The sequence below is a fragment of the Bifidobacterium sp. LH_424 genome, from assembly GCF_056356895.1.
Genome location: NZ_JBKEVC010000001.1, coordinates 230,686 through 288,356, shown reverse-complemented (window position 1 = coordinate 288,356; position 57,671 = coordinate 230,686). Strand labels below are relative to the sequence as shown.

Genomic DNA, 57,671 nt, shown 5'->3' with positions numbered 1-57,671 from the left:
ATCACGCAGATCACGATCACGACGACGGCGAAGAAGGCCGGGGTTGCGGCGGAATCGATGCCGAGGGTGATGATGGTCTTGCGGATCATGGCGATGATGACGGCGCCGACGGCGCTGCCAGCGAGGGAGAACTTACCACCGAGCAGCGAGGTGCCGCCGATGACGACCGCGAGGATGGCGTACATCTCGAGATCCTGACCGGTCTTGACCACGTCGACGCGCATCACGGATGCGGTGGCGAACAGGCCGGCGATGGCGGCGAGGAAGCCGGAGATCGCGTAGACGAGGAAGAGGATCTGCTTGGGCTTGATGCCAGTCATGCGGGAGGCTTCGGGGTTGATGCCGACGGCCTCGATGAACATGCCCATGGCGGTCTTGCGGCACAGCAGGCCGACGAGGATCACGATGACGACGGCGATCACGAAGTTGGCCGGGATGCCCAGGATGAAGCCGTTGGCCATCCACTTGAGCGGTTCGCTGCCGGCGACCGCGGAGGCGTCGGTGTTCTCGCCGGAGGTGATGACCTTCGCGAGGCCACGGCCGGCGAGCATCATGATCAGCGTGGTGATGAACGGCTGGAGACCGAGGAACGCGACGAGCGCGCCGTTGATGCAGCCGACGGCCAGACCGATGACGAGGGCCAGCAGGATGGAGAGCCACACGTTGGTGCCTCCGGACAGCGCCTGCATCGCGGCCGCGCCGGCGACCGCCATGACGGAACCGACGGAAAGGTCGATGCCTGCGGTGGAGATGACGAGCGTCATGCCGGTGGCGATCATCAGGTATCGGGCGGATTCCTGAAGCATCGTGATGATCGGGCCGGCGAGACCGCCCGTGTTGTCGTTCCACTGCAGGGAGAGGAACGCGTGATCAAACGCGGTGCACAGCAAAACCAGCAGGATGAGTGCGACCACCTCGACGGTGATGTTAGAGGAGAGCAGCTTCTTGACGATGTTGTTCTTCTCGTCCGCTTGCTTCTTATCAGCCATCATCCCTCCTTTCAGTTCTTCACGTTCGTGTTGGCGATGGTCTCGACGATGGTCGACTGCGAGACGGTGTCGCCGTTTTCGATTTCAGCGATCTTGTGGCGATCCTTGAGGACCTCGATGTCGTCGGACAGGCGCACGACCTCTTCAAGCTCGGAGGAGATGAAGACGACGCCCATGCCCTTCGAGGCGAGGTCGAGGACGACCTGCTGAATCTCGGCCTTCGCGCCGATGTCAATGCCTCGGGTCGGCTCGTCGAGGATGAGGAGCTCCGGGTGGGTTGCCAGCCAGCGGCCGATGAGGACCTTCTGCTGGTTGCCGCCGGAGAGGTTCTTGATCGGGCGATCCGGATCAGCCGGTCGCACGTTCATCTCCTTCATGTACTTGTCGACGATTGCGTCCGCTTCCTTCTTCGGAATCGGCTTGAACATGCCGCGCGTCGCCTGGAGGGCGATGAGGATGTTCTGGCGGACGGTCAGGTCGCCGACGATGCCCTCGTCACGACGGTTCTCGGTGGAGTACGCGATCTTGTTCTTCAGGGCGGTGGCCGGGTCGCCGATGGACACCTGCTTGCCGTTGAGCGTGTACGTGCCCGAATCCGGCTTGTCGGCGCCGTAGAGGAGACGGCCGAGTTCGGTGCGGCCGGAGCCGAGCAGGCCGGCGAAGCCGACGACCTCACCCGCGTAGATGTCGAGATCCACCGGGTTGATCGTGCCCTTCTTGCCGAGGCCCTTGACATCGACGATCGGCTTCTCGCCGGGCTCGATGGCGCGGCGCGCCTTCTTGGCGCCGATCTGGGACAGCTCCTCGGCGGACTTGCCGATCATCATGCCGATGAGCTCGTCACGCGGGGTGTCCTTGGTCATGACCTCCTTGATGAACTTGCCGTTGCGCAGGATGGTCAGGCGGTCGGTGATCTCGTAAATCTGGTCGAGGAAGTGGGAGACGAACAGGATGGCCACGCCGGAGTCGCGCACCTTGCGCATGATCGCGAACAGGTCCTCGACCTCGTTGGCGTCGAGGGAGGAGGTCGGCTCGTCGAGGATCAGCACCTTGGCGTTGATGACCATGGCTCGCGCGATGGCGACCAGCTGCTGCATGGCGATGGAGATCGAGCTCAGCGGGGTGTGCGGATCGATGTGCTCCAGACCCATCTGCTTGAGGTAGGTCTTGGCGGCCTCGTGGGTCTTCTTCCAGTCGATGCCGAACGGGCCGCGCTTCTCGTGGCCGAGCATGACGTTCTCGCCGACGGAGAGGTTGGTGCACAGGTTGACTTCCTGGTACACGGTGGCGATGCCGGCGTTCTGCGCGTCCAGCGTGCCGTTGAACTGCTGCGGCTTGCCTTCGACGGTGATGGAGCCCGCGTCGATCTTGTAGACGCCGGTGAGGGCCTTGATCATCGTGGACTTGCCGGCGCCGTTCTCACCCATGAGAGCGTGGACCTCGCCCGGGTACAGCGTCAGATTGACACCGTCCAGGGCCTTGACGCCCGGGAACTCGATCGTGATGCCCTTCATCACGACGATAGGGGTTTTGTCTGTCATATCGTTGCCTTTGAACAGGGAAGATTGTTACCGTTTTGTGATATTTCGACCCCACATGAATGATGGTGCACAAGGGACTACCTCATGCACCATCGGTTATATGTTCATGTGCGGTTCTCGATCATCACTGATGGAGGCGCTTGGCCCGAATCAGTAGGCGCGGGAGTTGGAATCCAGGGCTTCCTTGGCGCTGGCGGCGTCGAAGGTCTTGGACTCGATCTGGATGTCGGACTTGACCTTCTTGCCACCCAGGTAGTCCTTGACGGCCTGCGCGGTCTCCTTGCCGAAAATCGGGTTGTACTCGATCACGTAGGAGAGGTCGCCATCGACGAGGGCCTGCAGGGCGTTCTTCGTACCGTCGATGGTGATGATCTTGACCTTGCCCTTGAGGCCGGCGGCGTCAACGGCCTGCGCGGCGCCGAGGCCCATCTCGTCGTTCTGGGCGAAGATGAACTGCGGGTTGTCGGACTTGTACTTGTCCAGCAGGCCGGCGGTCACGGTCTTGGCCTCATCGGTGGACCAGTTGGCGGACTGGGACTCGAGGACCTTCACGTTCTTGGCGATCTTGGCATCCCAACCGGCGCCACGATCCTTGACGACGGACAGGCCGGCGGGGCCTTCGAGGATGAAGCCGTTGGCGCCGTCCGGGAAGTTCTTGTTCACGAACTCGGCGGCCTGCTCACCGGCCCACTCGTTGGACGGTCCGATGTGGGAGACGATGGCCTTCTTGGCGTCGGAGTCCTTGACCTGGACGTTGCGGTCGACGGTGAAGACCGGAATCTCGGCCTCGGCGGCCTTCTTCAGGGACTCGTCCCAACCGGAATCCTCAGTGGAGGACAGGATGATGGCGTCCACCTCGTCGTTGACGAACTTGTTGAAGGCCTGAATCTGCTTCTGCTGATCGTTGTTCTGGGTCGGCGAGTAAATCAGGTCGAATCCGGCGGACTTGAACGCGGACTTGATGTCGTTCTCGTTCGCGGTACGGAAACCACCCTCGGGGCCGACGGCGACGAAGCCGACGGTCTTCTTGCCGTTGTCCGAACCACCGTTGGAGCCGGAACCGCATGCTGCCACGCTCACCAAAGCGGCGGCGGAAGCAACAAGGGCGATGGCCTTCTTCCAATTCTTCATGTTTATACTCCTCCTCGAGTTATCGAGCACCAAGGTTCTTTCCTTGGCTGACGACTGTTTGTCATCGACATGCTCAAGTATGAACCAAACAATGTGAGCGTTCAACCTCACGGGATAACATTTCGATAACGTCTTGATAACGATTTGATAACATAGCGCCCGCACGTCGGCTTATCGGCGCGGTACCGCCGTTTTCGGGTATTATGGAGAGCGCCGTAACGAGGCGCCGCCGCCTCGCATGCACCTATACATGCACCTATATGAGGCGGTCCGGCACCGTACAACGAACACGAAAGGAGACCCATGGATACCGTGTTCCTCATCATCAAGCAGGTGGAAGGCATCAAGCACCTCGCCGGCGTGGCCGCCACCATCGGCGACGCCGCCAAGCTGCTCGCCAAGTGGGAGCCGGAATGCCCGGACAACTTCAACTTCCTCGGCACCGAGGAGGTCTACGGCGTCAAGCGTCACCTGTTCAACATCCCGTTCAACATGCAGTACCTCATCTACGAGGTCCCGATCAACTCCGAGGTCCCGCAGGAGCTCTTCAAGAGCGAATACGGCGGCATCTGATCGAACGACCCGCGCATCTCGTCGAGAGAGGGCTCCTTCCCGTCAGGAAGGAGCCCTCTTTTGTCGTTTCCGCGCATGCGCGACGCATGTGCACCGCATCGTCCGTCATCGTCCGTCACTGCGCGCCGAGCGCCGTCACCTGCGAATCGGCGATGGACCACGATCCGTCGAGCGAACCGGACACCGACCGGACCACACCGAGGTCGTCGAGCACGGCCAGCCTGCGGTACAGCGCGATCTGCCCGGAGGCGAGTCCCGTCACCGTGGTGTCCGGCAGACGCTGCTCGCGCACGGGGCCGGGCGCGATCTGCCGGTATCCCCGCTGCTTCTGCACCACCGACGATCCGGACGAACCGGACGAACCGGACGAACCGGACGAACCGGACGAACCCGACGACGAACCGGAGGCCGAACCGGACGAATCCGACGCGCCATCCCCGCCGGAACCCTGGCCGTCCGCGTCGTCCGTCGAGGGGACCGACACGTAGATGAGGTTCAGATCGTTGTAGAAGGTCATCATCGTCACGTTGCGCTGCCGCGAGATCTCGGTGGGCTGGGAGGACAGTCCCGACGGCACGAGGCTGCCGTCGCGGCTCACGCCGACCATCACCACGCCGTCGTCGAGCGCCAACGCGAGACGCGCGCCCTCCGGCGAGACGGCGACGGCGCGGATCGACTCCGAACCGAGCCAACCGACCGACAGATGCCGTTCCACGCCGTCGCGCGAGACATAGAGGCTGTGGCCGCCGTCCGAGACCGCCCAGATCTCGCCGTCGAGACCGCCCGAGATGAACGAGACGCGGGCGCCGGAGAACATGACGCCGCACGAGGAGGCGTCGGCCTTGAGACATTCGACCACGCCGTCGGCTCGCAGCACCGCTCCCCCGTCGGCGGAGAACGCGAATCCGCGCGCCCCCGGGGAGCCGTCGGTCTCGCCGACGCGCAGGGGGCTCGACGAGCCGAGGGAGACGACGCGTCCGTCGGTGAGCGTGTAGAGGCCGACGCTCGGCTGCCCGTTGTCGAGGTCGAAGCCGGAGTCGATCCCCGAATAGTCCGCGCTGTCCACGGTCACCTGCAGCTGAGCGCTGGGCACGCCGTCGCCGAGCGTAAGCCGGATGAGATGGACGAGCGCGACACGCGACTCCTCGTCGAGCTTGAGGAATTCGGTGCTCAGCCGCACCTGCGGCTTGCCGTCCGTCAAGGGCACGGTGTCCACGGCGAGCGTCGTCCTCGCCGTGTTCACGTCGCGCACCGCGTCTCCCAGCCAGGCCGCGCCGCCGGCGAGCACCTCGCGCACGGCCTGGGTGCGCCAATTGCGCCAGCTGAGCCAACGCACGTCGGGTACGAGATGCTTGCCGGCGGCGTCCAACTGGTAGACGGACACCTGGCGGAAGACCTGTTCGAAGTCGGCCGAGGAGACGACCACGCCATCCGCCAGATGGGAGATGCGCCACTGGCCGTCGGACTGCGCCATCGAGAACGTCATCACGGTGGTGCTTTCGTCCGCGGGGGCGGGCGTGTACAGTCCGTGGGCGTCGAGGCTGCCCACCACGTTGAGCTCCGCCTCGACCACGATGCCGCCGGAGGCCTCGGGCGATCCGGTCTGCCCGCTCGCCTTGCGCGTGAACCTGGGCGTGCCGTCGTAGATGACGGCGCCGGCGTCGCCCTTCCACTGCTCCGCGGCCTGCGTGGTGAGGAAGCGGCGCGCCACCCGGTAGCCGTCGGACTGCACGCCGGCGGGCATCGCGTTGAAGAACCCCTCGACGATGTCCTCCGGCTGGTCGTTGTCCGACGGTCCTTCCGGACTCGTGTAGACGCGCTGCGTCTGCTGTTCGACCGGGGAGAACGCCTGCACGCCGCCGCCCGACGGCAGTCCGATCGGGCTGGAGCAGGCGCCCGCCGCGCATACGGCGGCGACGACGGCGCATGCGGCGGCGACGCGGACGCAGCGACGCGCGAGCCGACGCGCCGACGCGCCCGCCGTGGGCGCGGACGCAGGCGCAGGTACGGGCGCGGGCATGCCGCCATCGGCCGATCCGTTCCGTCCGTCCATCATTCGTCTCCCGTCCCGTCGTGGCCGTCGCTTCCCGCATCGCCGGCGTTCCCGTCGCCGGTCCCGCCGTCCGCGGCGTCCATGGTGTTCACGCCGCCCGCGTCGCCGCCGTCGCGCGAGCCGTGCTTGACGTAGTCGGCGCTGCGGTTGTCGGCGATGCCGAAGCCGCCGGTGATGACGGGACGGCTGGTGCCGCGTTCGAAGTCGACCGGCAGCTCGTTGTCCGGCACGACGCCGAGCGCGGGATCGCGCGGCAGCGTGACGAGGAACCAGGTGCCTTCGCCGAGTTCGGAGCGCACGCGGATCGAGCCCTGGTGGAGCTTCGCGTCGGTCATCGCGATGGACAGGCCGAGACCGGTGCCGCCGGTGGTGCGCGCACGCGAGGGGTCGCCGCGCCAGAAGCGGTCGAACACGTGCGGCACCTGGTCGCGCGGCATGCCCACGCCGTAATCCCGCACGGAGATGACGACGGCGCGACGGTTGGCGGCGAGCCTCACCTCGATCGGCTTGTCCTCCGCGAAGTCGACGGCGTTGGAGAGCAGGTTGCGCACGATGCGCACGATGCGGCGCGCGTCGAAGTAGGCGAGCACCTCGATGTTCGGCAGGAACGTGTGGATCGGCACGTGCTTCGCCTGGGCGAGGCCGGACACCTGGTCGACGGCCTCGCGGATCGGTTCGCGCATGTCGGCCTCGACCAGGTCGAGCGCCGCATAGCCCGCGTCGTAGCGGGAGATCTCCAGCAGATCGGCGAGCATGTCCTGGAAGCGGTTGATCTGGCCGGAGAGCAGTTCGACGGTGCGTCGCGTGATCGGATCGTACCCGTCCTTGCGGCTTTCGAGCAGATCGGAGGCCATGCGCATCGTGGTGACGGGGGTGCGCAGCTCGTGGCTCACGTCGGAGACGAAGCGGCGCTGCATCGCGCCCGCCTCCTCCAGCTCGTCGATCTTCTGGTCCAACGCGGCGGCCATCGTGTTGAACGAGTCCTGCAGGGAGCCGATCTCGTCCTTGCGCGTCACGGGGACGCGCGCGCCGAGATCGCCGGCGGCGAAGGTCTCCGCCGCGGCGGCCACGACGCCGACCGGGACGATGATGCCGTGCAGCGCCATCCACACGACGATGCCGACGAGCACGCTCAGCGCGAGGCATACGGAGATGAGATTCATCTGGATCTGGGTGAGCGAGTTCTCCTGCGACTCGTAGGAGAACAGCGCGAAGAACTCGAGTCCGCCGGCCGCGCCGAATTCGAGCGTGGTGCCGAGCACCGCGCCGGGCACGTCCGTACGGTTCTCGACGTCGATCGCGATGGGCTGATAGAAGACGCGGCTGTGCGTGTCGGAGGCGACGGCGCTGCGCATGTCGTCGGTGACGGCGTCCTCGTATGTGGGGTCGGTGGACACGGGCACGATGAGGCGGCTCTCGTCGTCCTTGCCGCGCAGATAGACGCTCACGAGGTTCGACGCGCCCTCGTTCTGCAGCGAGGAGGCCAGATTATTGACGAGCTGCTGGTACTGCACCGAATCGGAGACATCGGCCGAGTCGAGCCCGGTCTGCGCCTGCTGCACCATGTTCGAGAAGTCGTTGCGCGCCTGCGTGGAGACCTGGTCGAGGAGCGTGGAGCGCACGGAGATCATCGACACGACGGAGAAGACGACGGCCACGATGAGCGTGACCGCGACCACCATGGCGACGGTGCGCGCCTGCAGCGACCGTCGGACCTCGGCGCGTCCGCTTTTCAGCAGACGACGCCAGCTGAACCGGTCGCCGATGCGCGCGCGCAGATCGGCGCCGGTCATGCCGCCGCCCGCGCGGGATCATGCTCCGGCGGGACGAACTTGTAGCCGATGCCGCGCACGGTGACGATGATCCGCGGCTTCTCCGGATCGTCCTCGACCTTGGCGCGCAGACGTTGGATGTGCACGTTCACGAGACGCGTGTCGCCGTCGTAGCCCCGCACCTTCTTGAGGAGCGTGGAGCGGCTGATGGCCTCGCCGCTGCCGGCGGCCAGCACGGCGAGCAGTTCGAACTCCATCGGCGTCAGCCCGAGGTCGACGCCGTCCTTGGTGGCGGTGTGGCCGGTGCGGTCGATGACGATCGCTCCGCGTTCGATGTGCTGCGGGTCGGAATCGCCCGTCTCGCCGCCGTTGCCGGCCGCCGCGGCGAGCTTGGCGCGGATGCGGAAGCGCGCGCGGATGCGGGCGAGGAGCTCGGCCACCTTGAACGGCTTGGGCACGTAGTCGTCGGCCCCCGCCTCGAGGCCGGCGACCACGTCCACGGTGTCGGACTTCGCGGTGAGCATGATGATCGGCACGTTCGACGAGGTCTCGCGGATGCGCCGCGCCACCTCGGTGCCGTCGATGCCGGGCAGCATGACGTCAAGCAGGATGAGGTCCGGATTGACGGTGGGGAACATCTCCACGGCGCGCAGGCCGTCGAGACAGGTGGTGGTCCGGAACCCCTCGTTCTCCAGCACGATGGAGAGCATCTCGCCCAGTGCCTGGTCGTCGTCGACGATGAGGATCATCTTACCGGCGCTTTCGTCCTGCGTCATCGCGTGCTCCTTTCCCGCCATGGTCATGATGGCGTGGCGCGTCCGTCGTTTCGTATCGGGCTCATTGTACCCCGTAACCGCTTACCTGTCCGCCTGTTTCGTCCGTTCTTCCCGATCGGTTCCCGTCCCGGCGTCCCGTCCGTCCCGTCCGTCCCGCGGGCCGTCGCCGGAGTGCAGGATCGGCTCGATGCGGGCGAGCCGCTCCCCCACCTCGCGTTCGTAGCCGCGGTTGTTCGGCCGATAGTAGCGCCGTCCACGCAGGTCCTCGGGCAGGTACTCCTGCGGCGCGACGGCCCCCGGCCAGTCGTGCGCGTACCGGTAGCCCTCGTGGTTGCCCCACTCCTTCATCAGTTTGGTGGGCGCGTTCCTCAGATACAGCGGCACGGCGCCGATGTGCCCGGCGTCCACGTCCGCCAGCGCCTCGTTGATGGCGTTGTAGCTCGCGTTCGACTTGGGCGCGGTGGCCACGGCGATCGCCGCCTCGGAGAGGATGATCCGGGCCTCCGGCATGCCGACGAGCGCGACCGCCTGCGCGGCGGCGACCGTCACCTGGAGGATCTGCGGAGCGGCCATGCCGACCTCCTCGGCGGCGGCGATCATGATGCGTCTGGCGATGAACCGCGGGTCCTCGCCGGCGCGGATCATGCGTGCGAGGTAGTGCACGGCCGCATCCGGGTCGGATCCGCGCATCGATTTGATGAATGCGGAGATCACGTCGTAATGGTCGTCGCCGTCCTTGTCGTAGCGCACGGTGGCCACGTCCATCACGGTGGAGACGACGTCGGGCGTGATGGTCGGGCGGCGTCTGCCCTTCTCGCGCGCCTTGTCGCCGGTGACCGCGCCGGCGGCCGCCTCGAGGATGGTGAGCGACTTGCGCGCGTCGCCGCCCGCCATCCGCACGATCTCGGCGATGGCCTCGTCGGTGGCCTTCACCTCGCCTTTGAGCCCGTGTTCGGAGGCGAGGGCGCGGCGGACGAGGTCGTCGAGCTGTTCCGGTTCCAGCGATTCGAGTTTGACGACGACGGAACGGGAGAGCAACGGTTTGATGACCGAGAAGCTCGGGTTCTCGGTGGTCGCGCCGATGAACGTGACGTCGCGGTTCTCGACGGCGGGCAGGAGCGCGTCCTGCTGGGATTTGGAGAAGCGGTGCACCTCGTCGATGAACAGGACGGTCTCCTCGCCGCGTGAGACGAGCCGCTCGTGCGCGCGGTCGAGCACGGCGCGCACGTCCTTGACGCCGCTGGTCACGGCGGACAGCTCCTCGAACACGCGGCCGGACTGGCGGGCCACGATCGTGGCGAGCGTCGTCTTGCCGACGCCGGGAGGCCCGAACATGATGATCGAGCTGGGCGCGGTGAGCGAGCCCTTCGACGCCGGATTGGCGAGACGCCGCAGCGGCGAACCCTCCCCCAGCACGTGGGACTGCCCGATCACCTCGTCGAGCGTGCGCGGGCGCATGCGCACGGCGAGCGGACGCGTCACCTCGTCGGGCGCGTCCGACGCCGCGAACAGGTCGTTGTCGGTCATTCGTTGCCGACCTTGTAGTCGAAGAAGACGACCTCGCCGCTCTCCTGCGTGGCGTCGAGGTCGACGACGCCTTCGATGGCCCAGTCGTGGTCGCCGTCGGAGTCATCGATGATCTGACGCACCTTCCACGAGTGCTCGTCCTTCTCGTGCTTCGTGTCGAGCATGAAGAGCTCCGCGGAACGGGCCTTCGCGTCGGTGTTCACGTATTCGTGCTCGTCATAGAAGTCGTCGAGCGCGTCCTCCCATTCGTGCACGCCGTAGCCCCAGTCCTTGTCGAGCGCGCCGAGCGTGTCCGGATCGTCGAGATCCATGAGCGTGACGCGGCGGAACAGGGCGTTGCGCACGAGCACCGTGAGGCCGCGGCGGTCCTCGACGACGGCGTCGCGCGCGCCGGGGGCGGCGAGCGACGCGGCCGCCTCGGAGGCGTCCGTGGAGCCGTCCGCGCCCGCGTTCTCCCACTCGTCGACGAGCGAGGAGTCGATGGAGCGCACGAGCACGCGCAGCCAGGCGATGATGTCGTCCAGCTGCTCGTCGCGCTTCTCCGGCGGCACGGTGCGGGCGAGCGCGCGGTACGCGTCGGACAGGTAGCGCAGGAGCGTGCCTTCGGAGCGGGCGATGTTGTAGCGGGCGATGTAGCCGGTGAAGTCGGAGGCGGTCTCGACCATGTCGCGCACCACCGACTTGGGGCTCAGCCAGTAGTCGTTGGCCCACGGCACGTCGTGGCGGTACTGGTCGAACGCCGCGTCGAGCATGTCCTCCAACGGCTTCGGGTAGGTGATCTCCTGAAGGCGGTCCATACGCTCGTCGTAGTCGAGGCCGTCGGCCTTCATGTCGGCCATGGCCTTGTCGCGGGCGGCGCGCTCCTGGGCGCGCAGCACCTGCTTGGGGTCGTCGAGCGTCGCCTCGACCATGGAGATCACGTCGAGCGCGTACGTGTCCGACTCGGGGTCGAGCAGTTCGAGCGCGGCGAGCAGGAACGGCGAGAGCGGCTGGTCGAGCGCGAAGTCGTCGGGCACGTCGAGCGTCATCACGTAGTCCTTGCCGCCGTCGCGGCCTTCGAGCACCTCGATCACGTCGGTGTCGAACAGGGTCTGGAAGATCTCGTCGGCGCGCTGGTGGAGCTTCTCCTTCTGATCGGGGGTCTGCGCGGAATCGTCGATGAGGTCATCGATGCGCGCGCGGGCGTCGCCGCCCTGCTCGACCTCGTTGAGCACCATCGAATGCGTGATCTTGAGGTGCGGCACGAGCGTTTCGGGGGCGGCGTCGATGAGCTTGTCGAACGTGTTCTGGTTCCACGTGACGAAGCCTTCGGGCGCCTTCTTGCGCTTGACCTTCTTGAGCTTCTTCGGGTCGCCGCCCGCCTTGGCGATGGCCTTCTGGTTCTCGATCTCGTATTCGGGCGCCTCGGCGACGACGAGGCCTTCCGTGTCGAAGCCCATGCGGCCGGCGCGGCCGGCGATCTGGTGGAATTCGCGGGCCTTGAGGCGGCGCATCTTGGTGCCGTCAAATTTCGTCAAGGCGGTGAGCACGACCGAATGAATCGGCACGTTGATGCCGACGCCGAGCGTGTCGGTGCCGCAGATGACGGGCAGCAGGCCCTGCTGGGCGAGCTGTTCGACGAGGCGGCGGTAGCGCGGCAGCATACCCGCATGGTGGATGCCGACGCCGGTACGCAGCAGCCGTTGCAGGATCTTGCCGAACGCGGTGGTGAACTTGACGCCCTTGATGGCCTCGGCGATGGCGGCGCGCTGCTCCTTGCTGGAGACGCCGGTGGAGGCGAGCGCCTGCGCGGTCTCTAGGGCGGCGTCCTGCGAGAAGTGGACGACGTAGATGGGGGTCTCGCCGTTCCTGAACGCGAGTTCGACGGTCTTCTCCAACGGGTCGAGCGTGTACTCATAGCTCAGGGGCACGGGCCGCGGCGCGTCGGCGATCACGTCCACGTCGGGCACGTCGTTCAAATCGGAAAGCTTGTCGGCGATCGCGTCGACGTTACCGAGCGTGGCGCTCATGAGCAGGAAGCGCGTCTGCGGAAGGGTGAGCAGCGGCACCTGCCACGCCCATCCGCGCTCCGGGTCGCCGTAGTAGTGGAACTCGTCCATCGCGACCATGCCGATGTCCGCATGCTCGCCCTCGCGCAGCGCCTGGTTGGCGAGGATCTCGGCGGTGCAGCAGATGATCGGCGCGTCCGCGTTGATGTGGCTGTCGCCGGTGATCATGCCCACGTTGTCGCGGCCGAACACCTCGACGAGGTCGAAGAACTTCTCGGAGACGAGCGCCTTGATGGGTGCCGTGTAGTAGGAGCGGCGGCCGGTGCACAGGGCGGCGAAGTGCATGCCGAGCGCGACGAGCGACTTGCCGGAGCCGGTGGGCGTGTTGAGGATCACGTGGTCGCCGGCGAGCAGGTCCATGATGGCCTCCTCCTGGTGGGGCCATGGCTCGATGCCCTTGACGTCCTCCACCCAGCCGAAGAACCGTTCGTAGATGTCGTCGTCCGTGAGGTTGCGCTCGCGTTCGCTTCCGTCCCATTCCGGGGCGAGCCGCCCCAGCGACCCGTAGCGCTTGTCGTCCTCGTATTCCTTCTCGTCGGTCATGGTTCCCTAGCTTAGCCGACGTCGCGCCTCGTCGGCGTCCACTTCCGCTTCGAGCGGCGGCCAGGACATGTTCATGTTCCGCAACGTGGTGCGCAGCAGTTCGGAGACGACGGCCCGGGAGTACCAGCGGTTGTCGGCGGGCACGAGATACCAGGGGGCGGCGGGCGTGCTCGTCCGTTCGAACACCTCCTGCCAGGCGTCCATGTAGTCGTCCCACCGGTCGCGCGCGTCCAGGTCGGAGACGTCGAACTTCCAGTATTTGGTGGGGTCGTCGAGGCGCGCGAGGAAGTGCCGGCGCTGCTCCTCACGGCTGGAGACGAGGAAGATCTTGATGACGGCGCATCCGGAGGCGACGAGATTGCGCTCGAACCCGTTGACGATGTCGTAGCGGGCCCGCCACACGTCCTCGGGGAACGTGCCGTACACGTGCGGCATGACGATGTCCTCGTAGTGGGAGCGGTCGAAGATCGCGATCCACCCCGGATCGGGCAGTTCGCGTTCCACGCGCCACAGGAACCCGTGGCCCGCCTCTTCCTCGGTGGGTTTGCCGAACCCGTGGTAGTGGATGCCCATCGGGTCGCCCTGCCGGAACACGTGGCGCACGATGCCGCCCTTGCCGGAGGCGTCCATGCCCTGCAGCACGATGAGCAGCCTTCTGGGCGACCCCTTCACGCCGTTCGCGTACATGAGCCGCTGGTAGCGGGCGATGCCCGACGAGCTCAGGTCGATGAACCGTTCGCCGTCGTACTTGTCGCCGTCGAAGCCGGGGGTGCTCCCCGCGCCCGTCGCGGCCAGCTCCCCCACGTCGACGCCGTGGTGGAACATGAGCCGCTGCGCGGGCGGCAGCGACCAGACGGCGCTCAGCAGCTCGCTGGATTTCGCGGCGCGCGCGAGACGCTCCGCCACGTTGTCGCTGTCCTCGACCGAGCCGATCAGCTCCTCGGCGCGGTCGAGCGCCTTGTCGACGTACTTGCGCGTCCTGCCGCCGCCTTTGGCGTTCTTCCTGTCATCCTTGGCCATAGGGCCGATTGTACGCCGCCGCGGACGTGTGGCGACGATTTCGCCGGCACCGGACGGTCACGCGGCACGGCGCGCGCGGCGGCGGTCGCGCACGCGCAACGCCGTGCCGACCGCGGCGACGGCGACGGTGCCGAGGGCGACCGCGGTGAGCGCCCGACGATCGAGGCGCTTCGCCGCGGGCCCGGGTCCGGCGGCCTCGTCGCCGTTCTCGCCGGCCGCCGCATCGGAGTCGGGATGGTTTCCGCGGTCAGCGTATTGCGCGTTGACGACGGTCGGACCGTCGAACGCGCCCTCGGCGTCGTCGGCGGTCTCGACCTTGGCGACGTCGCCGTTCGCATCCAACGTGACGCGGGCGCACAGGGCCTTCGCCCAGTCGATGCGCTGCCAGCCGTCGGACGACTTCCATAACGGGTATCCGGAGTCGAGCGCGGTCTTCGCGAGGATCGCGTTCCGCTGGTCGGCGTGCAGCTGCGGGTAGGCGAGACGCAGCACGTCGGCGGCGCCGCGCGGCGCGGTGAACGGTTCGCCCTTCTCGGTCTTGTTCTGCGCGAATCCGTAGGTCATGCGCTTGACGTAGACGCGGACGGCGGACGCCCGGTCCCTGACCGGCTCGTCGGCGATCGGGTCGAGGAACCCGTTCGTATAGCCGCCTTCGCCGGTGGCCTTGAGGTCCGCGATGCACGCCTTGAGCGTCGCGCCGTGGCCGTCCGCCCTGCAGCGTTCGGTGAGGTAGGCGCGCAGCTGCCGCGCGGCGGGGGCGACCGACGTGCCGAACTCGTTGTGCCAGTATTGCCCGTTCTGCGCGGAGCCGCCGATGCGCCCGCCGATGACGTCAAGCGGATAGTGGACGCCGAGCACGATGCGGTTGTTGCCCGCCTCCGAGGTGCGCGCCATGATCTGCGGCGCGAGTTCGGGGATCATGCCGGCGAGCGCCACGCCCCACGAATAGGCCGTGGTCGTGTGTCCGGACGGGTAGGAGCTGTTCTTCTGCAGGTTCGAATAGCCGGGGACGTGGTCGCCCCATGCGGGCACCTGCCTGATGTCGAGCGTGGCGGGCAGTCCCGCGAGGTCGTTCGTGCCGTTGTAGGCGCTCACCGAGCGGTCGAGGTAGGGCCGCGGGTGCATGGCCGCCCGCTTCGACTCGTAGGTGGAGGCGACGTCGAAGCGGAACAGGTCGACGACGCGGCCGAGCCGGTGTCCGTCGATGCCTTCGCGCATGTAGCGGCCGAGCACGGGGCCGAGCGCGTCGGGCATGGTCTCGCGCGCCCTGAGGTCGGAGTCGACGAGCGCGCGTCTGCGCTGCGGGGTGAGCCCGTCGGCGTCGGCGCCTTCGGCCCCCTTGTGGTTGATGGCGACGGCGAGGTCCCCGTCGCGCTTCATCACGGTTTTGTCGAGCACCTTGCCGCCGTCCCGCGCGCTGGTGGGCGCCTTCCAGTAGTCCTTCTCGTAGTCGGCGAGGAGGGCCGCCCAGTCAGGGTTGGGCAGCTGGTCGGCGCGCGCGGCGGGGACGGCGCCGGGAATCGGCGCGACGGCGGCCAGGGCGACGGCCGCGACGGCCGCGGTCGCGGCGACGAACACGGCGGCCACGGCGCGGAGGGACCGGATGCGCGCGGATACGATGACGGCGGACAGGTTCGGGAACGGTGTCATGCTCCCTAACCTATCCGCCGTTTCGCTACGCGACGAGGGGCGCGGCCGAACGATGGGTGAACTCTTCGTGTCGCTCAGATCTTCAGACGGTGCCCCATGTCGTCGTGGTTGTGGTCCTTCTTGCCGATGTCGCCGTGCGGCTTGAAGACGGCGCGGTCGTGCTTCTCGCCGTGGCCGTACTGGTCGTGGCGTTCGGGCGGCTCGCCGCCGTTCTCCTTGGCGGCCTTGGCGGCGAGGCGCGCCGCCTTCGCGGCCTTCGCCTTGCGTTCCGCCTCCTCGTCGCGGATCAGACGGCCGGTCTCCGGATCGATCTGCGATTCGGGCTGCGTGGCGTCGTAGCCCTGCTCGTAGCGGGTGCGGCGCCAGTTGCGGATCGACGCGTTCGTGCCGCGGTGGTGCACGTGGTACTGGCGGGGCGCGCCGCCGAGCGGCAGCTCCTCCACCTCCTTGGCGACGGCGATCTGGTTGATGTTCGACGGGTCGCCGGCGGCGATCGGCGCGACCGGCTCGGGCTCGGCGGGCGCGGCCGTGCGCTGCTGCATGCGTTCCGGCAGCCATTCGGCGAGTCGGGACAGCAGCCAGCAGGCGATGAAGTAGATGACCGCGGCCATGACGAGCGTCTGCAGGATGTTGAAGTACATCGAGCCGAGTCGGCGCGACTCCTGCAGCAGATCCGTGTACATGATGATCGAGCCGAGCGCCGTGTCCTTCAGAACGACGACGAGCTGGGTGACGGCGGCGGGCAGCATCGCGTAGACGGCCTGCGGCACCTCGATCTGGATGAGCGACTGCGTTTCGGTGAGTCCCAGGGCGAGGGACGCCTCACGCTGGCCGTTCGGCAGATTGCCGACGCCGGAGCGCACGAGCTCGGCGACGACCGAGCCGTTGTAGAGCACGAGCGCGATGACGACCGCCCAGTACGAGGGGCTCGGGAATCCGGCGAACGCGAACCAGCGCCAGAAGAAGATCATGAGCAGCAGCACCGGCACGGCGCGGCAGAACTCGACGATCACGGCGGACACGCCGCGCACGAGCGGGTTCGGCAGGAGTCGTCCCACGCCGAACACGAGGCCGAACAGGACGGCGCCGACCACGGCGAGCACGGTCGCCTTGACGGTCATCCACAGGCCAGGCAGGTAGAAGTCGGTCCACGCCTCCTTCTCGAGGGCGGGCTTCCACAGCTCCCAGCTCAGCTGGTTCTCGCCGTCCGGCGGGTTGTGCAGACGCATGAGCATAAGTACGACGAGTACGGCGAAGACCAGGCCGGCGACCCAGTTGATGATGCGGATGGTGCGGCGGCCCTTCGGACCGGGCGCATCGAACAGGACGGAATTGGAAGTATCGGCCATGACTCGGTCACCTCCTCACGGCGAGCTTGTTGGACAGGTACGTGGTGAGCATGCCGATCGGGATGATCAGAATCACGTAGCCGAACGCGAAGATCAGGAAGATCTGGATGATGACGTCCGGGCGGAACTCGATCATCTGGCTCATCAGCGACGACGTCTCGGTGGAGACGGACGCGGCGGCGGCGACGGTCGAGTTCTTGAGCAGCGCGATCAGCGTGTTGCCGAGCGGGGCGACCGAACCGCGGAACGCCTGCGGCAGGATGATCTCGGTGGCGGACTGCATGAAGCCGAGGCCCAGCGCGCGGGCCGCCTCGGCCTGGCCGAGCGGCACCGTGTTGATGCCGGAGCGCAGCGACTCGCACACGAACGCGGCCGTGTACAGGCTCAGGCCCATGACCGCCAGCCAGAAGAAGTTCGTGGCGAACGTGTCGGAGAAGGTGAGCTTCAGCTGCGCGTACGCGCCGAGCACCATGAACACCATGATGATGGTGAGCGGCAGGTTCTTGAACAGCTCCACGTAGGCGCCGGCCACGGCCCTGAGGGACGAGATCGGCGAGATGCGCATGACCACGAGGATCACGCCGAGGATCATCGAGAACAGGGCGCTCCACAGGGTCAGTTCGATGTTGACGAGGAACGCGCCGGGCACGTCGTACTGGCTGAACAGTTCGAGGAATCCGTTCATCACTTGTCCCCCTCGCCCTCGTCGGGCGTCGGCGGGTTGTACTCCGCGTTCGGCGTGTACGCCGTGCCCTTCGTGTTGTCACTGATCGCGCGCTTCCAGGAGCCGTCCTGGATCATGTCGACGATCGCGTTGTTGATCTGCGCGGCGAACTTGGTGTCGCCCTTCTTGATGCCCACGCCGTAGTACTCCTGCGTGAACGGCTTGCCGACGACGCGCAGCTTGCCGCGGGAGGCGGAGGCGAGGCCGGCGAGGATGATGTCGTCGGTGGTGACCGCGTCGACGATGCCGGAGAACAGGGCGGTCGCGCATTCCGCGTAGCCCGGCTGCTCCATGAGCTGCACCTCGGAGGCGAACTTCTCCTTGACGGTGGCAGCGGAGGTCGAACCGGTCACGGAGCACAGGCGCTTGCCGTTGAGGTCCTCGGGGCCGTTGATGGACGTGTCGTCCTTGCGCACGAGCAGGTCCTGACCGGCCACGAAGTAGGGTCCGGCGAAGGAGACGGCCTTCTTGCGCTCGTCGGTGATCGAGTAGGTGGCGAGGATCATGTCCACGTCGCCGTTCTGGAGCATGGCCTCGCGCTGCTTGGACGGGGCCTCCTTCCAGATGATCTCGTCCTCGGAGTAGCCGAGCTTCTTGGCGATGTACTTGGCCACGTCCACGTCGAAGCCGACGTAGGTGCCGGACTTCTTGAAACCGAGGCCCGGCTGGTCGAACTTGATGCCGATGCGGATCTTGCCCGCCTCGTCGGAGCCGCAGGCGGCCAGCGACATCGTGCAGGCGAGCGCGGCCACGACGGCGACCGCGCGGCGCGCCATCCGCTTCACTGATGGTTTGAACGTCATATGCTTGCCTTCTTGTCTTTCCCTCGGTCCGTCAGTGGGTGAGGATCTTCGACAGGAAGTCCTTGGCGCGCTCGGTCTTCGGATGCTCGAAGAACTCGTCGGGCGTGTTCTGTTCGAGGATCTGGCCGTCGGCCATGAACACGATGCGGTCCGCGGCCTTGCGCGCGAAGCCCATCTCGTGGGTGACGCACAGCATGGTCATGCCCTCGTGGGCGAGCTCGACCATGACGTCGAGCACCTCGTTGACCATCTCCGGGTCGAGCGCGGAGGTCGGCTCGTCGAACAGCATGACCTTCGGGCGCATGGCGAGCGCGCGGGCGATGGCGACGCGCTGCTGCTGGCCGCCGGAGAGCTGGGAGGGCATCTTGCCCGCCTGCGAGTCGACGCCGACGCGGGCGAGCAGGTCCATGGCGAGGCGTTCGGCCTCCTTCTTGTCCATATGGCGGACCTTGATCGGCGCGAGCGTCACGTTCTCCAGGATGGTCTTGTTGGCGAACAGGTTGAACGACTGGAACACCATGCCGACCTCGGCGCGCAGGTTGGCGAGCTCCCTGCCCTCCTGCGGCAGGGCTTTGCCGTCGATGCGGATGTCGCCGGAGTCGATGGTCTCCAGACGGTTGATGGTGCGGCACATCGTGGACTTGCCGGAGCCGGACGGGCCGACGATGACGAGCACCTCGCCCTTGTTGACGGTGAGGTTGATGTCTTTCAGGACGTGCAGATCGCCGAAGTGCTTCTCGACGTGGGTCAGCTCGACGAGCGGGTGGCCGGAGGTCTCATTGCCCGGCACGAGGGGCGCGACGGGGCGCGTTTCTTCTAGTTTCTCTGACATGGGAGGTCAGTATAACGGCACTGTGTTACCGGCAGACTACCAGCCGGACATCAATAGTTCACCATGTGAGACGCCTATCCATCATCCCGCCCCATTCCCCAGCGCCCTCTTCCCCATGGTGCGGCAACACACTTCCTCCACAACCCCGGAATCAAGCCGTTTCGCGCCACCGCACCATGGGTGATTCATCGCACCATGGGGGTTTCACCGCACCATGGGCACGCGCGTCACTGCACCGGACGCGGCTTGCCGAGGCCCGCGACGAACCGCACGCCCGGGATGTCGGCGAAGATCGAACCGTCCACCACGAGCTTGGAGGGGCGCACGCCGGAACCCAGATACAGCTTCGGGATCGACAGGATGTGCTGGTCGACGAGCAGCGGCCAGGACTCCGGCAGGCCGATCGGCGACATGCCGCCCGACTCCATGCCGGTCGCCTCGACGGCCGCCGCGATCGGCGCGAAGCTCACCTTGGACACCTCCAGCGTGTGCTTGACGACGCCGTTGAGGTCGGCGCGCGTGTCCGCCGTGACGAACGCGGCGGCGAACTGCGGCGGCGCCTTGCGCGTCTTGTGCGTGTGCACGACGACCACGTTGCCGGTGATCGAGAACGGCACCCCGTACTTCGGGCACCACAGGTCGGTATCCGACTCCTCGTCCGTGTTGATGGTCACGCCCAGGATCTTCGATTCCGGCACCCCGGCCGCGACCATCGCGTTCAGCTTGTCGAACACCGGCTTCGCCAGCAGGTCCCCGTCATGCCAGTCCAGTATCTCCAACGTCATAAGTCCCCCTTCGTCATGCGTTCGTCCGCCCAGCATAGCGGCGCCCACCACGCCGCCGCCCGGCGCGCCTATACCCGTTCCCTATAACCGGTTCCATCCGCACCCCATCCCCATGGTGCGGCGATGTCCCCATGGTGCGACAACACACTTCCTCCATAACCCCGGAATCAAGCCGTTTCACGCCACCGCACCATGGGGGTTTTACCGCACCATGGGAATGCAGGTTCCAAGGAAGCGCTCGTCGTGGGAGACGACGACCAGCGCGCCCGGGTAATCAGCCAGCAAGCGGGCCAGCGACGCCTTCGACGACAGGTCGAGATGATTCGTCGGCTCGTCCATGACGATCAATTGCGGACCGTCCGGCAACGCCAGACACACCAGAAGCTTGCGCAGTTCGCCCGGCGACGGGGATTCCCCGGCCAACAGCCGGTCCGGGTCGGCGTTGAGCCGCGCGTACGCGCCCAGCACACGGGCCCGGTCGCCGGCGGACAGCCCCTGCAAACGGCCCATCGCCGTATCGCGGTCATCGTCGGTGAGTTCCTGGGCGACAATCAGTTTCGGTACGTCGGCGGCGTGCGCGAGCATCGTGCGCAACAACGTCGACTTGCCGGTGCCGTTCGGCCCCGTCACCGCGACATGGTCGCGCGGACCGACCGAGATCGTCGGGATCGCAAGTCCTATGGCCGAAGTCTCGTCGACGGCCGGCGACAGTCGGATGCGTCCGCCGGAGACGACGGCCCGCGACAACCCGGACGAGTCGGACGAGTCGAGTCCTAGGCCGTCCTTGCTCACGCTTTCCGGCCCGGTATCGGCGGCGTCCCGTCCGTCGAACCGGACCACGCCCGAATCCAGTCGTATCAATTCGCGTCGCCGGCTCGGCGCAATGTCCATCCAGATGTCACCGTCGTAGCGTTTCGCCGCGACCGTGAGATCCGCCTCCCGCCGCCGCGCCGCAATCGCCCGGGCGTCGAGCCGCGCGTAGGCGCGGGTGACTCCGCGGTCGAGACCGGTCATCTTCGCCAATTGGCGTCTGTCCCTCGCGTCATGGTCGTGTCGGTCGATATGGCGGCCGCCGCGTTTCGCCGCCTCGACCTGCCGCACCTTGCCGAACTCCCGCGCGCGGGACGCCGCCAATCGGGCGGTCTCGCGCCGCGCCTCGGACAACGCGGCGGCGTCGGCGTCGTCGCGCGCCGCGATCGTCGCCGAGACCTGCGTCCATCCGCCCGGAACCGCGTCGACGACGGTCACGTTGCGGGAGCCGACGTGACGTCGCGAGAAGACGACGCACCGGCCGCAGGTCGCGTCGATGAGCGCCGCGTCGTGCGAGACGACGACGCCGATGCCGCGGTAGGCGCGCATCGCGTCGACGATGCGCGCCCGCGCGACGGCGTCGACATGGTTCGTCGGCTCGTCGAGTATCAGCACGTCGGGGCGTGCGGCGAGCGCGCAGGCGAGCTGCACGCGCTTCCTCTCGCCGCCGGACAGCGTGTCGTAACGGTACGGCCAGTCGTCGCCCACGCCGAGCATGTCGCGTACGGCGATCGTCTCGGGCGACCAGTCGGCGGCGAACATGTCGAGACGTTCCGGCGAGACGTCGACGCCTTGCGGGCAATGGCCGATGACGAGACGTTTCGGATTGGGCGTGACGGTTCCCCCATCGGGGATGACGGTGCCGCGCACGATGGCCATGAGTGTGGATTTGCCGATGCCGTTGTCGCCGACGACGGCGGTCCAGCCGCGCGGGAACGATACGTCGACGTCGGCGAACAACGGCTCCGGAGCGTCCGGATAGGTGAAGGTGATATTGGTGAGAGTGAGGATGGAGGGTTGCATGGGTCGCGCCTTTCACGTCGGGCGTGCCGCTTGGGATGCGATGTCGATGACGGCGTGGGACCGGATACGGCCAACGGGCCCGGCGCATATCGTCGCCTGCGATCGGCCACGCCCGGACGGGCGGAAGCCTGAGCCCATTGACGGATGACGCGCGGCGGCACGCTTCGACGCGTGGTCCCGCTGGAGTACCGTCATCCTTCACAGGCGCAACTTGGCTGGTTTCCTTTCGTTCGGTTCCTCTGGCATATCGAAGAACCCGTATTCACGATGCCGTTCGTACATTAGGACGAAACGACGACTTCGCCGATTGTGGACAATCCGACGGGACACGCCGCAGCGGCATCCGGAATCGACCGGTTTATCCACATCGCCCGGAATCATGTCCCTCCCGATCCGGCTTCGGTTATCATGCCCGGATGAACACATACGGCTATGACGAAGCGCCCATGGACGGCGAGGTCCACGATTACGTGAGACGCCGTCTGAACGAACAGGCGGCGGCAAAGGCGCAGGCGTGCCTGGGGCTGCTGCCGCGGGTGAGGACGGAGCGCACGACCTGCTTCGCCTTGGACACGGCGTTGACGCTGTACGCCGTCGAAACGCCACGATGCGGCGGACTGCCACGATGTGATTTCCGCGTCGTCGTGCGCGACCGTGTGGCACGATCGTCCCTCGACGGCGTCGATTTCCGCACCTGGAACCAGCCGTTCGCCACGTATACGTTCCCCAACGGATTGGTATGCGTGCATCCCATCGATACGTGGATCCAATACGCCCGATATCTGGATCTCACCGAGATGGTGGTGCTCGGCGAAGCGATCGTCCGACGATTCGGGTACGCGTTCGATGATCTCGCCAATCGGCTTACGGCGTTTCGCCGCATCGCCGGCCGGGCGCGATGCGACGCGGCCCGACCGCTCATGCGACCGTCCGACTCCGTGCAGGAGACCCGTTCGCGGCTCGCGCTGCTGCGGTATGGCCTGCCGATGCCGGTCATGCATCATGCCGTCGCGGCTCCCGGTGGAACGACCCGGTACGTCGTTGACATGGCGTACCCGGAGCGCCGTGTCGCCATCGAATACGACGGCGACCATCATCGCCGGTTCCGCAGCCAATACGTCCGGGACCAGCGCAAACGCCGGGAGCTGCGCGCGATGGGGTGGACGGTCATCGAGACGTTCGCCGACGACATACGTGACGCCGACGGACGATGTGACTTCGCGCGACGTGTGGCGGACGCGGCCGGCATGCCGTTCACGGCGATGCCGAGCCGCGCGCATCGCGCGCTCGCAGACCCGTCCCTCCGTCCCAACGCGCGCCGCGGCGAATACCATCGACGCGCCTTGGCGCGCGAGGCGTCCATGCACCGCCCCATGGTGCGGTGACCTTCCCATGGTGCGGCAACACACTTTCTCCACAACCGCGAAATCAAGCCGTTTTGCGACACCGCACCATGGGGGTTTTACCGCACCATGGGAACGGGTGGGTTTGAAAAAGGGTGAGCCCCCTGATGGGGGCTCACCCTTGGATGGGGACGATCAGTCCTCGTCCTCTTCCGGGTCGTAGTCGACGCCGGTCTCGGCACGCTGCTCGGCCGAGATCGGGGCCGGGGCACCGGTCAGCGGGTCGCGGCCGCCGCCCGCCTTCGGGAAGGCGATGACGTCGCGGATGGTGTCGGCGCCGGCGAGGATCGACACGGTGCGGTCCCAGCCGAGGGCGATGCCCGCGTGCGGCGGGGCGCCGTACTTGAACGCCTCGAGCAGGAAGCCGAACTTCTCGGCCGCCTCCTCGGAGGAGATGCCGAGGACGTTGAGCACGCGGTCCTGGATGTCGTCGCGGTGGATACGCACCGAACCGCCGCCCATCTCCTCGCCGTTGCAGACGATGTCGTAGGAGTCGGACATGGCGTGCTCCGGATCCTGGTCGAACTTGTCGATCCAGTCCTTGGACGGCATCGTGAACGGGTGGTGCATGGAGGTCCACTTGGAGTGGCCGACCGCCACGTCGTCGTCGTCCGGATCGTCAGTCGGCTTGAACAGCGGGAAGTCGACGACCCACGTGAACGCGAACTTCTTCGGGTCCAGGAGTCCCGCGCGGGAGGCGAGCTCGACGCGCACGGCGCCCAGCAGCAGCTGGGAGGACTCGCGGGAGCCGGCGGCGAAGAACACGGCGTCGCCCGGCTCGGCGCCCACGGCCTGCATCAGGCCATTGCGCTCCGCTTCGGACAGGTTCTTGGCGACGGGTCCCTTGAGCTCGCCGTCCTCGGTGAAGGACACGTAGGCGAGGCCCTTGGCGCCGCGCTGCTTGGCCCACTCCTGCCACGCGTCGAACTGGCGACGCGGCGTGGAGGCGCCGCCCTTGAACAGGACCGCGCCCACATAGGGGGCCTGGAACACGCGGAACGGCGTGTCCTTGAAGTATTCGGTGAGCTCGATGAGCGGATTGCCGAAACGCAGATCCGGCTTGTCGGAGCCATACTTGTCCATGGCGTCCTGCCAGGTGATGCGCGGCAGCGGCAACTGCACCTCGTAGCCGGCGGTCTTCCAAATGGCGGCGATGACCTTCTCGGCCATGGCCATGACGTCCTCCTGGTCGACGTACGCCATCTCCATGTCGAGCTGGGTGAACTCGGGCTGGCGGTCGGCGCGGAAGTCCTCGTCGCGGTAGCAGCGGGCCAGCTGGTAGTAGCGCTCGACGCCGGAGACCATGAGCAGCTGCTTGAGCAGCTGCGGGGACTGCGGCAGCGCGTACCAGGAGCCGGGCACGAGGCGGGCCGGCACGACGAAGTCGCGGGCGCCCTCCGGGGTGGACTTGATGAACGTCGGGGTCTCGACCTCGGTGAAGTCCATGTCCTCCAGGGCGTGGCGGGCGGCCTTGGCCATGTCGGAGCGCAGCTTGAGGTTGTGCTGCATGGACGGGCGGCGCAGGTCGAGGTAGCGGTACTTCAGGCGCACGTCCTCGCCGGGCAGCTTGTTCTCGGACTCGTTCTCGAGCGCGGTGGACACCTGGAACGGCAGGGCGTCGGACTTGGCGAGCACCTCGATGGTCTCGGCGACGACCTCGATCTTGCCGGTGGCGAGATGTTCGTTCTCGTTGCCCTCCGGGCGCAGGCGGACCTCGCCGACGACCTGGATGACGAATTCGCTGCGCAGCGGGCGGGCCATGTCCTCGTCGTAGATGACGACCTGCACGAGGCCGGTCGCATCGCGCAAATCGATGAAGGCGACGCCGCCGTGGTCGCGGCGACGGTCGACCCAACCGGCGAGGGTGACCTTCTGACCGACCAGCGCCTCGGTGACTTCGGTGGCATGGTGTGTTCTGTAAGCCGTCTGGCTCATGCTTCCTCTTTCAGTTCTTGACGTGTCCCGACACGCCGTCCGACACGACGCGGGGACGGCGGTTCTCAGTCGATGACTACGGTTTGCCGGGCACTAACAGTATCCGGCTCCCATGACGTGGCGTCGGCCGGGTTCTGGTCGCCGGAGACGATGTTCTTCACCTCGTCGCCCGCGCCCTCCTGGCCGGGGAACCACACGTACGGGATGCCGAGCTTGTCGGCGTACTTGATCTGCTTGCCGAGCTTGGCCGCGGTGGGCGCCACGTCGGCGGCGATGCCGCGCGAGCGCAGCGTGTTCGCGATCGCGTTCGACGCGGCGCGGTCCTCCTCGTTCCATACGGCGACAAGCACGCTGGCCGGCGAGACGCGGCTCGCGTGCGCGCCGGCGGTGTGCAGCATGTAGCTGACGAGACGGCTCAGGCCGATGGACAGGCCCACGCCCGGGTACTTGCGGCTGCCCTGCGAGGCGAGGTTGTCGTAGCGGCCGCCCGAGCAGATCGAGCCGAGCGACGCAGCGCCGTCGAGGAACGTCTCGTAGACGGAGCCGGTGTAGTAGTCGAGTCCGCGCGCGATCTTGAGGTCGGCGATCACGGAGCCGGGGCGGATGGCCGCGGCCTGGTCGACGATCATCGCGAGCGTATCGAGGCCCTGCTTGGCGAGCGCGTACGCCTCGGAATCGGCCGCGATGCCATGGGCCGCGCACAGCGCGTCGAACTTCGACGCGAGCTCGGCGCCGTCGGCGGCGGTCAGCTCGGCGAGTTCGAGGCAGGCGCGCGCCTGCGCCTCGGACGCGCCGCACTCCTCGACGAGGAGCTTCGCGACCTCGTCGGCGCCGATCTTGTCGAGCTTGTCGATCTCGCGCAGCACGCCTTCGATGTCGGTCAGGCCGAGCCCGCGGTAGAAGCCCTCGGACAGCTTGCGGTTGTTCGCGTGCACGGTCGCCTTCGGCAGGCCGAACGCGCGCAGGCGTTCGAGCGCCGAGACCATGACGAGCGGCAGCTCCACCTCGTAGTGGTCGGGCAGGTCGCCCTGTCCGATCACGTCGATGTCGGCCTGGACGAATTCGCGGTAGCGGCCCTCCTGGGGACGTTCGCCGCGCCAGACCTTCTGGATCTGCCACCGCTTGAACGGGAAGGCGAGCTGGCCGGAATGCTCGACCACGTACCGGCTCAGCGGCACGGTGAGATCGAAGTGCAGGCCGAGCCTCTCCTCGATCGGGGTGTCGGACTCGCGACCGACCTCCTGCAGACGGGACAGCAGGTAGATCTCCTTGCTGGTCTCGCCTTTCTTCAGCAGGGACGCTCCGGTCTCCACGGCACGGGTCTCGATGCCGAGGAAGCCGTTGAGCTCGAAAACCTCACGGAGCGTGTCGATGACACGCTGCTCCACAACGCGTTCAGAGGGGAGCCACTCTGGAAATCCTGAAATTGATGCGCCTTTAGCCACGGAATCAATATAATAGGTGAGGGTTGCGTCAAACAACGCCATATTCCCATGGGGGTCCGAGCGGATTCCCCGGGTATCGCGATGCGGGACGCACGCCGCACATACTTCCAAGCTGTAAGGAGCTGGCCATGGCCGACGAGAACGTCACCGAAACCGAGAACACCACCGAGCCCACCGAGCAGGCGACGCAGCCCGCGGTGGAACAGACCGCGCCCGCGGCAGCTCCGAAACCCTCGGCGATGCCGAAGCCGCACGCGCCGTCCCCGGCCGCGTTCGCCCACAAGCCCGCCGCCGCGCGCCCCGCCGCGCCGGCCGCCAAGAGCGGCCACGCCGAGGCCGCGATCCACGAGGCCGAGGCGTTCGGCCGCGTCGCCGACGACGGCACCGTGTACGTCAGGGAGGGCGAGACCGAGCGCGAGGTCGGCCAGTTCCCGGACGTGTCCAAGGAGGAGGCGCTGGCCCTGTACGCCCGTCGCTTCCTGGACCTCAAGGCGAAGCTCGACGCGCTGGCGGGCCGCCTCAAGTCCCGCAACGTCAAGCCGCGCGAAATCGACGAGTCCCTGAAGATGCTCGCCGAGGAGACCGCCTCGCCGGCCGTCGTCGGCGACATCGCCGCCCTGAAGGCCCAGTACGAGGAGCTGAAGGCCGCCGGCGAGGCGAAGAAGGCGCAGATCGCCGAGGCGCGCAAGGCCGCGATGGCGAAGGCCATCGAAGGCCGTACCGCCATCGTCGTGAAGGCCGAGGAGCTGGCCGCGTCGCTCGGCGACAACACGAACTGGCGTTCCACGGCGGACAAGTTCCGCGCCCTGTTCGACGAGTGGCAGGAGCACCAGCGCAACAACGTGCGCATCGACAAGAAGGACGCCGACGAGCTGTGGAAGCGCTTCTCCGCCGCCCGCACCACGTTCAACCAGGCGCGCCGCAAGTGGGCGCAGGCTCGCGACGTGGAGCGCAAGGAGGCCCGCGACGCCAAGGAGGCGATCATCGCCGAGGCGAACGAGCTGAAGGACTCCACCGCGTGGGGCGAGACCTCCCGCAAGTTCAACGAGCTGATGGACCGCTGGAAGAAGGCGGGCCGCGCCGGCCGCAACGAGGACGATGCCCTGTGGGCGCAGTTCCGCGAGGCCGCCGACACCTTCTTCAACGCGCGTCAGGCCGACCGCGACCAGATCTCCTCCTCGGAGAAGGAGAACCTGGCCGCCAAGGAGGCGCTGCTCGTCAAGGCGGAGGCGCTCGTGCCGGTCGCCGACGAGAAGGCCGCCAAGCACGCCCGCCAGGAGCTCGCGAAGATTCAGGAGGAGTGGGACCAGATCGGCTACGTGCCGCGTGACGACATGCGCCGCATCGAGGGCCGCCTGGACGCGGTCGACAAGCAGATCAAGGCCGTCGAGGACGCCGCCTGGAAGCAGTCCGACCCGGAGGCCGACGCCCGCAAGTCCAGCTTCGAGGAGCAGCTCAACGCCCAGCTCGCCGAGCTCGACGAGAAGATCGCCGCCGAGTCCGACCCGAAGAAGAAGGCGAAGCTCGAGGCCGAGAAGGCCACGAAGGAGCAGTGGCTCAACGCGGTGAAGTGATGCCGCGCGCCGTGTAGCGCGGTCCACGCCACGTGTAAAGAAAAAGGCCCGTCGTGAAGGAATTCACGACGGGCCTTTTCGTATGGTTCTCTCCCCCAGTCGGCTTCGCCGTCCTTATACGAGCACGGTGCCGGTGACGGGCAGGGGGATGCGCACGTCCGGGTGACGGCCGAGATAGTCGGCGAGCGCCTCGCCGTACCCCATGTCGAGCTCGTGGTAGTTGCTGCCGGCGCGGAACGCGGTGTACCGGTCGCCGCCCTGGAGGAGGAACGAGTTGGATGCGGCGATGACGAGGTCGTCGTCGCCGATCTCGCGCCCGTCGACCGTGAGTCCCACGATCGACGCGCCGCCCGCGTCGTCCGCGCTCTCCCCCGGCACGTCGGGCGCCTGCCCGCCGGTCACGTACCGGTATCGCACGTTGCCGGACACGCCGAGCCGCGAGATGACGGTGCGGCCGCCGTGTTCGCGCCATTGCTGGGCGAGCACGGCCTTGAGCTCACGTCCGGTGAGCGTGGTCTTCGCGACCTTGAACTGGAGCGCCATCATGCTGTCGACCTCGCGCAGGGTGATCTTCCCGTCGCCGTTCTGGTCGAGGTTCGCGGTCCTCAGACTTCCCTCGTTGGAGAATCCGACGACGGGTATCCGGTCGCCGGCGTACAAATCGCGGCGCACGGCCTCGCGTTCGGCGTCGGCGACGAGCACGCCGAGCGCGCTTTCCGTGCCGGGCGACGGCACCTTGCCGAAGTAGGCGTCGCGCGCGATGGTGCCGACGACACGCCCGCCGACACGCCGCGCGCCCACCGCGGCCTTCCGCCAGATGGCGGCGGCGCGGCGCACGCGCGCGTCGGTCTCGCCGGCCGACCGCCACGCGGCCTGTTTCGCGTGGGCGACGCCGTCGGTGCCGTCCGCGCCGTCGAGCGCGTAGACGCCGGCGACGTCGGTCGGCGTCATGCCGTTGCCGGGGTCGACGTCACGCACGGCGACGTGCGACGTGCGTCCGGAGCCGGTGATGACGAGATCCTGCACGGCCATGTCGCGCCCGAAGCTGCCCGCTTCGATGATGGGGGCGCCGGCGGCGGTCGTCATGCGTTTGACGGCGTGGCTGTGGCCGGCGTAGACGAGGTCGACGTTATGGTCGAGCGCCGCCGCGCCGGTTCCGGCGGCGGCGGACGCGTCGGCGTGGATGAGCGCGACGACGGCGTCGGCTTCGCCGTTCGCCTCGTCGCCGTCGCTGAGCTGGTCGGCGACGCGGTTGACGGCGTGGACGGCGGTCTCGTCAAGGTCGGCGTCGCGGGTGATCTGCGGCGTGGCGACGGCGCCGAGCGCGTCGGTGAGCGCGCCGACGAACGCGACGCGTTTGCCGTTGACCGTGCGGATCGTGTAGTCCTTGACGTGGCTCAGCATGCCGTCGGACGTCTTGTTCGCGGCGGACACGTTGGCGCTCAGCCAGTCGATGCCGTTGGCGGGCGCGGCGACGCGGTCGTTGAAGTCGGCGACGCCGCGGTCGAACTCGTGGTTGCCGACGGCGGAGACGGTCAGTCCCCACGCCTTGGCCATCTCGAGCGTGGGTTCGTCCTTCTCGTACGCGGATTCGTAGGGGCTGCCGCCGACGAGGTCGCCGGCGGAGACGGGCACCGTGTTCCCCGGGTTGTGCGCGTCGGCGAGCGCGAATCCGGCGGCGTTCGCCTCGCCGCGTTCGATGTGCCCGTGGAAGTCGGTGATGTCGGCGATGGTGACGGTGCGTTCGCCCGTGGCCGCGTCCGCGCCGGAGAAGGGGACGGTTCCCGGGTTCGACGCGGACGCGTGCGGGGCCGCGAGCGCCGCGACGAGAAGGAACGTGATACCTGCGATGGCGACCCACGGTCGCCTGCCGGCCTTCGTGCGCCGGCCTGACTGCATCCTGCTCACGATTGCAAGGTATGCCGCGTGGTTGAACGGCGTTCCCGCGCATGCCGTCGCGCAGGTGAATTCTCAGTGGCTTCTGAGTGGGGGCCGGAGGTCCCGTCCGACACGCGTCCACTATGCGGCGGGAGGCCCAAACGCACATCGGTGCTGTTACACTATCCCTACCGTGAACGCTACAGACGCAACGGCATCCACGGCGACCGAGCCGCAGGAGCAATCGAAGAAGACCCACATCCGCACCGTCGCCGACCTGTTCGTCGAATGTCTCGTCAACGAGGGCGTGGAGACCATGTACGGCATCCCCGGCGAGGAGAACATCCCGCTCATGGAGGCCATCGAGCGTGACGGGCGCATCCGCTTCGTCCTGACCCGTCACGAGCAGGGCGCCGGTTTCATGGCCGCCACACAGGGCCACCTGACCGGCAAGCCGGGCGTGTGCCTGGCGACGCTCGGCCCGGGCGCGCTGAACCTCACGCTGCCGGTCGCGCAGGCGAACGCGAGCACGACGCCGCTGGTCGCGATCTGCGCGCAGGGCAACGTGACCCGTCTGTATAAGGAGTCGCATCAGATCGTCGACCTGGTGAGCGTGTTCCGTCCGCTCACCCAGTGGACGTCGATGGTGATGGAGCCCGCCTCGGTGCCGGAGATGGTGCGCAAGGCGTTCTCGATCGCCCAGCGCAACCGTCCGGGCGCCACCTGCCTGATCCTGCCGGAGGACGTGGCCGAGATGCCGGCGCCCGAAGGCGCACATCCGCTGCCGCTGCCGAATCCGATGAGCTTCGCGCCCACGCCGGACACGATCGAGCGCGCGGTGAGCATCATCCGCGGCGCGAAGCATCCGATCATCCTAGCCGGCAACGGCGTGGCGCGCGGCCACGCGGAGAACCGTCTGCTCGCCCTGGCCGAGCAGCTCAACGTGCCGGTGGCGACCACGTTCGAGGGCAAGGGCGTGATCTCCGACCGCATCCCGCTGGCGCTCGGTGTGGTCGGCTTCATGCGCCACGACTACGAGAACTTCGCGTTCGACGAGGCGGACCTCATCATCGCGGTCGGCTTCTCGATCCAGCAGTTCGATCCGAAGAAGATCAACCCGAACGACGACAAGACGATCATCCACATCAACACGTTCATCGAGGACACGGACGCGCATTACTCGACGGCCCTGAACATCATGGGCAACATCGACGCGACCCTGTCCGCGCTGGTCGACGCGCTGGCACGCCAGCATGTGACGTTCGGCGTGTCCCATCCGAAGATCCACGAGCTGCTGACGGACGAGTACGAGTCGTACGCGCAGGACGACTCGTTCCCGCTCAAGCCGCAGCGCATCGTCGCCGACACGCGCCGCGCGATGGAGACCGACACGGACATCGCGCTCGTCGACACGGGCGCGTTGAAGATGTGGATGGCGCGCCTCTACCCCACGTACTATTCGAACACGTGCGTGATCGACAATTCGCTGTCGACGATGGCGTGGACGCTGCCCGGCGCGGTCGCCGCCTCGCTGGAGAACCCGGGCCGTCCGGTGCTCGCGGTGATGGGCGACGGCTCGTTCATGATGAACGTGCAGGAGATCGAGACGGCGGTGCGCGTGGGCGCGCGCATCGTGATCCTCGTATGGGTGGACGAGGCGTACGGCCTCATCAAATGGAAGATGGACCTGCATGACGGCAGCCACGAGTACGTGGACTTCAACAATCCGGACGTGGTGGCGCTCGGCATGAGCTTCGGCGCGAAGGGCCACCTCATCGAATCGGCGGACGAGCTGTACCCGACGCTGCGCGCCGCCCTGCGCTCCGGCTCGGGCATCGACATCATCGCCTGCCCGGTCGACTATTCGGAGAACATGAAACTCATCGACAAGCTCGGCGAGGTCGACTTCAGCGCCTGACCGTCTTCCCCGCCGTCGGAACGGCCTACGCATCCGCCCCCGCCGGCGGGGGCTCCCGCGAAGCGGGTGGGGGTGGGTTGCCGCATAATACAACGAAGGGCTTCGGTTCCCGATGGAACCGAAGCCCTTTCACGTTGCTACGGACGGAGCGTCACTCCGCGTCGCCGGAGGCGTCGCCCGCGGACGGGGCCGCGTCGGCGCCGACCAGCTCGGGCTCACCGCCTTCGCCGGACCCGCCTTCCGCGTCCGTCTTCGGCTCCTCGAAGTCCTCGCCCTTGAACGTGAACTCGCCGAGGATGCCTTCGCCCTCCGCGTCGACGACCACGCGCTGGCCGTCCTTGAGCTCGCCCATGAGGATCTTCTCGGAGATCGCATCCTCAATGTCGCGCTGGATCACGCGGCGCAGCGGACGGGCGCCGAGCAGCGGGTCGAAGCCCTTCTGCGCGAGCAGGTCCTTCGCGGCGTCGGTGAGTTCGAGCGACATGTGGCGGTCGAACAGGCGGTCGTTGAGCTGCTTGACGTCGAGGTCGACGATCTGGCGCACCTGCGGCTCGGTGAGCTGCTTGAACACGATGATGTCGTCCAGACGGTTGAGGAACTCGGGGCGGAACTGCTGCTTGAGTTCGGCGCTCACCTGCTCCTTCATGCGCTGGTAGCTGGACTCGGTGTTCGAACCCAGGTTGAAGCCCGTGTTGGCGGCCTTCGCGATGTCGCGCGTGCCCAGGTTGGTGGTCAGGATGATGATCGTGTTCTTGAAGTCCACCTTGCGGCCCTGGCCGTCGGTCAGATGGCCGTCGTCGAGCACCTGCAACAGCGTGTTGAAGATGTCCGGGTGGGCCTTCTCGATCTCGTCGAACAGCACGACGGAGAACGGCTTGCGGCGCACCTTCTCGGTGAGCTCGCCGCCCTCCTCGTAGCCGACGTACCCCGGGGGCGCGCCGAACAGGCGCGAGGCGGCGTACTTCTCGGAGAACTCGGACATGTCGACGCGGATGAGCGCGTCCTCGTCGTCGAACAGGAACTCGGCGAGCGTCTTGGCCAGCTCGGTCTTGCCGACGCCGGTGGGGCCGGCGAAGATGAACGAGCCGGACGGGCGCTTCGGGTCCTTGAGGCCGACGCGCGTGCGGCGGATGGAACGGGACAGCGCGGAGACCGCCTCGTCCTGGCCGATGATGCGCTTGTGCAGCTCCTTCTCCATGTTGAGGAGCTTCTTGGACTCGGCCTGCGTGAGCTTGAACACGGGGATGCCGGTGGTGGAGGAGATGACCTCGGCGATCACGTCCTCGTCCACGACCATCTTCACGTCGGACTCGCCCTCGTGCCAGGCCTTCTGCTTCTCCTTGAGCTCGGCCTGCATCTTCTCGAGGTCGTCCCTCAGGGAGGCGGCCTTCTCGAAGTCCTGGTCCTTGACGGCCTGCTCCTTCTCGGCGGAGAGCTTCGCGACCTTCTGGTCGAGCTCCTTCAGCTCCGGCGGCGTGGTCAGGCGCTTGATGCGCAGGCGCGCGCCGGCCTCGTCGATCAGGTCGATGGCCTTGTCGGGCAGGTTGCGGTCCTGGATGTAGCGGGCCGACAGCTCGGCGGCGGACTGGAGCGCGCCGTCGGTGATGGTCACCTTGTGGTGGTTCTCGTAGCGCGAGCGCAGGCCCTTCAGGATCTCGATGGTCTCGGCGATCGTCGGCTCGTGCACCTGGATCGGCTGGAAGCGGCGTTCGAGGGCCGCGTCCTTCTCGATGTACTTGCGGTACTCGTCGGTCGTGGTCGCGCCGATGGTCTGCAGTTCGCCGCGCGCGAGCATCGGCTTGAGCATGTCGGACGCGCCGAGCGCGCCGTCGGCCGAACCGGCGCCGACGATCGTGTGGATCTCGTCGATGAACAGCACGATGTCGCCGCGGGTCTTGATCTCCTTGAGCACCTTCTTGAGACGCTCCTCGAAGTCGCCGCGGTAGCGCGAGCCGGCCACCATCGAGCCGAGGTCCAGCGAGTAGACCTGCTTGCCCTTGAGGGTCTCCGGCACGTCGCCTTCCTGGATCTTCTGCGCCAGGCCCTCGACGACGGCGGTCTTGCCGACGCCGGGCTCGCCGATCAGCACCGGGTTGTTCTTGGTGCGGCGGGAGAGCACGACCATGACGCGCTCGATTTCCTTGGAGCGGCCGATGACCGGGTCGAGCTTGCCCTCGGCGGCCTCGGCCGTGAGGTTGCGGCCGAACTGGTCGAGGATCGCCGAACCGGACTTGTTGGCCTTGTCGGCCACGCCGCCGGCGTTCGCCAGATCGCCCTTGCCCTTGCCGTCGCCGGAGTTGCCGCGGATCATGTCGATGGTGGTGGAGCGCAGCTCCCCCAGGTCGACGTCCATCTTGATGAGCACCTGCGTGCCCACGCCTTCGCCCTCACGGATGAGACCCAGCAGGATGTGCTCGGTGCCGATGTAGCTGTGGCCGAGCTGCAGCGCCTCGCGCAGGCTCAGTTCGAGCACCTGCTTGGCGTGCGTGGTGAAGGGTATGTGGCCGTTGGACGTCGCGTTGCCCTTGCCGATCATCTCCTCGACCTGCTTGCGGGTGGCGTCGAGCTCCACGCCCTTCGCGGCGAGCGCCTTAGCGGCCACGCCCTCACCTTCGCGGATCAGTCCGAGCAGGAGGTGTTCGGTGCCGATGTAGTTGTGCTGGAGGGAGCGTGCCTCCTCCTGCGCCAACACGATCACGCGCCGCGCACGGTCTGTGAACCGTTCGAACATTATTGTCCTTCCTCAATTGACACTGCCCCTCACTTTAGCGATTCGCGGTGACGTTTGCCCCGTTCCGTCCCGTATTTCCGCTCAGGACGTATGGAAGGCGTATGCTGGGACTTGGTGGATGTCCTTTACGTGATGACCAAGGGAGGTTCATGATGACCACATTCGATTTCCCGTATGATTCGACGGCCGACATCGTCGTCGGCGTGGATGGTTCCGACGAGTCGTTCGCGGCGCTCAAATGGGCGCTGCGCGAGGCGTCCCTGACCGGCCAGCGCGTGAACGCGGTGTTCGGCTGGACGCATTCGTGGGACATGGGCGCCGAGCCGGACAGCGAGGAGGCGTGGAAGGTGCGCCGCGACATCGCCGCCCAGCTGCGCGAGTGGGTGGACGAGGCGTGCGCCGGCATCGACTTCGATCCCGAGCGTCTCAAGCTCACGTCGGTGAAGGCGTCCGGCACGACGGCGCTGCTCCAGATCGGCCGCGACGCGCAGCAGATCGTCGTGGGGCGCCGTTCGCTGGGCCGTGTGGCCCGCTGGTTCATGGGGTCGCTGTCCGCGTCGCTCGCGGAGGCGGCCGAGGTGCCGGTCACGGTGGTGCGCGTCGCCGGCGGCGAGGACGAGTCGGTGACCGACGACATCGCGAACGCCCTCTCCCCCGTCAAGGAGACCGTGCACTACGTGCCGAGCGAGGGCGTGGTCGAGGAGTCCCGCCGCCCGGTGGTCGTCGGCGTGGACGGTTCGGACACGTCGCGCCGCGCGCTCGCGTTCGCGATTCGCGAGGCGCAGGTGCATGACGCGCCGCTGCACGTGCTGTTCTGCTGGCAGTTGAAGGATTTGGGCGTGGTGCCCGGCTACGAGCGCGCGGTCGCGCCGATCGAGGTGGGCCAGCGTCGCGCCGAGGAGCTGCTCGCCGGCCTGCTGGCCGACACCCCCGTCCCCGAGGGGGTGGAGGTCGAGTCGCACGCCTTCCACATCACCGCGTCGAAGGGTCTGGTGGCCGCGTCCCGGTACGCGAGCCATCTGGTGGTCGGTTCGCGCGGCCTGAGCGACCTGGACGCGCACTTCCTCGGCTCGGTGTCGCGTCAGATCGTGAACTTCGCCGAGTGCACGGTCACCGTGGTCCACTGACGACCGGTCGTGGGCGTATCCCGCGGTGCGGCCGTGCCGCGGGATACGACGAGGGGCGGGAAGCGATGCGTTCGCTTCCCGCCCCTCGTGCGTGATGCGCGTGTGGCGCGTGGCGCGTCACCGCGCGTCGTCGGCGTCGCCGTGTTCGGCTTCGTCCTCCGCGGTGTCCGCGTCCTGCCCGGACGCGTCGTCCGGTTCGGCGGATTCCTCCGTCGCGGATTCCGTGGTCCCGTCCGTGGCGTCGGCTTCGGTCTCGTCCAAGCCATCACCGTCGTCTCCGGCCTCGTCGGCGTCGTTCTCGTCGATGCCGTCACCGTCGGTGCCGAGTTCGACGACCGCCTCGAGCTCCGGCACGTCGGCCTCGACCGTGTTCTCCTCGATCTCGGGGGCGTCCGCGTCGATCTCGGTGTTCTCCTCGATGTCCTGTTCGGTGGCCTCGGCGGTCTCGTCGTCCGCCGCGATCGAGTCGACGGCGGTCCCGTCCGCGGCGGCATCCGGCTCCGCGGCCCCGGCCGAATCCGGATGACCGGCGTCCGCGTCGCCCTCCTCCTGTTCGAGGATTTCGACCTGGGCGCGCTCCTCGCGCGGCTTCTGCGCGATGATGTCGATGTGCAGGTCGTCGAAGGCGGGCTTCGACTGCACCCACAGACGGCTCGGCTCCGGCGGGTCGATCTCCGAATGTTCGCCGCAGCCGTGGTCGAGGGAGACGACGCGGCCGTCGTCCGGGCTCCACTTGTTCGCGCATACGCCGAACAGCAGGTTCAGTTCGCCCTTCAGCGGGACGAAGAAGCCGCATGTCGAGCACAGGTGGCCGGACGCGGTCTTCGTGGACATGGCCTTCGGGCCGCGCGGACCCTCGTACCAGCGTTTCGCGGTCTGCGCCCGGCCGAGCGGGGAGAGCACGTGGCGACGCGACAGGTCGAACTCCTCGACCGCCTCGTCCACGTCCTCGCGCGAGTCGTCCGCGCCGGTCTCACCGGTCCCGGAGCCGTCGGCGGCATCGGTCCGCGCGGATCCGGACGCGGCATCCGCATCATCGCCGGCCGTATCGTCGCCGGCCGCGCCGGTCTCGGCGGCATCCGCCGCGGTCGCTTCGGCGTCGTCCTTCACGGGTTCGGTCCTGCGGAAGCCGTCCTCGAGACGAGGATCGTCCGGATCGGTGCCGATCGAATCGGTGGGGGCCAGATCGGTCGGTTCCAGACGGTCCTTCCACGGGATCCACGGCGGCGGCATCAGCGCGTCGTCGGTGGGGATCAGCGAGGATTCGTTGACCGTCCACCGGTCCAGCTCCTCGTCGTGGTACAGCGTGACCGACCACTGCCATCCCTCATAGCCTTTGACGTGCGCGGCGACGCGGAAATCAGTCACGCCGTCGCCCAGATCGTGCGTCTCGACGACGTCGCCGACCTGCTCGGGCTCCTCGGCGACGGCGATCGCGACGGACCGCGCCAGCTCGCGCGGGTCGATGCGCGGCGCGGCGGGCGTGTCCTGCGGCGTCGCGTCCTGTTCGGGGGTCTGCGTGGTATCGGTCATGGAACGGTCTCAGTCCTCCACATCGAAATTATCGGCCACGGCGCGCAGCAGCGTGGCGAGTTTGCGGCTTTCCGCCGCGGAGGGATAACGGTGCCGGCGCAGCGTGTTGCCGGCGGCGTCGAGCATCTTGATGAGGTCCTCGCAGATGGCGGCCATGTCGTCCGGCTTCGGACGGGTGGCCTTCACGAGCGACGGCGTCGAGGCGATCGGGGTCACGCCCATCGCCTGGGGACCCTTGCGTCCTTCGACGACGGAATACTCGACCTTCGCGCCCTTGCGCAGCGTGGTGGCTCCGGTGGGCAGCGCGGCCGCGGGCAGGAACACGTCCCCGCCTTCATCACTGGTGATGAAGCCATACCCCTTGGCGGCATCGAACCAACGAACTCGACCGGTGGGCATCGTACACTCTCGCTTTCCTTGTCTCCAATCGTTAAGCCGATTCATTCTACCGCACTCCCCCGCCACACGCTCTCGGCGTAGGGCGGGGAGGGAGCGCGGCGGAACGGTCAACGGGAGAACCAGGAGCCGCGCTTCGCCTTGGCCGGCCTGTCCTTGGACTTCGATCCTCGCGGGGCCTTCCCCGCGGCCGCGCCGTCCGGATCCGCGGCCACGGAACCCGCGCCGGCGGCCGTGACCGGACCCACCGGCAGGACGATGGTGAACGTGAGGCCGCCGCCTTCGGTGGGCGTGGCGCAGATGAGCCCACGATGCGCCTTGACGACGGACTGCGCGATGGCGAGGCCGAGGCCGGTGCCGCCCTTCTCGCGGGCGCGGGACGGATCGGCGGTGTAGAACCGTTCGAAGATCTGCGCGCGCGACTCCTCGGGCACGCCGGGGCCGTGGTCCTCGAACCGCAGCACCGCGTAGTTCGTGCCGGTGTGCATCGAACGTCCCACTTCGACCGCGTCGAGGAAGCGGCGCATCGACTCGTCCGTCGAGGGCAGCATGGCGAGCGCGTCCGGCGTGATCGAGGCGGGCATGACGCCGAGTCCGACGCGCGCCGGCGAGTCGGCCGGCGTGTAGCGGTGGATGTTGCCGACGATGTTCGTCACCACCTGGCGCAGACGCGAGGCGTCGCCGGTGAGCGTGACCGGCGTCATGTCGCCGGCCTCGATGGCGAGCGCGGACGGATGGTCCAGATCGGCGGCGGGCGTGTACGCGACGGAGCCGCGCGTCACCTCGCGTTCGGGGTCGAGCGCATGCAGGTCGTCGAGCGCGTCGGCGACCACGCCGGTGAGCGAGACGGTCTGCGTCATGTCGATGCCGCGCCCCTCGTCGAGGCGGGCGAGGGAGAGCAGGTCCTCGACGAGCACGGTCATGCGCTGGCTGGATTTCTCGATGTGGGCGATGGATTCGTCGGCGCGTTCCAGCGCGCCCGGCATGCCGCGCTGCATCGTGTACAGCTCGGCGTAGCCGTGGATGGCGGCGAGCGGGGTCCTGAGCTCATGGCTGGCGTCGGAGACGAAGCGTTTCATCTTCGCCGTGGTCTGCTCCTGTTCGTGGAAGCTTTTCTCGATGCGCGCGAGCATCGTGTTGAGCGAGACGGCGAGCGAGCCGAGCTCCGTGTTCTCGGGCGCCCATGGCACGCGCTGGGTGAGGTCTCCGGCGGCGATCTTCGCGGCGGTCTTCTCGATGCGTTTGAGCGGATCGAGCGTGCGCTGGATGATGAGCGCGGCGAGCGAGCCGCCGAGCAGCACGATGGCGATGCCGACGATCGCGCAGTATTTGGTGAGCGTGTCGATGATGTCGATCTGATCGGACAGCGACAGTCCGATGAACACGATGCCCCGGTAGCTGCCGTCGAGGCCGTACCACTGGTATGCGGCGACGCGCCACGGCGCGGCGGCCTGGTCGAGGGTCTTGCTGCTGGGCGTGGACGTCACGACGGCGGGGCCGCCGGGGGCGCCGCCCGTTTCGGACGGACTGTCGCCGGCATTGCCGTTGGAGCCGTTGGATCCATCGGCCCCGTCGGCGCCGGACGACGTCCCGTCGGATGCCGCGCCGGAGGAGTCGGACGACGACGTGCCGCCGGATGAACCCGATGAGCCCGACGCGGAGGCGGCGTTCATGCGCGCGACGGTGGTGACGATGGCGCCGGTGGTGTACGGCTGACCGAGCATGTCGTCGGTGATTTCGTCGTTGGACGGCAGGTCGGGGATGGTCACGACGCTGTCCTCGAGTATCGGGTATAGGCGCGTGTCGATCTGCCCGGTGAGTTTGCCGTCCTTGGCGTGGCGGATCTGGAGGAAGTAGGTGTTGAGGCCGTAGTTCTTCAGGTCGGAGTCCGTGAGCAGCGAGCTGCCGCGCATCACGAGTTCGCGCTGGGAGGTGATCTGCGAGTCGGTCTTCTCGAGCAGGTAGCTGCTGACCAGCTGGCGGATGGACGCGGAGATGCCGACCGTGCCGACGATGAGCACGACGAGCGTGCAGGCGACGAGCTTGGCGCTCAGCGAGACGCGGTCGAGATGGTCGAGGAAGAAGCGCGGCACGCGCCGCCATCCCGTGGCCTTCGGCGGCTTCAGGAGGGCGGCGCGCGGCATGGCGGGGCCGGATCCGTTCTTCGGCGGGAACTGCGGCTGCACGATCATGACTTCGGTTCGCGGATCATGTAGCCGATGCCGCGCTTGGTCTCGATGAGCGGCGTGACCTTGTGCTTCTCGCCGTCCTCACCTTCGACCATGACGCCGTCGACCTTCTTGCGCAGGTAGGAAATGTAGCTTTCGACGATGGCCGCGTCGCCGCCCCAGTCGTACTGCCACACGTGGTCGAGGATCTGCGCCTTGGACAGCACGCGTCCGGCGTTGTCCATGAGGTAGCGCAGCAGCTTGTATTCGGTGGGGCTCAGGTCCACGGTCTGGCCGGCGCGGGTCACGTCGTGGGAGTCCTCGTTGATCTCGAGGTCGCCGACGCGGATGATCGGATCGTCCTCCACCTGCTCGCGCGTGCGGCGCAGGATGGCGCGGATGCGGGCGACGACCTCCTCGAGGCTGAACGGCTTGGTCACGTAGTCGTCACCGCCGACGGTCAGGCCCATGACCTTGTCCTGCGTGTCGTCGCGCGCGGTGAGGAACAGCACGGGCGCGTCGATGCCCTCCTGCCGGATGCGGCGGGTCACGGTGAACCCGTCGATGTCCGGCAGCATGACGTCGAGCACGATGAGGTCGGGCTCGACCTTCTCGATGACCTCGATGGCCTCGGAACCGGAGGCGGCGGTGTTCACCTCGAACCCGGCGAAATGCAGGGAGGCGACCAGCAGTTCACGGATGGACGGCTCGTCGTCCACGACGACGATCGATGCTTCAATGGGCTTGCTCATGGCTCCCAGCATGACCCGCTTCTCTGTAGGTTTCCTGAAAGGCCTCTGTGGATTGCTGACGCGTCCGCGGTATGCCGGGCGCGGCCGGGCGGGTTCAGCGGCCGAACAGGCCGCGCTTGCGCTTGCGCGCCTCACGCAGTTCGCGCCGCGTCATCGGGCGTTCCGCCTCCGCAGGCGCCGCGGGCGCCGCGGATGCCGTGGTCTCCCCGGCCACCGGTCCGGGAGCCGGTTCTGGCGTCGGTGTCGGTTCCGGTGCCGGCGTCGGTTCCGGCATCGGAGCGGAGGACTCCGCTTCCTCGGCACTCCCCTCGGTCTGCTCGGATTCCCCGGTCTTCCCGGATTCCCCGGCCGCGGCGTCCTTGCCGATCTCGCGGCGGCGGCGCACGATCACGGTGACGACGATGACGCCGACCAGCACGACGAGCACGAGTCCCATGACGATGACGCCGATCTTCATCGTGCCGGTGTTCGTGGAGGTCTGCTTCTGCTGCCTGATCTCGTCCATCATGGCGGTGGCCGACCCCGGCCAGTCCTGCGCCCCCTGTTTGGTGAGCGGCTTCATCGCGGCGTCGCTCAGCGCGTCGATGGTCTTCTGGTTGTTGAGCCATTCGTCGGAGTTCTTGGAGACGCATACGACGAGGCTGCCGTCGCCGGAGGCCACGGCGAGCAGCACCGTGTTCGGCTCGGGGTCGGTGGATTCCAGCACCGTCGACGCCCATGCGGACTTGTCGCTGGTGCCGAAGGTGTCGACGTAGAGGAGGCGCACGTGCACGCCGGTCTCCTGCTCGGTGCGCTTCATCGCGTCGGACACGGCCGATTCGTTCTTGCCGAGCAGGTTCTGCGTGTCGGTGATGTCGTTGGTGGTGGTGGGGGCGTCCGCGGCGAGCGCCGCGGGGGTTATCCACATCGCGCACATCAGCGCCAGAAGCAGGCAGACAAGCCGTTTCACCATCGGCGACACGCCGTCACAGGGGGCTCCGACCACAGGGGCCGTTTTCTCGTTCCTCATTCGTGCAGACATCATAGACTCCACCTTAGCGACCGGTTGCGCCAACAGACAATCAATCCCCGGCAAGCAAAGGAGACAACGATGCCCCAATACCAGGTGGATTCCGAGAGAATCCAAGCTTCGAGCGCGGCCGTGCAGGCCTCGGTGAGCCAGATCAGGCAGGCCGTCGCCGGCATGTACGCGAACCTCAACGCGCTGCAGGACGCCTGGCGCGGCTCGGCGGCCACGCAGTTCACCTCGGTGGCCGAGCAGTGGCGCGCCGCCCAGCAGCAGATGGAGACGTCGCTGGAGTCGATCCAGAACACCCTGATGCAGGCCTCCACGCTCTACGCGGAGACCGAATCCCAGGCCACGCGCCTCTTCGCGCAGTGACCTTGACAGGCATACGACGAAGGGACCCGGACACATGGGCGAACCATGCGCTCGGGTCCCTTCAATCAGTCACCTGATGGAACCGATCGGCCTTCCGATCAGTAGCCCATGTCGGCACCGGCGGCCGGGGCGGCCGGCTTCGGCTCCGGCTTGTTGGCGACGACGGCCTCGGTGGTCAGGAACAGGCCGGCGATGGAGGCGGCGTTCTGCAGGGCGGAACGGGTCACCTTGACCGGGTCGGTGACGCCGGCGGCCAGCAGGTCCTCGTAGGTGTCGGTGGCGGCGTTGAAGCCCTCGCCGTCCGGCAGGGAGCGGACCTTGTTGATCACGACGTCGCCGGAGACGCCGGCGTTCTCGGCGATCTGCTTGATCGGGGCCTCGATGGCGCGGAACACGATGGCGGCGCCAGTGGCCTCCTCGCCGGTCAGCGAGGTGACGGCCTCATCGGACTCGGCCTTCTTGGCGGCCTGGACGAGGGCCACGCCACCGCCGGGCAGCAGGCCTTCCTCGATGGCGGCCTTCGCGTTGCGCACGGCGTCCTCGATGCGGTGCTTGCGCTCCTTGGCCTCGACCTCGGTGGCCGCGCCGACCTTGATGACGGCGACGCCGCCGGCCAGCTTGGCGAGACGCTCCTGCAGCTTCTCGCGGTCGTAGTCGGAGTCGGTGTTCTCGATCTCGGCGCGGATCTGGGCCACGCGGGCGTCGATGTCCTCCTTGGAGCCGGCACCCTGGACGATGGTGGTCTCGTCCTTGGAGACGATGACCTTCTTGGCGTGGCCGAGCACGGAGACGTCGACGGAGTCGAGCTTGAGGCCGAGCTCGTCGGAGACGACCTGGGCGCCGGTCAGGATGGCCATGTCCTGGAGCATGGCCTTGCGGCGGTCGCCGAAGCCCGGGGCCTTGACGGCGCAGGACTTGAAGGTGCCGCGGATGTTGTTGAGGATGAGGGTCGGCAGCGCCTCGCCGTCGACGTCCTCGGCGATGATCAGCAGCGGCTTGCCGGTCTTCATGACCAGCTCGGCCACGTGGACGACGTCCTGCTGGCTGGACACCTTGCCGGAGGTCAGCAGGATGTACGGGTCCTCGAGCACGGCGGTCTGGTCGTCGGCGTTGGTGACGAAGTACGGGGCGATGTAGCCCTTGTCGAAGCGCATGCCCTCGGTGAACTCGAGGTCCAGGCCGAAGCGGTTGTTGTCCTCGACGGTGACGACGCCGTCCTGGCCGACCTTGTCCAGGGCCTCGGCGATCTTCTCGCCGACTTCCGGATCGGCGGCGGAGATGGTGGCGGTCGCGGCGATCTGGTCCTTGGTCTCGACGTCCTTGGCGGCGGCGATGAGCTCCTTGACGATGACGTCGGAGGCCTTCTCGATGCCGCGGCGCAGCGCGATCGGGTTGGAGCCGGCGACCACGTTCTTCAGTCCCTCATGCACGAGGGACTGGGCCAGCACGGTGGCGGTGGTGGTGCCGTCGCCCGCGACGTCGTCGGTCTTCTTGGCGACTTCCTTGACCAGCTCGGCGCCGATGCGCTCGTACGGATCCTCGAGGTCGATCTCCTTGGCGATGGAGACGCCGTCGTTGGTGATGGTCGGCGCGCCGTAGGTCTTGTCGAGCACGACGTTGCGGCCCTTCGGGCCCAGCGTGACCTTCACGGTGTTGGCGAGCTTGTCGAGGCCCTCCAGCATACCCTGACGGGCATCCTCATCATACGCAATGATCTTTGCCATGGTTGTGTTCATCCTCCAAATGGCTGGTGTACCGATATCCACCCGTATGGCCATCCGTGACCGCCGGCCGTCAGCCACCGGTTATCACTCCCGACCTCCGAGTGCTAACCATGAGATTAGCACTCCACCCCGTCGAGTGCCAACACGCTTCCATGCGATTGCGCTTTCGGCTTGACCGGCGGCCCCGCCGGCCCGTCCGGGCATGAAAAAAGCCCCGTCATACCGACCGGGGCAAACCTGAGGGGTCCGAATCCTCAACCTCACGAACCTAGGGATCTCATGGTGGGCGATGTCACGAAAGCCACATCGTGTCGTTCACAATTTGGTGACTTTGGTGGCCTGCATACCTTTCGGGCCCTTCTCGGCCTCGTATTCGACCTTGTCGCCTTCATCGAGGGTCTTGAATCCCTCGCCCGAGATCACGGAATAATGGACGAACACGTCGTCACCGCCACCGTCCGGTGTGATGAAGCCGTACCCCTTGCCATTACTGAAAAACTTTACGGTTCCTTGCGCCATGTTGCACTTCCCTTAGCTGTGTGAGCTGTAATCTCTCCCGACACGGAGGGAATAAAGAACTACAACACCGCGCTCCCCCCGCCTCGCGACTAAAGGGACAGTATAGACGCGACCCATGTCAACGACAACAGGGCGGCCGGAAAAATGGAACGGAACATGGACGAGGACCCGACGGGGGCGGAACCGCGTCCACGATCCGGTCAGCTCATCAGCACGACGACGATCGAACCGCCGAGGCCGCTGGCCTGCTGCACGTTCGTGATGCCGAGCGTGGAGGCCACGTCGTCCGCGGTGGCCTTGTCCGCATCGGACTCGTACCACACCACGGTGGCGGACGGCAGGGTGCCGGTCGGATTGGACGCGACGACGTTCGTGTATCCGGCGGAGGCGAGCACCGACTGCTTGGTGGCGGCGTAGCCCGAGACGCCGGTGCCGTTGATGACGGTCACGCCCTTGGTCTTGTCGGGCTGGGCGGCCTGCTGCTGCGCCTGCTGGTCGGCCTGCGCCTGCTGGTCGGCCGCGGCCGCCTCCTCGGCGGCCTTCTTCTCCTCGGCGGCCTTCTTCGCCGCCGCCTCCTCGGCCGCCTTCTTCTTGGCGGCGGCGGCCTTCTTCTTCGCCGCGGCCGAGGCCGAAGAGGAGGACGAAGACGACGAGGCGGACGAGGAGGAGGTCTGCGACCACGGCATCCTCACCTTGCCGAACTCGCCGGAGAAGACGCCCCACGCGCCGACGCCGCACAGCGCCGACACCAGGACGACCACGACGAACGGCGTGAACCGCGCCGCGGCCGAGCGCACGCCACGGTGCATGCCCGCCGGTCCCTTCGGCGGATTGTCGAACGCGTCCGGTTCGTAGGAATCGGCCTGGTCCTTCTCGCTTTTCGCCATGGTGCCTTGTCCTCCATTCGTCACACTACCCACCGAGTGTAACGGCATGACCGCCCGAACGGAACGTCCCACCGTGTCATGCCCACGCCATGCGCACATGGCCGCGGCGCGAGGCGGGATGCGGGTAGAGTGTGAAGCCATGAGCGAAATCAAACCGCTGAGCGAACTCGTCGAACCCGGCTGGGCGGCGGCGCTGGCCGACGTCGAGCCCACGATCCACCGCATGGGCGACTTCCTGCGCGAGGAGAACCGCGCCGGACGGCACTGGCTGCCTGCCGCGCACAACATCCTGCGGGCGTTCACGATCCCGTTCGATTCGATCAAGGTGCTGATCGTCGGACAGGACCCGTACCCCACGCCCGGCCACCCGGTGGGCCTGAGCTTCTGCGTGGCGCCGGACGTCCGCCCCCTGCCGAAGAGCCTGGTCAATATATATAAGGAGATGACCGACGACCTCGGCGTGCCCATGCCGTCCAACGGCGACCTGACGCCGTGGACGGAACGCGGCGTCCTGCTGCTCAACAGGTGTCTGACCGTGGGCGTCGGCAGGCCGAACTCGCATCAGGGCAAAGGCTGGGAGGAGGTCACCGAGGCGGCCATCCGCGCGCTGAACGCCCGCGTCGATCCCAAGACCGGTAAGCCGCGTCCGCTTGTCGCGATCCTGTGGGGCCGCAACGCGCAGACGCTCGAGCCGCTGCTCACCAACGCGGTCATCATCAAGTCCCCGCACCCCTCCCCGCTGTCCGCCTCGCGCGGCTTCTTCGGCTCGCATCCGTTCTCGCGCGCCAACCAGGCGCTCGAGGCCATGGGGGCCGACCCGGTCGACTGGCGTCTTGCCTGACCGCCGACGGCCGCGCATCCAGCCGATTGTCAGGATGCGCGGTCATCGCACGTGGTTAGAGTGGAACGCATGGCAATTTTCCCTCCGAATCCACAGATGCCCCCTCAACCCGCCGGCATGCGGGTCCCCGCGCCGGCGCCCACGGCCGCGAGCGCGATCGCCGCGGACGACGTGAAGCGGGCGGCGGCGCTGGCCGACCGCATCCGCGCGCGCTTCGCCCAGACGCTCGTCGGACAGGACAATCTGCGTGAATCGTTGATCCTCACCCTGGTGGCGGGCGGCCACATCCTCATCGAATCGGTGCCGGGCCTGGCCAAGACGACGGCCGCGCAGACGCTCGCGACCTCCGTGTCGGGCTCGTTCAAGCGCGTGCAGTGCACGCCCGACCTCATGCCCTCCGATCTGGTGGGCACCCAGGTGTTCGACTTCGCCTCGCAGCGCTTCACCACGCAGATCGGCCCGATCCACGCGAACTTCGTGCTGCTCGACGAGATCAACCGTTCGAACGCGAAGACCCAGTCGGCGATGCTCGAGGCGATGGCCGAGGGCGCGACGACGATCGGCGGCGAGCGCATCGCCCTGCCGAAGCCGTTCATGGTGATCGCCACGCAGAACCCGGTCGAGGAGGAGGGCACGTTCACGCTGCCCGAAGCCCAGATGGACCGTTTCATGATGAAGGCCGTGATGACCTATCCGACGGCCGACGAGGAGCGCCGCATGCTGGCGCTGCTCACCCGCCGCGGCTCCGACGTGTTCGATCCGGCGCAGCTGCCGGCCGACCAGGTGTCGATCCGCGACGTGGAGTTCCTGCGCGCGGCGGCCCGTCGCGTGCACGTCTCCGACGCGATCATGCGGTATGCGGTCGATCTGGCGGCCACGTCGCGCGGCGCCGGCACGCACCCGATCCAGGGTCTGGGCTCGCTGGTGAGGCTGGGGGCCTCGCCGCGCGCCTCGATCGCCCTGACGCGCATCGGCCAGGCGAACGCGCTGCTCAAGGGACGCGACTACGTGGTCCCGGAGGACGTGAAGTCGGTGGCGCACGAGGTGATGCGCCACCGCATCGTGCTCACGTTCGAGGCGCTGGCGGACGGCGTGACCGCCGACCAGGTCGTCGACCGCATCGTCAAGGCGGTCCCCGTTCCATGATCGGCACGCGAACCGACGATCCGATCAGGGCCAGGATCGAGGCGTTGGGCACGCGGCTGAGCCTGCCCACCGTGCGCAAGGCGCTGGGCGTGATCGAGGGCGAGCATGCGTCGCGGCGCCCGGGCGGCTCCGACGAGCTGATGGACGTGCGCGCCTACGAGCCCGGCGACGAGGCGCGTCTGATCGAATGGAAGACGAGCGCCCGCCAGGGCCGTCCGATGGTGGTCCGCCGCGAGCGTCAGGTGACCTCGCGCGTGTGGATGCTGCTGGACGTGGGCCGCGAGATGACCGGGGCCTGCGAGTCGGGCGAACGCGCCTTCGAAGTGGCGGCGAACGCGCTGCGCATGTTCGCGGCCCTGTCGCTGCGCCGTTCCGACGACCTGTCGCTGGTGCTCTCCGACGCGGCCAGCATCACCCGTCTGCCGTTCAACGGCGGGTTCGCCCAGTTCGAGCGCACGCTCGACGAGTCGCTGGACCGCGACTGGGACCATCCGCGCAACATCGACGCCCTGCTCGCCTATGCGAGACGCATCAAGGACCCCCACGCGCTGATCGTGCTCGCCACCGACGAGCACGCGCTGGCCGAGGGCCAGCTGAAGGCGCTGCGCCAGGTGGCGCGCACGCATCCGATCGTCCTCATCGACGTGGCCACCGTGAACCCGTTCTCCGCGGCCCGCACGGTGGGCGTGCTCGACGGCATGGGATCGCGGCGTCTGCCCGCGTTCCTCGCCGACGCGCGCGCCGCGGCCGAGGTGGACACGCACCGCGCCTACATGGCCGCCGCCCTGGAGCGCGAGCTCAGGCGCGCGGACGGCCACATGATCCGCGCCGCATCCAGCGAGGCCATGTTCGACGCGTTCGTCCGCCTCGTCTCCCGCGCGCTGGCGGGCAACACGGCGAACCATCTGCGCGCCCCGGCCGGTCTCGCCCCGATGGGAGGTGCCGCATGAGCGCGGATCATCTGCTGAACGCGGCGGGAGCCGTCTCCCGCGTGACGCTCGCGGTGAAATCGGACGACCTGACGCCCGCGGGCCAGATCGACATGACCGGGCCGTTCATCGCCATGCTGGCGGCGTTCCTGCTGATCGCCGCCGCGCTCGTCGTATGCGTGGCGCTGCTCTCCCGACCGAGGAGGACCCGCGCCAAGTCGCGCCCGCGCGGCGCGCACAGCGCCGCCGGCGACAAGGCGGCGTGGCGCGCGCGCATCGACGACGTGGTGTCCCGGCACGCGGCCGGCGAACTCGACCGTGAGGACGCGTTCGCCGAACTGGCGGCGATCGCACGCGACTTCGCCTCCGAATCGACGGGCCGCGACCTGACCGCGCATACGCTGACGGACATCCGCACCGAGCCGCGCGACCCGTCCGTGCGCGGCGGGCTGGACCTGCTGCGCATGACGATCGCCGCGCTCTACCCGCCCGAATTCGCCGACGCCGCAGTCAACGCGCGCGCCCGCGAGGCGAACGTCGAGGAGGCCGCCGGATGGGTGTCGAATCTCGTGGAAAGGTGGGGACGCTGATGCAGCTGTCATGGCAATGGCCGTGGGCCGCGCTCGCCGGCGCGCTCGCCGCGGCCGCGATCGTCTTCCTGATCGTCGCGCTGTCGTCGCGCCGGCATCGGATGGACACGATCCGCGTGTTCACGCTGGACGACGACCTCAACACGGAACGCGCCTCGACGCTGTTCCGCAGGTGGCGCCGTCTGAACCGGTGCGCCGCCGCGCTCGTCGTCATCGCGCTCGCCGTCGCGATCGCGATGGTCGCGCGTCCGGCGACGGTGGACGTGAGCGAGGAGCGTTCGTCGAGCCGCGACATCGTCCTGTGCCTCGACGTGTCCGGTTCGACGCTGCCCTACGACCGCCAGGTGATCGACACGTACCGCGATCTGGTGGGCCATTTCGAGGGCGAGCGCATCGGCATGAGCATCTTCAACTCGACCTCGCGCACCGTGTTCCCGCTGACCGACGACTACGATCTGGTCGCCGAGCAGCTCGACGCCGCGTCGAAGGCGTTGAAGGGCGTCGAATCGCAGGACGACATCGACAAGATGAGCGATGCCGACTACCAGCGGATCGCCGACTGGCTGGAGGGCACGCAGAACCGCAAGGACACGACGTCGCTGATCGGCGACGGCGTGGTCTCCTGCGCGGCGATGCTGCCCGGATTCGCCTACGGCTCGTCCTCGTCCGACGACTCCGACGTCTCGCGCACGCGCGCCGCGTCGATTGTGCTCGCCACCGACAACGTGGTGTCCGGCACGCCGACGTACACGCTCGAGCAGGCGCTGGACCTGACGAAGAGCGCGAAGATCACGGTGGACGGCCTGTTCTCCGGTCCCAGCCAGAGCGAAGGCGAGGAGACGACCACGCGGATGAAGGACCTGATCGAATCGCATGGCGGCGTGTTTCTCACGCAGTCGAACGGCGCGAGCGTCGACGAGCTGGTGCGCGACATCGACGAGCGGCGTTCGACGAAGAGCCGCAGCGCGAACCAGGCGGCGCTGGTGGACGATCCCGTATGGTTCGAGGCGGCGTTGGCCGTCGTGGTCGCGTTGTGGCTGCTCGTGGTCTGGAGGTTGAGGCGATGAATTCGGTATGGACGCTCTCCCCCGCGTTCGGATGGCCGGTCGGCGGCGCGATCGCGCTGGCGATGCTCGCGTTCGCCGTCGTCGGCGTCGTGCGTCACGCGCGGCACGCGGCCGGCGACGAGACGCTCGCCTCCTGCGTGCGGCGCGCGCTCATCTGCCTGCTCACGGGATTCGCCGTGCTCACCCCGTCCATGGTCTCGTCGACCACGTCGCGCGCCGTGAACGCGACGGACGTGGTGGTCGCCGTCGACGTGACCGGCTCGATGGCCGTCACGGACGCGCATTACGGCTCCGACGAGGCGATCACGCGTCTGGAGGCGGCGCACAGGGCGGTCGACGACCTGACGACGATGTACGCGGACTCCAGTTTCGCCGCGTTGCGCTTCGGCGCGTCCGGCACGCTCGACGTGCCGTTGACGCCCGACGCGCCGGCGATCCGCAGCTGGGCGAACACGCTCGCGCCGGAGGCGACGAGCGTGTCGTCCGGATCGTCGCTGGACGCGCCGCTCGACCAGCTGGTCACCACGCTGAAGCAGATCCGCGACCAACATCCGGATGATGCGGTCGTGCTGTACGTGATCACCGACGGCGAGCAGACCTCGTCGAAGGCGCGACGCACGTTCTCCTCGCTGCGCAGCTACCTCGACGACTCGTTCACCGTGGGCGTCGGCTCCACGGAGGGCGGCAACATCCCGAAGATCGCGGACGGCGTGTCCGCGGACGGCGACGCCGACTCCCAGGAGTGGGTCACCGATCCGGACACCGGCCAGCCGGGCGTGTCGAAGATGGACGAGGGCAATCTCAAGGACATCGCCGACGAGATGGGCGGCACCTACGCGAAGGTGGACGCCACGGACACGATGGCCACGGCGAAGTCGTCGAAGACCAGCAACAAGTGGAAGATGACGAACACGCGCAAGGAGCGCACGAGGGTGACGCCGGTCGTCTGGCCGGTCGCCATCGCCGTCGCGCTGCTGCTCGCTTGGGAGGCGGGCGCGCAGTTCGCACTGTCAAGGAGGCTCATATGAGCGTGAAGGCACGTGAACGGGCGCAGGACGCCGGGGATCCCAGACCGGCGGCGCGCGCGCCGATGGGCGTGCGCGTGCTGCTCGCCGTGCTGGCCGTGCTAGCCCTGTGCGCGGCGGGCGTGGCCGGCGTGAACCTCGTGGCGGTCATGCGCTACAACGAGGCGACCGCCGCGTTGAACGAGAACCTGAAGACGGCCGGCAAGTCCGACGTGGACCTCGACGCGTTGAGCGCGGGGCAGCAGCAGACCGACGCCCAGTTCGACGACGCCGGCGCGCTGTCGTTCCTGCTGTTCCCCTCGGTGAGGCAGTCGATCAGCCAGAACCGACAGGTGTCGAGGAAGCTCACGAGCCGCACCGTCAAGGAGGTCGCCAAGCTGAAGGGCGAATCCACGTCGGACACGGCGGCGGCCGGCTCGGGAACCGGCGCCGGCGCGTCGAGGAACGCGAAGAAGGGCGGCGGACTCACCGCCAAGCAGAAACGGCAGGTCGAGGAGCTGCTCAAGGCGAACCAGCAGTCCACGCCGTCGGATTCGACCACGAAGAACGACGACGGGACCAAGAAGGACACCGCCAAGACCCAGACCACCAAACCCTGGTAGCGCCGGCGGTTTTCCGTCAAGCCACCGGACGAATGGTGGATAACGGGGGCTCCGACCACAGCCCCCGTTCCGGCTGGACGTGGAGCCGGCCGTTCCCGTTCAATGGCGGTATGAACACGCTGACCACCACATTCCCGGGCACGATGCGCATGTTCGCGTCGTCCGCCGCCGGCTCCCCCTCGTTCGGCCTCCAGCCGAAACCCATGTTCGACGATTCGTGCCGCTGCCATGAGGCGGTGCGGACCAGCCGCGGGCGCATCGCGGCCGTCGCCGCGGACACGCCGCGCGTGACCGGGCTCGTACGCGAGGCGCTCGCCTCATGCACCGGCCTCGACTGGGAGGGCAACGCCGCCTCCCTGTTCCGCGACCGGTTGCGGACCCTGGGCACGCCACTGGACATGCATGACGACGACGCGGCCGCCACGGCCCGCATGGCGGAGGCGTGACATGGGCTGGCAGATCGTATCGCGCATCCACGGCGGGCACCAGTCCGCACCCGCCACCGTCGAGGAGTTCCAAGCCGCGCAGGCCGCGCTGCGGGACGCCTCCAGCGAACTCACCGCCCATGCGCTCGCCTGGTCGAAGGCCGCCACCGACATCGCATCGGACCGCGCGGGCGTGCCCCTGTGCCCGGTGCTCTCCTCCGGAGCGGCGTCGATGGCCGGCAAGGAGCATACGACGCTCCCCTACGACGGGCTCATCGCCGCATGCCAGCGGCGCGCAGCCGAGATCAACGACACGTGCGCGAAGATCCGCGGCATGGAGGATCTGCTCGTGCGCGCCAACGCGCTGTATTCGGATGCCGAACGCCAGTCGCGACGTGTCGTCACCGAACTCACGCAGGCGATCACGCAGGCCAGCCCCGTATGGGCCACGGCGGCCATGATCGGCGGCATCTCCGGCGGTCTCCTCTACGGCATGGGTGCGGAGCACGCCTACACGCCCGGGTACGCCTCGTGGATCACGGCGCAGTTCCAGGAGGGCTACGTGTCGGGCATCGCGGCGAAGATCGCCGGCGTGGAGATCGGCAAGGGCGTGGTGCATACGGACGAGGTGAACCAGGCGGCCGGCAAAATCGGCAAATGGTCCGGCCCCATCAAGGACCTCTACCAAGGGAACACGCTGACCGTCAGACGCGTCGACGCCCGCGCGGACGTGGTGCGCGGCTCGTCGTCGGTCGGCGAATCGTTGGAGAACCTGCGCCGGCTCGGCGAGGAGCGGCTCGGCAAGGTCGACCTCGATTCCGGGCTCGTCTACGGCACGGTGGCGGTGCAGCGCTACGAGAAGGCGGACGGCTCCAACGCCTGGCTGATCACCGTGCCCGGCACGGACGGCCAATGGGATTCCCCATTCGGATGGGAGCAGAACATCGAGCTGATGAGCGACGACCCCGAGCGACGGCGGCGCGCCGACAGCGCGCGCATGGTGGTCGAGGCGATGGAGCAGGCGGGCATCCGGCCGGACGAGCCGGTGGCGATCATCGGGCACTCGCAGGGAGGCATCGTGGCCGCGGCGATCGCCTCCGACGAATCGGAACGATTCGACATCGAGCACATCGTGACCGCCGGGTCGCCGATCGCGAACCATCCGATCCCCGAAGACACGTGGGTGACGAGCATCGAGATCGAGGACGAATTCGTCGCCGCGCTGGACGGCGCCGAGAACCCGGCGGACGAGCGTTGGCTGACGATCCGGGGCACGCTCGAACCGGCGCCGGACGTCGACGGGCCGCAGGTCGGCGAGGACGGCGTATGCGTGCCCGGCGTCGATTCCGGCGTCTGGGGCGACAGCCCGTACGCGGCGGCGCCCGTCCAGGACCCGTCCGAGACGAAGGAGATGACCCACTGGCTCAAATACCATCAGGCCGCCTACCAGAACGCCTCGGATCTCGGCGGTACGCCGATGATCACGCACGAGAAGCATTTCGCGGACGTCATCGACGGCGAACTCAAGGAGACCCACTACTACGAGGGCCGCATCACCACCCGCGCCGCACAGCCCCAGGCCGACGCGGCCGGCGACGGGAACACGCGCATGACGCGTGCCGCCGACTAGCTTCCAGCGCGCGTTCAGGAAACTCCCCTGATTTCCACGCCGATCGCACCGGGAGACCTTCAGCATGCGGCAAGGGCGCTTCCATGCCCGCGCCGCATGCTGGAGCCGTGGCGCGGGGCGCAGGGCCCGGCGCATGGAAGCGAAAAAGGAACACCCATGTTCGTGTTGAAGAACGCATGGCGATCGGTCGTGCGCAACAAGGGACGCAACATCCTCATCGTCGTCATCGTGGCGATCATCGCCGCGGCCGCGACGATCGGGCTGTCCATCAGGAACGCCGCCGAGACCGCGCGCGAGACCGGTCTCGCCTCGACGAGCGTCACCGCCACAATCGGCGTGGACCGCGAGGCGATGATGAGCAAGGCGAAACAGGCCGCCTCATCGGATTCGTCCGACTCATCGGATTCGTCGGGCTCGTCCAAGCAGCCCGATTTCGGGTCGATGCGCGACGCGCTCGACCAGAGCGCGCTCTCCCTCGCCGACTATGAGAAATACGCGAAGGCATCCAGCGTAAGCGTCGGCACGTACTACACGGAGACCACGTCCGTGAACGGCACCGACGCGTTCCAGCCGGTCGAATCGACCACGTCGAACGAGGCGAACTCCACCGACTCGTCGTCGTCCGGCTCATCCGGCTCCGGCTCATCCGACTCCGCCGCGTCCGGCGACGCGCAGGGCGGCGACGGCCAGGGCGGCGGTCCGGGCGGCATGGGCGGCCAGGGCGGCGGCATGGGCATGGCCTCCGGAGACTTCTCGCTCGTCGGATTCTCCTCCGACGAGGCCGTCGCCGCCGCGGCGAACGGCACGTTCACGATGTCCAGCGGCAAGGTGTTCGGCTACGGCTCCTCCAGCGACGGCGACGTGATCGTCTCCAAGGCGCTCGCCGACTTCAACGGGCTCAAGGTGGGCGACACGATCACCGTGGCCGACCTGTCCGGCGACGACACGACCTACGAGCTGACCATCGTCGGCATCTACAAGAACGCGACCTCGTCGAACACGGGCGCGAACGGCCCGATGGGCGGCACCTCCTCCGATCCGGACAACGCGATCTACACGTCGGTGAGCACGCTGAAGAAGCTCGGCCTGTCCACCGAATCGTCCGGCTCCTCGGATTCCTCGTCCGATTCCTCGTCCACGGATTCCTCCACCACCACGCAGACCTCCGCCTCCCGCACCCAGCTGAACTTCACCTACGTGCTGGGCGGCAAGGACGACTACGAGACGTTCGTCAAGGACGTCGAGAAGGCGGGCCTCGACGACACGTACACCGTCTCCTCCGCCGACGTCGAGAACTACGAGTCCAGCCTCGTACCGCTCGACAACCTCGCCAAGTTCGCGCTGACACTGCTGATCATCGTGCTGGCCGTGGGCGCCGTGGTGCTCGTCGTCCTCAACCTGTTCAACGTGCGTGAACGCAAATACGAGGTGGGCGTGCTCACCGCCATCGGCATCCGCAAGTCGAAGGTCGCCGCCCAGTTCGTCATCGAGCTGCTCATCGTCACGATGATCGGCATCGCGCTCGGCGTGGCCGGTGGCGCCGCGGCCTCGGTGCCCGTCTCGAACCACCTGCTCGCCCAGCAGGTCTCCTCGCAGGAGTCCGAGGCATCGAGCCGTCAGGCCCAGTTCGGCCGTGCCGCGGACATGCCCGGCACGCCCGGCGGTTCGAACGGCTCCTCCTCGTCCGGCTCCTCCTCGGATGATTCGTCATCGTCCAACGGCTCCTCGAACGGTTCCTCGGATTCCGGCTCCTCCTCCGACGCGCAGTCCTCCCAGCCGGCGCGTTCCGGCGGCCAGGGCGGCCCCGGCGGATTCTCGCAGGCGGTCGACTATGTGAGCGAGATCGACGCGACCGTGAACCTCAAGGTCGTCGGTCAGCTCGTGCTCATCGGCCTCGCGCTGACGCTCGTCTCCGCCCTGGCCGGCATCGTCGCGATCATCCGCTACGAACCCCTCCAGATCCTCGCCGACCGCTCCTGACCCGTAAGCATCGGCCCCCTCTGACGAGGAGGCTCACAGATCCACGACCACCCTGTACAACCGCGTGATCGGCCCCCTCTGACGAGGGGGCTGTCGGCGAAGCCGACTGGGGGAGAGACCCCATTCCCGAAAGGACATCACATGACCACCGAAACCACAATCGTCGAAACCGTCGATACCACGGAAGCCGCCGCCGCAACCGCCGCCCCGGCCCCCGGACCCCGCACCGTCCTGGAGATGGACCACGTGTCCTACTCGTACACGAAGGGCGGCAAGAAGGTCGTCGACGACCTGAGCCGCGGATTCCACGCCGGCGCCGTGACCGCGATCGTCGGCCCGTCCGGCGCCGGCAAGACCACCGTGCTCTCGCTGCTGTCCGGGCTCACCGGCCCGACCGAGGGCCGCATCCTCTACAACGGCGCCGATCTGGCGAAATCGGACCGCTACCGGTTCCGCAGCCACGACATCGGCGTGATCTTCCAGAGCTTCAACCTGTTGCCGGCCCTGACCGTCGAGGAGAACATCACCCTGTCGATGGAGGCGTCCGGCAAGACGTTCGACAGGCCGAAGCACGATATCGTCGTCGAACTGCTCGCCAAGGTGAGGCTGCCCGCCGAATACGCGAACGAACGCATCCTGCACCTGTCGGGCGGCGAGCAGCAGCGCGTGGCAATCGCCCGCGCGCTCGGCTACGATCCGGACATCATCCTGGCGGACGAGCCGACCGGCAACCTGGACATGGCCACGCAGGACGACATCATGGCGATCTTCCGCTCGCTCGCCCATGAGGAGGGCAAATGCGTCATCATCGTGACGCACTCCCCCGCCGTCGCCGACCAGTCCGACGAGGTCTTCGAGCTCAAGCCCCTCCGCCGCCGGTAGCGCGCGCCGCCCCGGCGCTACGCGGCGGGCAGGCAGCTGGGGCCGAACAGGATCTTCAGTTCGGCGAACAGCGAGGTGTCGCGTTTCACACGGAACCGGTCGCCGAACGTGAGGACCTCGGCCTTGCCGTCGCCGTCCACGATGGCGAGTTTCACCTCGCAGTACCCGGGATGGTTGGTGAGCACCTGGCCGAGCTGCATGACGTGCTCGCGGCTCAGCGCCACCTCGGGCAGGGTGATGACGACCGGCCGTTCGTCCTCCGCCTCGAGCGACGGCACGTCGAGCTCGGTGGCCCGGAGCGAGACGGCCTCGTCGCGCAGCTCCACCTGGCCGCGCACCTGCACGACCTCGTCCTGTTTGAGGTTCGGCGCGGCCGCCTCGTACACCTTGCCGAAGAACAGGCATTGGATGGACGCCTCGAGATCCTCGATGGTGACGAGCGCCCACGGGTTGCCCTTCTTGGAGACGCGCTTGTCGACCTTGGTGACGATGCCGGCGAGCGTGACCTGCTGGCCCTCCCCCATCGTCTTCGCCCGGTCGATGAGATGCGCGATCGACATCTCGCGCAGGCCGGCGAGCACGGCGGTCATGCCGGAGAGCGGATGGTCGGACACGTACAGGCCGAGCATCTCCCGTTCGAAGTTGAGGCGGGTCTTCTTGTCCCAATCCTCGATGTCGGGCACGGTGACGTCCGCGTCGCCCATCGCCTCGGCGCCGCCGTCCTCGTCGTCGGAGAACAGGTCGAACTGGCCCTCCGCCTGCTTGCGCTTCAATCCAACGACCGAATCGATGGCTGTCTCGTGGATCTGGAACAGGGCGCGGCGGTTCGGGTCGATCGAATCGAACGCGCCCGCCTTGATCAGCGATTCGACGAGACGCTTGTTGAGCGCGGTCAACGGCACGCGACGGATGAAGTCCATGAAGTTCACGTACTTGCCGTGTCCGCCGGAACGTTCGGCGATGATGTCGGCCACCGCCTTGTCGCCCACGTTGCGGATCGCGCCGAGACCGAAGCGCACGACGTCGCCGACGGCCGAGTACGCGAGCTGCGACTCGTTGACGTCCGGCGAGAGCACCTGGATGCCCATGCGGCGCGCCTCGCCCAGATACAGGGCGGTCTTGTCCTTGTTGTCCTTCGTGCCCTGGAGCAGCGCGGCCATGAACTCGACCGGGTAGTGGGTCTTCAGGTACGCGGTCCAGTACGAGATGAGGCCGTAGGCGGCGGAGTGCGCCT

The 57,671-nt window shown here is 67.6% G+C and carries 45 protein-coding genes and 1 pseudogene (2 of these 46 only partly in view); 17 read left to right on the top strand and 29 right to left on the bottom strand.

The features are described 5' to 3' along the window. The 3 genes from fruF to fruE all read right to left on the bottom strand — a co-directional run. Positions 1–989, bottom strand: partial view of a fructose ABC transporter permease FruF gene (fruF, locus tag AC1AYP_RS01075; RefSeq protein WP_476501956.1) — the 5' portion only. 85 nt of this gene lie to the left of the window's left edge; 989 of the gene's 1,074 nt are visible here — the first part of the coding sequence; the start codon lies at positions 987–989; its stop codon lies beyond the left edge, outside the window. A gap of 11 nt (positions 990–1,000) precedes the next feature. After that, positions 1,001–2,530 carry a fructose ABC transporter ATP-binding protein FruK gene (gene fruK, locus AC1AYP_RS01070; RefSeq protein WP_476501957.1) on the bottom strand — a complete coding sequence of 510 codons (1,530 nt, stop codon included), beginning with the start codon at positions 2,528–2,530 and terminating at the stop codon, positions 1,001–1,003. A 150-nt stretch (positions 2,531–2,680) separates the two neighbouring features. Beyond that, positions 2,681–3,661, bottom strand: a complete 981-nt coding sequence (gene fruE / locus AC1AYP_RS01065; protein WP_476546518.1) for a fructose ABC transporter ATP-binding protein FruE — start codon at positions 3,659–3,661, stop codon at positions 2,681–2,683. A gap of 303 nt (positions 3,662–3,964) precedes the next feature. Between fruE and AC1AYP_RS01060 the strand changes: the two genes are divergently transcribed. Beyond that, positions 3,965–4,234: a hypothetical protein gene (locus AC1AYP_RS01060; RefSeq protein ID WP_476501959.1), complete on the top strand. Its 270-nt coding sequence runs from the start codon at positions 3,965–3,967 to the stop codon at positions 4,232–4,234. A 115-nt stretch (positions 4,235–4,349) separates the two neighbouring features. On the opposite strand, the gene AC1AYP_RS01055 is transcribed toward AC1AYP_RS01060, so the two are convergent. From AC1AYP_RS01055 to AC1AYP_RS00995, 13 genes and pseudogenes are all read right to left on the bottom strand, one after another. Then, positions 4,350–6,290, bottom strand: a complete 1,941-nt coding sequence (locus AC1AYP_RS01055; RefSeq protein ID WP_476546517.1) for an LpqB family beta-propeller domain-containing protein — start codon at positions 6,288–6,290, stop codon at positions 4,350–4,352. After that, positions 6,287–8,080, bottom strand: coding sequence for an MtrAB system histidine kinase MtrB (gene mtrB / locus AC1AYP_RS01050; RefSeq protein WP_476544538.1), 1,794 nt, complete (start codon positions 8,078–8,080; stop codon positions 6,287–6,289). The genes AC1AYP_RS01055 and mtrB overlap by 4 nt, the downstream gene beginning before the upstream one ends. Further along, on the bottom strand, positions 8,077–8,835 hold the full coding sequence (gene mtrA / locus AC1AYP_RS01045; protein WP_476546516.1) for an MtrAB system response regulator MtrA: 759 nt from the start codon (positions 8,833–8,835) through the stop codon (positions 8,077–8,079). The genes mtrB and mtrA overlap by 4 nt, the downstream gene beginning before the upstream one ends. Before the next feature lie 81 nt (positions 8,836–8,916). After that, positions 8,917–10,362 carry a replication-associated recombination protein A gene (locus tag AC1AYP_RS01040; protein ID WP_476546515.1) on the bottom strand — a complete coding sequence of 482 codons (1,446 nt, stop codon included), beginning with the start codon at positions 10,360–10,362 and terminating at the stop codon, positions 8,917–8,919. Further along, positions 10,359–12,953 carry a DEAD/DEAH box helicase gene (locus AC1AYP_RS01035; protein WP_476544535.1) on the bottom strand — a complete coding sequence of 865 codons (2,595 nt, stop codon included), beginning with the start codon at positions 12,951–12,953 and terminating at the stop codon, positions 10,359–10,361. Before AC1AYP_RS01035 ends, AC1AYP_RS01040 begins: the two co-directional genes overlap by 4 nt. Before the next feature lie 6 nt (positions 12,954–12,959). Continuing rightward, on the bottom strand, positions 12,960–13,973 hold the full coding sequence (locus tag AC1AYP_RS01030) for a PPK2 family polyphosphate kinase (RefSeq protein ID WP_476544534.1): 1,014 nt from the start codon (positions 13,971–13,973) through the stop codon (positions 12,960–12,962). A gap of 57 nt (positions 13,974–14,030) precedes the next feature. After that, entirely contained in the window at positions 14,031–15,623 is a 1,593-nt protein-coding gene (locus AC1AYP_RS01025; RefSeq protein ID WP_476544533.1) for an acid phosphatase, read from the bottom strand. A 251-nt stretch (positions 15,624–15,874) separates the two neighbouring features. Next, positions 15,875–16,972 (bottom strand): annotated as a pseudogene (locus AC1AYP_RS01020) (amino acid ABC transporter permease); the annotation flags it as partial. A 7-nt stretch (positions 16,973–16,979) separates the two neighbouring features. Then, positions 16,980–17,657, bottom strand: a complete 678-nt coding sequence (locus AC1AYP_RS01015; RefSeq protein ID WP_476502039.1) for an amino acid ABC transporter permease — start codon at positions 17,655–17,657, stop codon at positions 16,980–16,982. Continuing rightward, positions 17,657–18,499, bottom strand: coding sequence for a glutamate ABC transporter substrate-binding protein (locus tag AC1AYP_RS01010; RefSeq protein WP_476544532.1), 843 nt, complete (start codon positions 18,497–18,499; stop codon positions 17,657–17,659). Before AC1AYP_RS01010 ends, AC1AYP_RS01015 begins: the two co-directional genes overlap by 1 nt. Before the next feature lie 31 nt (positions 18,500–18,530). Continuing rightward, positions 18,531–19,331 (bottom strand): amino acid ABC transporter ATP-binding protein, encoded by an 801-nt coding sequence (locus tag AC1AYP_RS01005; RefSeq protein WP_476501968.1) that lies wholly within the window; start codon positions 19,329–19,331, stop codon positions 18,531–18,533. 227 nt (positions 19,332–19,558) lie between these two features. Further along, a complete protein-coding gene (locus tag AC1AYP_RS01000; protein ID WP_476501969.1) occupies positions 19,559–20,116 on the bottom strand; it encodes a YbaK/EbsC family protein in 558 nt (185 codons plus the stop codon). A gap of 201 nt (positions 20,117–20,317) precedes the next feature. Continuing rightward, positions 20,318–21,949 carry an ATP-binding cassette domain-containing protein gene (locus AC1AYP_RS00995; protein WP_476501970.1) on the bottom strand — a complete coding sequence of 544 codons (1,632 nt, stop codon included), beginning with the start codon at positions 21,947–21,949 and terminating at the stop codon, positions 20,318–20,320. A 446-nt stretch (positions 21,950–22,395) separates the two neighbouring features. Here AC1AYP_RS00995 and AC1AYP_RS00990 point away from each other — a divergent pair, with 446 nt between their 5' ends. Beyond that, positions 22,396–23,334 (top strand): endonuclease domain-containing protein, encoded by a 939-nt coding sequence (locus AC1AYP_RS00990; RefSeq protein ID WP_476501971.1) that lies wholly within the window; start codon positions 22,396–22,398, stop codon positions 23,332–23,334. Positions 23,335–23,487: 153 nt separating this feature from the next. Here AC1AYP_RS00990 and aspS read toward each other — a convergent pair whose 3' ends face one another. Together aspS and hisS are read right to left on the bottom strand one after the other, a co-directional pair. Further along, positions 23,488–25,287, bottom strand: a complete 1,800-nt coding sequence (aspS, locus tag AC1AYP_RS00985) for an aspartate--tRNA ligase (protein ID WP_476501972.1) — start codon at positions 25,285–25,287, stop codon at positions 23,488–23,490. A 65-nt stretch (positions 25,288–25,352) separates the two neighbouring features. Further along, the gene (gene hisS / locus AC1AYP_RS00980; RefSeq protein ID WP_476501973.1) at positions 25,353–26,732 is read right to left on the bottom strand and encodes a histidine--tRNA ligase; all 1,380 of its coding nucleotides are present in this window, start codon (positions 26,730–26,732) and stop codon (positions 25,353–25,355) included. 128 nt (positions 26,733–26,860) lie between these two features. Between hisS and AC1AYP_RS00975 the strand changes: the two genes are divergently transcribed. Next, the gene (locus AC1AYP_RS00975) at positions 26,861–28,306 is read left to right on the top strand and encodes a DUF349 domain-containing protein (protein ID WP_476531745.1); all 1,446 of its coding nucleotides are present in this window, start codon (positions 26,861–26,863) and stop codon (positions 28,304–28,306) included. Between the two features lie 114 nt (positions 28,307–28,420). Here the strand turns inward: AC1AYP_RS00975 and AC1AYP_RS00970 are convergent, their stop codons facing one another. Then, on the bottom strand, positions 28,421–30,205 hold the full coding sequence (locus AC1AYP_RS00970) for a bifunctional metallophosphatase/5'-nucleotidase (protein WP_476546724.1): 1,785 nt from the start codon (positions 30,203–30,205) through the stop codon (positions 28,421–28,423). A gap of 238 nt (positions 30,206–30,443) precedes the next feature. Between AC1AYP_RS00970 and AC1AYP_RS00965 the strand changes: the two genes are divergently transcribed. Beyond that, positions 30,444–32,102, top strand: coding sequence for an acetolactate synthase large subunit (locus tag AC1AYP_RS00965; protein WP_476532310.1), 1,659 nt, complete (start codon positions 30,444–30,446; stop codon positions 32,100–32,102). Between the two features lie 151 nt (positions 32,103–32,253). On the opposite strand, the gene AC1AYP_RS00960 is transcribed toward AC1AYP_RS00965, so the two are convergent. Further along, a complete protein-coding gene (locus tag AC1AYP_RS00960) occupies positions 32,254–34,833 on the bottom strand; it encodes an ATP-dependent Clp protease ATP-binding subunit (RefSeq protein WP_476546514.1) in 2,580 nt (859 codons plus the stop codon). 149 nt (positions 34,834–34,982) lie between these two features. Between AC1AYP_RS00960 and AC1AYP_RS00955 the strand changes: the two genes are divergently transcribed. After that, the gene (locus tag AC1AYP_RS00955; protein WP_476546513.1) at positions 34,983–35,960 is read left to right on the top strand and encodes a universal stress protein; all 978 of its coding nucleotides are present in this window, start codon (positions 34,983–34,985) and stop codon (positions 35,958–35,960) included. A 117-nt stretch (positions 35,961–36,077) separates the two neighbouring features. On the opposite strand, the gene AC1AYP_RS00950 is transcribed toward AC1AYP_RS00955, so the two are convergent. From AC1AYP_RS00950 to AC1AYP_RS00930, 5 genes are all read right to left on the bottom strand, one after another. After that, positions 36,078–37,493 (bottom strand): DUF3027 domain-containing protein, encoded by a 1,416-nt coding sequence (locus AC1AYP_RS00950; protein ID WP_476546512.1) that lies wholly within the window; start codon positions 37,491–37,493, stop codon positions 36,078–36,080. Between the two features lie 9 nt (positions 37,494–37,502). Continuing rightward, complete coding sequence (locus AC1AYP_RS00945) at positions 37,503–37,892, bottom strand: cold-shock protein (protein WP_476501978.1); 390 nt, start codon at positions 37,890–37,892, stop codon at positions 37,503–37,505. A gap of 107 nt (positions 37,893–37,999) precedes the next feature. Then, entirely contained in the window at positions 38,000–39,802 is a 1,803-nt protein-coding gene (locus AC1AYP_RS00940; protein WP_476546723.1) for a sensor histidine kinase, read from the bottom strand. A 275-nt stretch (positions 39,803–40,077) separates the two neighbouring features. Further along, positions 40,078–40,809, bottom strand: a complete 732-nt coding sequence (locus tag AC1AYP_RS00935) for a response regulator transcription factor (RefSeq protein WP_476501979.1) — start codon at positions 40,807–40,809, stop codon at positions 40,078–40,080. Positions 40,810–40,903: 94 nt separating this feature from the next. Continuing rightward, complete coding sequence (locus AC1AYP_RS00930) at positions 40,904–41,761, bottom strand: TPM domain-containing protein (RefSeq protein WP_476546511.1); 858 nt, start codon at positions 41,759–41,761, stop codon at positions 40,904–40,906. 138 nt (positions 41,762–41,899) lie between these two features. Here AC1AYP_RS00930 and AC1AYP_RS00925 point away from each other — a divergent pair, with 138 nt between their 5' ends. Continuing rightward, entirely contained in the window at positions 41,900–42,190 is a 291-nt protein-coding gene (locus AC1AYP_RS00925) for a WXG100 family type VII secretion target (RefSeq protein WP_476501981.1), read from the top strand. 98 nt (positions 42,191–42,288) lie between these two features. On the opposite strand, the gene groL is transcribed toward AC1AYP_RS00925, so the two are convergent. The 3 genes from groL to AC1AYP_RS00910 all read right to left on the bottom strand — a co-directional run bounded on the left by groL (position 42,289) and on the right by AC1AYP_RS00910 (position 45,320). After that, on the bottom strand, positions 42,289–43,914 hold the full coding sequence (gene groL / locus AC1AYP_RS00920; RefSeq protein WP_476501982.1) for a chaperonin GroEL: 1,626 nt from the start codon (positions 43,912–43,914) through the stop codon (positions 42,289–42,291). 315 nt (positions 43,915–44,229) lie between these two features. Beyond that, a complete protein-coding gene (locus AC1AYP_RS00915) occupies positions 44,230–44,433 on the bottom strand; it encodes a cold-shock protein (protein ID WP_034529900.1) in 204 nt (67 codons plus the stop codon). Between the two features lie 200 nt (positions 44,434–44,633). Beyond that, on the bottom strand, positions 44,634–45,320 hold the full coding sequence (locus AC1AYP_RS00910; RefSeq protein WP_476546510.1) for a LytR C-terminal domain-containing protein: 687 nt from the start codon (positions 45,318–45,320) through the stop codon (positions 44,634–44,636). A gap of 139 nt (positions 45,321–45,459) precedes the next feature. On the opposite strand from AC1AYP_RS00910, the gene AC1AYP_RS00905 reads away from it, so the two are divergent. From AC1AYP_RS00905 to AC1AYP_RS00855, 11 genes are all read left to right on the top strand, one after another. Beyond that, complete coding sequence (locus AC1AYP_RS00905; RefSeq protein ID WP_476546509.1) at positions 45,460–46,161, top strand: uracil-DNA glycosylase; 702 nt, start codon at positions 45,460–45,462, stop codon at positions 46,159–46,161. Positions 46,162–46,230: 69 nt separating this feature from the next. Continuing rightward, entirely contained in the window at positions 46,231–47,307 is a 1,077-nt protein-coding gene (locus AC1AYP_RS00900; RefSeq protein WP_476546508.1) for an AAA family ATPase, read from the top strand. Beyond that, a complete protein-coding gene (locus AC1AYP_RS00895) occupies positions 47,304–48,257 on the top strand; it encodes a DUF58 domain-containing protein (protein WP_476531735.1) in 954 nt (317 codons plus the stop codon). Before AC1AYP_RS00900 ends, AC1AYP_RS00895 begins: the two co-directional genes overlap by 4 nt. Then, the gene (locus AC1AYP_RS00890; RefSeq protein ID WP_476501987.1) at positions 48,254–48,826 is read left to right on the top strand and encodes a hypothetical protein; all 573 of its coding nucleotides are present in this window, start codon (positions 48,254–48,256) and stop codon (positions 48,824–48,826) included. The genes AC1AYP_RS00895 and AC1AYP_RS00890 overlap by 4 nt, the downstream gene beginning before the upstream one ends. Then, positions 48,826–49,893 carry a VWA domain-containing protein gene (locus AC1AYP_RS00885; protein WP_476546507.1) on the top strand — a complete coding sequence of 356 codons (1,068 nt, stop codon included), beginning with the start codon at positions 48,826–48,828 and terminating at the stop codon, positions 49,891–49,893. The genes AC1AYP_RS00890 and AC1AYP_RS00885 overlap by 1 nt, the downstream gene beginning before the upstream one ends. Next, on the top strand, positions 49,890–50,921 hold the full coding sequence (locus AC1AYP_RS00880) for a VWA domain-containing protein (protein ID WP_476501989.1): 1,032 nt from the start codon (positions 49,890–49,892) through the stop codon (positions 50,919–50,921). The genes AC1AYP_RS00885 and AC1AYP_RS00880 overlap by 4 nt, the downstream gene beginning before the upstream one ends. Then, positions 50,918–51,520, top strand: coding sequence for a DUF6466 family protein (locus tag AC1AYP_RS00875; RefSeq protein ID WP_476501990.1), 603 nt, complete (start codon positions 50,918–50,920; stop codon positions 51,518–51,520). Before AC1AYP_RS00880 ends, AC1AYP_RS00875 begins: the two co-directional genes overlap by 4 nt. A gap of 110 nt (positions 51,521–51,630) precedes the next feature. Then, the gene (locus tag AC1AYP_RS00870) at positions 51,631–51,966 is read left to right on the top strand and encodes a hypothetical protein (protein WP_476546506.1); all 336 of its coding nucleotides are present in this window, start codon (positions 51,631–51,633) and stop codon (positions 51,964–51,966) included. A 1-nt stretch (position 51,967) separates the two neighbouring features. Next, positions 51,968–53,575 carry a PGAP1-like alpha/beta domain-containing protein gene (locus AC1AYP_RS00865; RefSeq protein ID WP_476546505.1) on the top strand — a complete coding sequence of 536 codons (1,608 nt, stop codon included), beginning with the start codon at positions 51,968–51,970 and terminating at the stop codon, positions 53,573–53,575. A gap of 156 nt (positions 53,576–53,731) precedes the next feature. Next, positions 53,732–55,555 carry an FtsX-like permease family protein gene (locus AC1AYP_RS00860; protein ID WP_476546504.1) on the top strand — a complete coding sequence of 608 codons (1,824 nt, stop codon included), beginning with the start codon at positions 53,732–53,734 and terminating at the stop codon, positions 55,553–55,555. A 237-nt stretch (positions 55,556–55,792) separates the two neighbouring features. Then, entirely contained in the window at positions 55,793–56,437 is a 645-nt protein-coding gene (locus tag AC1AYP_RS00855) for an ABC transporter ATP-binding protein (protein ID WP_476532308.1), read from the top strand. 17 nt (positions 56,438–56,454) lie between these two features. On the opposite strand, the gene dnaE is transcribed toward AC1AYP_RS00855, so the two are convergent. Beyond that, positions 56,455–57,671, bottom strand: partial view of a DNA polymerase III subunit alpha gene (gene dnaE / locus AC1AYP_RS00850; protein ID WP_476501995.1) — the final stretch only. The gene runs 2,335 nt beyond the window's last position; 1,217 of the gene's 3,552 nt are visible here — the last part of the coding sequence; its start codon lies off the right edge, out of view — the gene reads right to left on this strand; the stop codon is at positions 56,455–56,457.

Coding starts and splice junctions, on each gene's coding strand:
- AC1AYP_RS00995 (WP_476501970.1), bottom strand. CDS start 21,949: ATGCAACCCTCCATCCTCACTCTCACCAATATCACCTTCACCTATCCG.
- AC1AYP_RS01040 (WP_476546515.1), bottom strand. CDS start 10,362: ATGACCGACAACGACCTGTTCGCGGCGTCGGACGCGCCCGACGAGGTG.
- AC1AYP_RS01060 (WP_476501959.1), top strand. CDS start 3,965: ATGGATACCGTGTTCCTCATCATCAAGCAGGTGGAAGGCATCAAGCAC.
- AC1AYP_RS00870 (WP_476546506.1), top strand. CDS start 51,631: ATGAACACGCTGACCACCACATTCCCGGGCACGATGCGCATGTTCGCG.
- AC1AYP_RS00865 (WP_476546505.1), top strand. CDS start 51,968: ATGGGCTGGCAGATCGTATCGCGCATCCACGGCGGGCACCAGTCCGCA.
- AC1AYP_RS01015 (WP_476502039.1), bottom strand. CDS start 17,657: ATGAACGGATTCCTCGAACTGTTCAGCCAGTACGACGTGCCCGGCGCG.
- AC1AYP_RS00930 (WP_476546511.1), bottom strand. CDS start 41,761: ATGGTGAAACGGCTTGTCTGCCTGCTTCTGGCGCTGATGTGCGCGATG.
- AC1AYP_RS00900 (WP_476546508.1), top strand. CDS start 46,231: ATGGCAATTTTCCCTCCGAATCCACAGATGCCCCCTCAACCCGCCGGC.
- AC1AYP_RS00915 (WP_034529900.1), bottom strand. CDS start 44,433: ATGGCGCAAGGAACCGTAAAGTTTTTCAGTAATGGCAAGGGGTACGGC.
- AC1AYP_RS00940 (WP_476546723.1), bottom strand. CDS start 39,802: ATGCGCGGCAGCTCGCTGCTCACGGACTCCGACCTGAAGAACTACGGC.
- AC1AYP_RS00895 (WP_476531735.1), top strand. CDS start 47,304: ATGATCGGCACGCGAACCGACGATCCGATCAGGGCCAGGATCGAGGCG.
- AC1AYP_RS01035 (WP_476544535.1), bottom strand. CDS start 12,953: ATGACCGACGAGAAGGAATACGAGGACGACAAGCGCTACGGGTCGCTG.
- AC1AYP_RS00975 (WP_476531745.1), top strand. CDS start 26,861: ATGGCCGACGAGAACGTCACCGAAACCGAGAACACCACCGAGCCCACC.
- AC1AYP_RS00880 (WP_476501989.1), top strand. CDS start 49,890: ATGAATTCGGTATGGACGCTCTCCCCCGCGTTCGGATGGCCGGTCGGC.
- AC1AYP_RS00925 (WP_476501981.1), top strand. CDS start 41,900: ATGCCCCAATACCAGGTGGATTCCGAGAGAATCCAAGCTTCGAGCGCG.
- AC1AYP_RS00855 (WP_476532308.1), top strand. CDS start 55,793: ATGGACCACGTGTCCTACTCGTACACGAAGGGCGGCAAGAAGGTCGTC.
- mtrB (WP_476544538.1), bottom strand. CDS start 8,080: ATGACCGGCGCCGATCTGCGCGCGCGCATCGGCGACCGGTTCAGCTGG.
- AC1AYP_RS00990 (WP_476501971.1), top strand. CDS start 22,396: ATGGACGGCGAGGTCCACGATTACGTGAGACGCCGTCTGAACGAACAG.
- AC1AYP_RS00935 (WP_476501979.1), bottom strand. CDS start 40,809: ATGAGCAAGCCCATTGAAGCATCGATCGTCGTCGTGGACGACGAGCCG.
- AC1AYP_RS00890 (WP_476501987.1), top strand. CDS start 48,254: ATGAGCGCGGATCATCTGCTGAACGCGGCGGGAGCCGTCTCCCGCGTG.
- AC1AYP_RS00950 (WP_476546512.1), bottom strand. CDS start 37,493: ATGACCGATACCACGCAGACCCCCGAACAGGACGCGACGCCGCAGGAC.
- AC1AYP_RS00885 (WP_476546507.1), top strand. CDS start 48,826: ATGCAGCTGTCATGGCAATGGCCGTGGGCCGCGCTCGCCGGCGCGCTC.
- groL (WP_476501982.1), bottom strand. CDS start 43,914: ATGGCAAAGATCATTGCGTATGATGAGGATGCCCGTCAGGGTATGCTG.
- AC1AYP_RS00875 (WP_476501990.1), top strand. CDS start 50,918: ATGAGCGTGAAGGCACGTGAACGGGCGCAGGACGCCGGGGATCCCAGA.
- AC1AYP_RS01030 (WP_476544534.1), bottom strand. CDS start 13,973: ATGGCCAAGGATGACAGGAAGAACGCCAAAGGCGGCGGCAGGACGCGC.
- AC1AYP_RS01025 (WP_476544533.1), bottom strand. CDS start 15,623: ATGACACCGTTCCCGAACCTGTCCGCCGTCATCGTATCCGCGCGCATC.
- AC1AYP_RS00955 (WP_476546513.1), top strand. CDS start 34,983: ATGATGACCACATTCGATTTCCCGTATGATTCGACGGCCGACATCGTC.
- AC1AYP_RS01010 (WP_476544532.1), bottom strand. CDS start 18,499: ATGACGTTCAAACCATCAGTGAAGCGGATGGCGCGCCGCGCGGTCGCC.
- AC1AYP_RS00945 (WP_476501978.1), bottom strand. CDS start 37,892: ATGCCCACCGGTCGAGTTCGTTGGTTCGATGCCGCCAAGGGGTATGGC.
- AC1AYP_RS01055 (WP_476546517.1), bottom strand. CDS start 6,290: ATGATGGACGGACGGAACGGATCGGCCGATGGCGGCATGCCCGCGCCC.
- mtrA (WP_476546516.1), bottom strand. CDS start 8,835: ATGACGCAGGACGAAAGCGCCGGTAAGATGATCCTCATCGTCGACGAC.
- AC1AYP_RS00960 (WP_476546514.1), bottom strand. CDS start 34,833: ATGTTCGAACGGTTCACAGACCGTGCGCGGCGCGTGATCGTGTTGGCG.
- fruE (WP_476546518.1), bottom strand. CDS start 3,661: ATGAAGAATTGGAAGAAGGCCATCGCCCTTGTTGCTTCCGCCGCCGCT.
- AC1AYP_RS01005 (WP_476501968.1), bottom strand. CDS start 19,331: ATGTCAGAGAAACTAGAAGAAACGCGCCCCGTCGCGCCCCTCGTGCCG.
- AC1AYP_RS00910 (WP_476546510.1), bottom strand. CDS start 45,320: ATGGCGAAAAGCGAGAAGGACCAGGCCGATTCCTACGAACCGGACGCG.
- AC1AYP_RS01000 (WP_476501969.1), bottom strand. CDS start 20,116: ATGACGTTGGAGATACTGGACTGGCATGACGGGGACCTGCTGGCGAAG.
- AC1AYP_RS00970 (WP_476546724.1), bottom strand. CDS start 30,205: ATGCAGTCAGGCCGGCGCACGAAGGCCGGCAGGCGACCGTGGGTCGCC.
- fruK (WP_476501957.1), bottom strand. CDS start 2,530: ATGACAGACAAAACCCCTATCGTCGTGATGAAGGGCATCACGATCGAG.
- aspS (WP_476501972.1), bottom strand. CDS start 25,287: ATGAGCCAGACGGCTTACAGAACACACCATGCCACCGAAGTCACCGAG.
- AC1AYP_RS00905 (WP_476546509.1), top strand. CDS start 45,460: ATGAGCGAAATCAAACCGCTGAGCGAACTCGTCGAACCCGGCTGGGCG.
- AC1AYP_RS00860 (WP_476546504.1), top strand. CDS start 53,732: ATGTTCGTGTTGAAGAACGCATGGCGATCGGTCGTGCGCAACAAGGGA.